General features: G+C 42.7%; 45 protein-coding genes and 2 pseudogenes. 28 read left to right on the forward strand and 19 right to left on the reverse strand.

The genetic code is table 11. The annotated features are described in order from the left end of the window. Window positions 1-109 precede the first annotated feature (109 nt). Together Q0502_RS05005 and Q0502_RS05010 are read right to left on the reverse strand one after the other, a co-directional pair. Window positions 110-2,272: pseudogene (locus Q0502_RS05005) on the reverse strand (S9 family peptidase). Window positions 2,273-2,313: 41 nt separating this feature from the next. After that, window positions 2,314-2,970 (reverse strand): ABC transporter ATP-binding protein, encoded by a 657-nt coding sequence (locus tag Q0502_RS05010; RefSeq protein WP_298647914.1) that lies wholly within the window; start codon window positions 2,968-2,970, stop codon window positions 2,314-2,316. A 254-nt stretch (window positions 2,971-3,224) separates the two neighbouring features. Between Q0502_RS05010 and pdxH the strand changes: the two genes are divergently transcribed. Next, complete coding sequence (gene pdxH, locus Q0502_RS05015; protein WP_298647917.1) at window positions 3,225-3,863, forward strand: pyridoxamine 5'-phosphate oxidase; 639 nt, start codon at window positions 3,225-3,227, stop codon at window positions 3,861-3,863. A gap of 75 nt (window positions 3,864-3,938) precedes the next feature. On the opposite strand, the gene tsaB is transcribed toward pdxH, so the two are convergent. The 3 genes from tsaB to Q0502_RS05030 all read right to left on the reverse strand — a co-directional run bounded on the left by tsaB (window position 3,939) and on the right by Q0502_RS05030 (window position 7,498). After that, the gene (tsaB, locus tag Q0502_RS05020; protein WP_298647919.1) at window positions 3,939-4,637 is read right to left on the reverse strand and encodes a tRNA (adenosine(37)-N6)-threonylcarbamoyltransferase complex dimerization subunit type 1 TsaB; all 699 of its coding nucleotides are present in this window, start codon (window positions 4,635-4,637) and stop codon (window positions 3,939-3,941) included. A 253-nt stretch (window positions 4,638-4,890) separates the two neighbouring features. Continuing rightward, window positions 4,891-5,199: an RNA-binding protein gene (locus Q0502_RS05025; protein ID WP_298647922.1), complete on the reverse strand. Its 309-nt coding sequence runs from the start codon at window positions 5,197-5,199 to the stop codon at window positions 4,891-4,893. A gap of 205 nt (window positions 5,200-5,404) precedes the next feature. Next, window positions 5,405-7,498, reverse strand: coding sequence for a M3 family metallopeptidase (locus tag Q0502_RS05030; protein ID WP_298647923.1), 2,094 nt, complete (start codon window positions 7,496-7,498; stop codon window positions 5,405-5,407). Window positions 7,499-7,746: 248 nt separating this feature from the next. Here Q0502_RS05030 and Q0502_RS05035 point away from each other — a divergent pair, with 248 nt between their 5' ends. The 5 genes from Q0502_RS05035 to Q0502_RS05055 all read left to right on the forward strand — a co-directional run bounded on the left by Q0502_RS05035 (window position 7,747) and on the right by Q0502_RS05055 (window position 13,977). Next, a complete protein-coding gene (locus tag Q0502_RS05035; protein WP_298647925.1) occupies window positions 7,747-9,159 on the forward strand; it encodes a PhoH family protein in 1,413 nt (470 codons plus the stop codon). A 120-nt stretch (window positions 9,160-9,279) separates the two neighbouring features. Further along, the gene (gene hisS, locus Q0502_RS05040; RefSeq protein WP_298647927.1) at window positions 9,280-10,653 is read left to right on the forward strand and encodes a histidine--tRNA ligase; all 1,374 of its coding nucleotides are present in this window, start codon (window positions 9,280-9,282) and stop codon (window positions 10,651-10,653) included. A gap of 195 nt (window positions 10,654-10,848) precedes the next feature. Further along, complete coding sequence (locus Q0502_RS05045; protein ID WP_298647932.1) at window positions 10,849-12,768, forward strand: ABC-F family ATP-binding cassette domain-containing protein; 1,920 nt, start codon at window positions 10,849-10,851, stop codon at window positions 12,766-12,768. A gap of 113 nt (window positions 12,769-12,881) precedes the next feature. Then, window positions 12,882-13,424, forward strand: coding sequence for a 1-acyl-sn-glycerol-3-phosphate acyltransferase (locus Q0502_RS05050; protein ID WP_298647934.1), 543 nt, complete (start codon window positions 12,882-12,884; stop codon window positions 13,422-13,424). 19 nt (window positions 13,425-13,443) lie between these two features. Next, complete coding sequence (locus Q0502_RS05055) at window positions 13,444-13,977, forward strand: hypothetical protein (protein ID WP_298647937.1); 534 nt, start codon at window positions 13,444-13,446, stop codon at window positions 13,975-13,977. A gap of 11 nt (window positions 13,978-13,988) precedes the next feature. Here Q0502_RS05055 and dinB read toward each other — a convergent pair whose 3' ends face one another. After that, on the reverse strand, window positions 13,989-15,104 hold the full coding sequence (dinB, locus tag Q0502_RS05060; RefSeq protein WP_298647939.1) for a DNA polymerase IV: 1,116 nt from the start codon (window positions 15,102-15,104) through the stop codon (window positions 13,989-13,991). 196 nt (window positions 15,105-15,300) lie between these two features. Between dinB and Q0502_RS05065 the strand changes: the two genes are divergently transcribed. After that, window positions 15,301-15,924, forward strand: a complete 624-nt coding sequence (locus Q0502_RS05065; protein ID WP_298647942.1) for a YiiX/YebB-like N1pC/P60 family cysteine hydrolase — start codon at window positions 15,301-15,303, stop codon at window positions 15,922-15,924. Window positions 15,925-15,948: 24 nt separating this feature from the next. Here the strand turns inward: Q0502_RS05065 and Q0502_RS05070 are convergent, their stop codons facing one another. The 11 genes from Q0502_RS05070 to arfB form a co-directional block, all read right to left on the reverse strand. Beyond that, window positions 15,949-16,137, reverse strand: a complete 189-nt coding sequence (locus Q0502_RS05070) for a hypothetical protein (protein ID WP_298647944.1) — start codon at window positions 16,135-16,137, stop codon at window positions 15,949-15,951. Between the two features lie 52 nt (window positions 16,138-16,189). Next, complete coding sequence (locus tag Q0502_RS05075; protein ID WP_298647947.1) at window positions 16,190-16,387, reverse strand: hypothetical protein; 198 nt, start codon at window positions 16,385-16,387, stop codon at window positions 16,190-16,192. Window positions 16,388-16,521: 134 nt separating this feature from the next. Beyond that, window positions 16,522-16,866, reverse strand: a complete 345-nt coding sequence (locus Q0502_RS18965; protein ID WP_366521763.1) for a four-helix bundle copper-binding protein — start codon at window positions 16,864-16,866, stop codon at window positions 16,522-16,524. A 99-nt stretch (window positions 16,867-16,965) separates the two neighbouring features. Then, window positions 16,966-17,163, reverse strand: coding sequence for a CsbD family protein (locus Q0502_RS05085; protein WP_298647949.1), 198 nt, complete (start codon window positions 17,161-17,163; stop codon window positions 16,966-16,968). Between the two features lie 152 nt (window positions 17,164-17,315). Further along, window positions 17,316-18,014, reverse strand: a complete 699-nt coding sequence (locus tag Q0502_RS05090) for a type 1 glutamine amidotransferase (protein ID WP_298647952.1) — start codon at window positions 18,012-18,014, stop codon at window positions 17,316-17,318. A gap of 154 nt (window positions 18,015-18,168) precedes the next feature. After that, window positions 18,169-18,768, reverse strand: a complete 600-nt coding sequence (locus Q0502_RS05095) for an NAD(P)H-dependent oxidoreductase (protein WP_298647955.1) — start codon at window positions 18,766-18,768, stop codon at window positions 18,169-18,171. A 166-nt stretch (window positions 18,769-18,934) separates the two neighbouring features. Further along, window positions 18,935-20,161, reverse strand: a complete 1,227-nt coding sequence (locus tag Q0502_RS05100; protein ID WP_298647957.1) for a TlpA disulfide reductase family protein — start codon at window positions 20,159-20,161, stop codon at window positions 18,935-18,937. Window positions 20,162-20,196: 35 nt separating this feature from the next. Further along, complete coding sequence (locus Q0502_RS05105) at window positions 20,197-21,726, reverse strand: SusD/RagB family nutrient-binding outer membrane lipoprotein (protein ID WP_298647960.1); 1,530 nt, start codon at window positions 21,724-21,726, stop codon at window positions 20,197-20,199. A 90-nt stretch (window positions 21,727-21,816) separates the two neighbouring features. Next, the gene (locus Q0502_RS05110) at window positions 21,817-25,014 is read right to left on the reverse strand and encodes a SusC/RagA family TonB-linked outer membrane protein (protein WP_298647962.1); all 3,198 of its coding nucleotides are present in this window, start codon (window positions 25,012-25,014) and stop codon (window positions 21,817-21,819) included. Window positions 25,015-25,280: 266 nt separating this feature from the next. Beyond that, entirely contained in the window at window positions 25,281-26,576 is a 1,296-nt protein-coding gene (locus Q0502_RS05115; RefSeq protein WP_298647965.1) for an O-acetylhomoserine aminocarboxypropyltransferase/cysteine synthase, read from the reverse strand. A gap of 362 nt (window positions 26,577-26,938) precedes the next feature. After that, the gene (gene arfB, locus Q0502_RS05120) at window positions 26,939-27,352 is read right to left on the reverse strand and encodes an alternative ribosome rescue aminoacyl-tRNA hydrolase ArfB (protein ID WP_298647968.1); all 414 of its coding nucleotides are present in this window, start codon (window positions 27,350-27,352) and stop codon (window positions 26,939-26,941) included. 186 nt (window positions 27,353-27,538) lie between these two features. On the opposite strand from arfB, the gene Q0502_RS05125 reads away from it, so the two are divergent. The 3 genes from Q0502_RS05125 to Q0502_RS05135 all read left to right on the forward strand — a co-directional run bounded on the left by Q0502_RS05125 (window position 27,539) and on the right by Q0502_RS05135 (window position 30,133). Continuing rightward, a complete protein-coding gene (locus Q0502_RS05125) occupies window positions 27,539-28,183 on the forward strand; it encodes a response regulator transcription factor (RefSeq protein WP_298647971.1) in 645 nt (214 codons plus the stop codon). A 210-nt stretch (window positions 28,184-28,393) separates the two neighbouring features. Beyond that, the gene (locus Q0502_RS05130; RefSeq protein ID WP_298647973.1) at window positions 28,394-28,900 is read left to right on the forward strand and encodes a pyridoxamine 5'-phosphate oxidase family protein; all 507 of its coding nucleotides are present in this window, start codon (window positions 28,394-28,396) and stop codon (window positions 28,898-28,900) included. A gap of 27 nt (window positions 28,901-28,927) precedes the next feature. Then, the gene (locus Q0502_RS05135) at window positions 28,928-30,133 is read left to right on the forward strand and encodes an FAD-binding oxidoreductase (RefSeq protein ID WP_298647976.1); all 1,206 of its coding nucleotides are present in this window, start codon (window positions 28,928-28,930) and stop codon (window positions 30,131-30,133) included. Window positions 30,134-30,187: 54 nt separating this feature from the next. On the opposite strand, the gene Q0502_RS05140 is transcribed toward Q0502_RS05135, so the two are convergent. Together Q0502_RS05140 and Q0502_RS05145 are read right to left on the reverse strand one after the other, a co-directional pair. Beyond that, window positions 30,188-30,604 carry a transcriptional repressor gene (locus Q0502_RS05140; RefSeq protein ID WP_298647979.1) on the reverse strand — a complete coding sequence of 139 codons (417 nt, stop codon included), beginning with the start codon at window positions 30,602-30,604 and terminating at the stop codon, window positions 30,188-30,190. 302 nt (window positions 30,605-30,906) lie between these two features. Further along, complete coding sequence (locus tag Q0502_RS05145) at window positions 30,907-32,727, reverse strand: heavy metal translocating P-type ATPase (protein WP_298648021.1); 1,821 nt, start codon at window positions 32,725-32,727, stop codon at window positions 30,907-30,909. Window positions 32,728-33,334: 607 nt separating this feature from the next. Between Q0502_RS05145 and Q0502_RS05150 the strand changes: the two genes are divergently transcribed. The 18 genes and pseudogenes from Q0502_RS05150 to Q0502_RS05235 form a co-directional block, all read left to right on the forward strand. Then, window positions 33,335-33,727 carry a VOC family protein gene (locus tag Q0502_RS05150; protein WP_298647981.1) on the forward strand — a complete coding sequence of 131 codons (393 nt, stop codon included), beginning with the start codon at window positions 33,335-33,337 and terminating at the stop codon, window positions 33,725-33,727. A 1-nt stretch (window position 33,728) separates the two neighbouring features. Beyond that, window positions 33,729-34,139, forward strand: coding sequence for a VOC family protein (locus Q0502_RS05155; RefSeq protein ID WP_298647983.1), 411 nt, complete (start codon window positions 33,729-33,731; stop codon window positions 34,137-34,139). A gap of 8 nt (window positions 34,140-34,147) precedes the next feature. Beyond that, the gene (locus tag Q0502_RS05160; protein WP_298647985.1) at window positions 34,148-34,654 is read left to right on the forward strand and encodes a GNAT family protein; all 507 of its coding nucleotides are present in this window, start codon (window positions 34,148-34,150) and stop codon (window positions 34,652-34,654) included. Further along, complete coding sequence (locus Q0502_RS05165; protein WP_298647987.1) at window positions 34,651-34,926, forward strand: zinc ribbon domain-containing protein; 276 nt, start codon at window positions 34,651-34,653, stop codon at window positions 34,924-34,926. Before Q0502_RS05160 ends, Q0502_RS05165 begins: the two co-directional genes overlap by 4 nt. A 76-nt stretch (window positions 34,927-35,002) precedes the next feature. After that, window positions 35,003-35,797: a helix-turn-helix domain-containing protein gene (locus Q0502_RS05170; protein WP_298647989.1), complete on the forward strand. Its 795-nt coding sequence runs from the start codon at window positions 35,003-35,005 to the stop codon at window positions 35,795-35,797. Window positions 35,798-35,877: 80 nt separating this feature from the next. Then, window positions 35,878-37,092, forward strand: coding sequence for a M28 family peptidase (locus Q0502_RS05175; RefSeq protein WP_298647991.1), 1,215 nt, complete (start codon window positions 35,878-35,880; stop codon window positions 37,090-37,092). 286 nt (window positions 37,093-37,378) lie between these two features. Next, window positions 37,379-38,152: a class I SAM-dependent methyltransferase gene (locus tag Q0502_RS05180; protein WP_298647994.1), complete on the forward strand. Its 774-nt coding sequence runs from the start codon at window positions 37,379-37,381 to the stop codon at window positions 38,150-38,152. Next, window positions 38,149-38,352 (forward strand): hypothetical protein, encoded by a 204-nt coding sequence (locus Q0502_RS05185; protein ID WP_298647996.1) that lies wholly within the window; start codon window positions 38,149-38,151, stop codon window positions 38,350-38,352. The genes Q0502_RS05180 and Q0502_RS05185 overlap by 4 nt, the downstream gene beginning before the upstream one ends. 337 nt (window positions 38,353-38,689) lie before the next feature. Then, complete coding sequence (locus Q0502_RS05190; RefSeq protein WP_298647999.1) at window positions 38,690-39,049, forward strand: hypothetical protein; 360 nt, start codon at window positions 38,690-38,692, stop codon at window positions 39,047-39,049. Beyond that, a complete protein-coding gene (gene kdpF / locus Q0502_RS05195; protein WP_298648023.1) occupies window positions 39,046-39,123 on the forward strand; it encodes a K(+)-transporting ATPase subunit F in 78 nt (25 codons plus the stop codon). The genes Q0502_RS05190 and kdpF overlap by 4 nt, the downstream gene beginning before the upstream one ends. A 173-nt stretch (window positions 39,124-39,296) precedes the next feature. Then, window positions 39,297-40,985: a potassium-transporting ATPase subunit KdpA gene (gene kdpA / locus Q0502_RS05200; RefSeq protein WP_298648002.1), complete on the forward strand. Its 1,689-nt coding sequence runs from the start codon at window positions 39,297-39,299 to the stop codon at window positions 40,983-40,985. Between the two features lie 16 nt (window positions 40,986-41,001). After that, a complete protein-coding gene (gene kdpB, locus Q0502_RS05205; RefSeq protein ID WP_298648025.1) occupies window positions 41,002-43,017 on the forward strand; it encodes a potassium-transporting ATPase subunit KdpB in 2,016 nt (671 codons plus the stop codon). A gap of 25 nt (window positions 43,018-43,042) precedes the next feature. Continuing rightward, window positions 43,043-43,606 (forward strand): K(+)-transporting ATPase subunit C, encoded by a 564-nt coding sequence (locus Q0502_RS05210; protein ID WP_298648005.1) that lies wholly within the window; start codon window positions 43,043-43,045, stop codon window positions 43,604-43,606. Window positions 43,607-43,741: 135 nt separating this feature from the next. Then, complete coding sequence (locus tag Q0502_RS05215) at window positions 43,742-44,866, forward strand: sensor protein KdpD (RefSeq protein ID WP_298648007.1); 1,125 nt, start codon at window positions 43,742-43,744, stop codon at window positions 44,864-44,866. Then, entirely contained in the window at window positions 44,863-46,596 is a 1,734-nt protein-coding gene (locus Q0502_RS05220) for an ATP-binding protein (RefSeq protein WP_298648010.1), read from the forward strand. The genes Q0502_RS05215 and Q0502_RS05220 overlap by 4 nt, the downstream gene beginning before the upstream one ends. 56 nt (window positions 46,597-46,652) lie before the next feature. Then, complete coding sequence (locus Q0502_RS05225; protein ID WP_298648013.1) at window positions 46,653-47,984, forward strand: sigma-54 dependent transcriptional regulator; 1,332 nt, start codon at window positions 46,653-46,655, stop codon at window positions 47,982-47,984. Between the two features lie 523 nt (window positions 47,985-48,507). Further along, the gene (locus Q0502_RS05230; protein ID WP_298648016.1) at window positions 48,508-48,870 is read left to right on the forward strand and encodes a DUF4180 domain-containing protein; all 363 of its coding nucleotides are present in this window, start codon (window positions 48,508-48,510) and stop codon (window positions 48,868-48,870) included. A gap of 82 nt (window positions 48,871-48,952) precedes the next feature. Then, window positions 48,953-49,165 (forward strand): annotated as a pseudogene (locus Q0502_RS05235) (class I SAM-dependent methyltransferase); the annotation flags it as partial. Window positions 49,166-49,369 lie beyond the last annotated feature (204 nt).

The raw sequence follows: 49,369 nt of genomic DNA on the forward strand, positions 1-49,369 counted from the left end.
TATTCTAACCAACTGAACTACCACACCATTTTTATACTATCCGAGACCTAATCCACCACTGTGGTTAATCATTTCGATAGCGAGTGCAAAGGTAACGATATTTTCAGAATTACAAAACTTTTGACGGGATTTTTTCTATCAAAAATTTACATTTCAGCCATTCGTCGAACCACCGGAAGAACTCACGCTGGAACAGGACACCGTTCTGCGGCTTACTGATCCAATGGTTCTCATCGGGGAAGATAAGCATACGCGACGGGATACCGCGCAACTGGGCGGCATTGAATGCCATCATGCCCTGCGACGCCAGAATACGGTAATCATATTCACCGTGAGTGATCATGATCGGCGTATCCCATCTATCCACGAACTTATGGGGGGAATTGGCATACGACCGTTGCGCAACGGCATTTGACTTATCCCAGAACGGCCCGCCCAAATCCCAGTCGGCGAACCACATCTCTTCAGTTTCCAGATATTGCGCTTCCAGGTTAAAAATACCGGCATGCGACAGAAAGGCCTTGAAACGTCCTTCGTGGTTTCCGGCAAGCCAATAGACAGAAAAGCCTCCATAGCTGGCACCGGTACAACCGAGCCGATTCTCATCCACATAAGGTTCTTTTGCTACTGCATCAATAGCCGAAAGGTAATCTTTCATATTTTGTCCACTATAATCGCCACTGATCTGTTCCAGCCACTCTTGCCCGAATCCGGGCAAACCGCGGCGGTTGGGCGCCACCACAATGTAACCGTTGGCTGCCATCATCTGGATATTCCAGCGATACGACCAGAACTGACTCACCATGCTCTGCGGCCCCCCCTGGCAATACAAAAGGGCGGGATAGCTCTTCGCGGGATCGAAATCGGGCGGATAGACCACCCAGGTAAGCATCTCTTTACCGTCGGTAGTGGCGATCCATCGCTCCTCTACCTCTCCCATCCGCAACTGATCCAGTATTTCCTTGTTTTCAAGTGATATTTCGATAGCTTGTCCCGACGCAATATCCACACTGTAAATCTCCGCGGGTTGCGACATGGACTGCCGTTTCGCAATCAATTTGCCATTGCCTAGGGCAACAGACGTGTAGTCGTATTTTCCCTGAGTGATAGGGGTAATCTCTCTGGTAATGATATCCGCCGCGTAGAGATGGGTGGTTCCTTTCACAGGCGACACCATATAAACGGTACGGTTGTCGCTGTTCCAGACGAAGTCATCGGTATTATAATCGAATTGTTCCGTTACGTAAGTTTTCCCTCCCGTCGTCAGATCCATCACGAATAACCGGTTCTTATCCGATTCATACCCCTCGCGCTCCATACTCTGCCAGGCAAGGTATTTTCAGTCAGGCGAGAACTGCGGATTTACATCGTACCCCTTCATCCCTTCAGTCATGTTTTGGGTTTGACCGGTTTCCACATCATAAAAATAGATATCGGAATTGGTGGAGAGGGAGTATTCCTTTCCAATCTTTTTACGGGATGTATAGGCAATGGTTTTACCGTCGGGGCTCCAGGCTAATTGCTCTATGCCTCCGAAAGGCGCCAGCGGCGCTTCATAAGATTCTCCTTCCAACAGGTCTTTTATATTCGATAACTTATTGCCTGAAAGATCGGCGACAAAGGGATGAGGCACACTCTCCACCCACGTGTCCCAATGCTTGTACATCAGGTTATCCACTATCCGTCCCGACGCATCGGGCAGGTCGGGATATTTTTCGGCTGCCGTCTCCACCGTTTTCACATTTTTGATGAACAGTACTTTCTTCCCATCGGGTGAATATTTAAATCCATCTATTCCGCCTTCCACGTTGGATATCTGTTTCATCCCTCCCCCATCGGGATTGATGGTCCATATCTGTGAAGAACCGGTTTCGTTGCTCAGGAAGGCTATCTTTTTACCGTTCGCGATCCAATGCGGATTGCTCTCCTGTGTGTTGGTGATGGTGAGTTGTTTCTTCTCCGAACCATCACTTTTCATAATGAACAACTCCGAATTCGTTTTATTCTGAGTAATACTCACATAGGTCACCTGATAAAGTATATACGATTTGTCGGGCGACACCTCCACATTCCCTACCCTACCGAAGCTGTAAAGCACTTCAGGTGTCATGATCCCGTTCTCTATACTGGGCCTTGCTTTACCTATCGTTTCCGTCAGTTCTTTGCTTCCTTTTTTCCCTGTCTCTTTGGAAGCCGGCGTCTGAGAAGTCTCGTTGCAGGCCAGCAAGCTTCCGGTGATAATAATTGCCATAAATAGTGATTTACTCTTCATACGGTTTGGATCGATATACTTGATGGTTATACTTATAATTTCTATTGATCGACAATCTGTCCGTCTATCATGTGAATGGTTCTGTCAGTGATCGATGCCAGTTGTTCATCATGCGTCACGATGATGAAGGTCTGGTTAAGTTTATCCCGCAGTTCGAAAAAAAGCTTATGGAGTTCTTCCTTATTATCGGAGTCAAGGCTTCCGGAAGGCTCATCGGCAAATACCACAAGAGGATCGTTGATCAGCGCCCGGGCTACCGCCACGCGTTGTTTTTCACCCCCCGACAGTTCCGCCGGTTTATGTGAGATACGTCCGGAGAGGCCCATCATGTGCAGCAATTCCTTGGCTCCCGCTTCTGCTTCGGCATGTTTCGCACGCCCTATCAGCGCCGGGATCATCACATTTTCGAGGGCGGTAAATTCGGGCAACAACTGGTGAAACTGAAAAACAAACCCGATGTTCCGGTTCCGGAAATCAGACAGTTTTTTCTCACTCAGGGAACTTAACTCCTGATTATCGATATAAATCCTGCCGGCGTCGGCTTTTTCCAATGTCCCCATGATCATCAGTAAGGTTGTTTTACCAGCGCCGCTCGGCCCCACGATAGAAACTATCTCACCCTTCCGCACCTCCAGATCGATCCCTTTCAGGACCTGAAGCGGGCCGAAACTCTTGAAAATTTTCTCTGCTTTTATCATCTGATCCGTTTACCACACATATCAATCTGCGAAGATAAGAAAATGCAGCATTATTAGAAAGAATATCTGTGGAATCTATGTGGAATTCAGTTTGTTTTTATGGTAACACGCATAAAAATCCGGTTTTTTCCTGTACATTTGCCAACGACTCCCTTTGGGGCGATACTTTCCGGTATCGATATTTTTCCCTAATCAATATATGCATTATATGGCTAAGAAAGAATGAAAGCAGAATCGAAAAAATTTCACAGCAGATGGATGAATTAAGTAGAATGAGGCAGGAATACAGGGCAGGAAGCCTGAACAAAACGGAGATGGCATCAAATCCGTTCGATGAATTCAGAGTGTGGTTGGAAACGGCTATTGCCTCCGGCTTGCCGGAACCCAATGCCATGATCGTGGCTTCCGCCACCCCCGACGGAAGACCTTCTGCGCGCGTGGTACTACTAAAAGAGGTGAATGAGAAAGGATTTGTATTTTATACCAACTATATGAGCCGAAAAGGGCGGGAATTACTTGCTAACCCTTTTACAGCAGCGGTCTTGGACTGGCATGAGATAGAGCGCCAGGTAAGAATCGAAGGGCTTGTTGAAAAGTTAGAGGATGAAGAGTCGGATGCTTATTTCAACGTGCGGCCTAATGATGCCAAAATAGGCGCATGGGCATCGCCCCAAAGCAGGATAGTGAAAGGCCGTGAAGAATTGGAAGAGTTACAAAAAAGATATACGGCGCAATTCGCGGGTAAAGAGGTTCCCCGACCTCCTCACTGGGGTGGTTTCGTGATCCGGCCGACCCTGATTGAATTCTGGCAGGGGCGTCCCAACCGGATGCATGATCGCATAGCATATTATAAAGTCGATAAAGGTTGGAGTATGCAACGGTTAGCTCCCTGAAAAGCCCTCACCATTCCATACCTTTCAAAATACAAGCCGATTACCGGCAAAACACCGTTAGGGTAGGAAGAGTGATCAGCTTTTGATATCGATTATTTTATTTCTGGGTAGGGTAGCTACAAACTCTTTCAGATAAAAAGGTTCAAAATAAGCTACATCCACAAACGATTTATCGGCAAAATCCTTTTCTGCCAAAGATACCATTCCCGAAGCCAAGGGATGAATATTATCAAAAAACAGAGCATTGGGATGTGTGATAACGGAACGGCATTTTTCGGCCCCGTTGCCGAAGAAGATTATTTTCCGTTCTTCAAGAAGCTCGCTATAACTGCCCTCCTCTACAATGTCGGCGGACGTTTCGCGGACCACATTCAGTGAGCGATCGAAAAAGGTGGCGTACACCTCCATCCGCCGGGCATCGACCATCGGGCAAAGCAAGGTTTTCTCATCCGCCTTCTCCTTCATCATTGAGGCCATGATACGGGCAGTGGGAATGGCAATGAGCGGGATACCCAGACCGTAACTCAGCCCCTTGGCCTCCGACACACCGATACGCAGTCCGGTATAGGATCCGGGACCGCTACTCACAGCAATAGCGTCCAAACTGATATCTTGTTCCCTGGCATACTCCATTATCTCATGGACAAACAGACCTGACAGGCTTGCATGTGAGCGGCCTTCATAATTCTCTTTGTTCATCAGTATCTCCCCGTCGCGCGAGAGCGCACAGGAGCATACAGGTGTGGATGTTTCAATCGTAAGTAGCGTACACATAATATGTTACTGGATATAAACGGAATAATTCAATTATGATGAGACCATTTCAAGTCCTATTGCACTATTTCAAATGCTTTAAACTATTTCTACGTTCGGCAAAGCAAATAAAAACGAAATAGTTCTATACTCGAAACGAAAACGTTTAATAAGAAATTAGCGGTGTAAAAATAACAAATTTTCTTCCCGATGAACCGAAAGGGCACAAAAAAACTGCATCGGTGTGATGCAGTTTTCTTTGAATCTAAAAAGATCAATACCTGTTTCTGTCGCGGTTTCCGTAACCTCCACGGTTGTTATTTCTGGGGCGATCACCCTCAGTACGGGGACGAGCTTCGGAAACAGACAATGTACGTCCGTCGTATTCGGCATCGTTGAGTTCTTCAATGGCGCGTTGTCCATCTGCATCGTTGGACATTTCCACGAAACCATAGCCTTTTGAACGGCGGGTTTCACGGTCAGTAATAATCTTGGCGGAGGAAACGTCTCCGTATTCCTCAAACAGTTCTTTTAAATCGGCATCCGTAATCTGATAACTTAAGCCAGCTACAAAAATGTTCATGTAAAAAAATTAAAATAAAAAAAAATAAATAACTTGTGCAGAAGTCCTTTCAATAAAGAGGAGTTAGGAAATAACTTAACAATGGTGTGAAGAAACTAAATAACGGCCCGCTAAAAAAATACTTATGCGCAACAAAGATAGGGATAAAATAATTGTGACAAAAAAAATTAGCCATAAATTTGCAAAAAAATTATATATCACTGTTTTAGTTATCCACTCCGCTTCTCCTGAGTAAGGCATCCACAGAGGGTTCCTGACCGCGAAAACGGATAAAAAGAATCATTGGATCTTCAGTGTTCCCTTTCTCTAAAACATTGATCCTGAATGAATGGGCCGTCTCTTTATCAAAAATTCCATTCTTCTTAAAAACAGAGAAGGCATCAGCATCCATCACTTCCGACCATTTATAACTGTAGTAGCCTGCTGCATATCCTCCCGAGAAAATATGACTGAAAGAAGTGGACATAGAGGTTTCGGGGACTACCGGCAGCAGTTGTACGCGTGCCATCGCATCCTGTTCAAATGCACGGACATCTCCTTCAAAGGGCACTTCTAAGGAATGCCACGCCATATCAAGGTAACCGAATGAGAGTTGGCGCAAGGTAGCATAACCGGTGTTGTAGTTAGAGGCATCCACTATCTTCTGCAACAATTCTTCCGGCATCTTTTCGCCAGTTTGGTAATGGAAAGCGAACTTGTCGAGATATTCTTTCTGTACCAACCAGTTCTCCATGATATGCGAAGGAAGTTCCACAAAATCACGGTACACACTGGTACCGGAAAGCGTTTCGTAGGTGCTTTTCGCAAGCATACCGTGCAGTGCATGGCCGAACTCATGCAGGAATGTTTTCACCTCGTCGAAAGTAAGTAATGCCGGTTTTGTTTCTGTAGGGCGGGTAAAGTTCATCACAATCGAAACATGGGGGCGGCTGTCTTTGCCATCTCTCATATATTGTTCTTTGAAAGAGGTCATCCATGCACCGGAACGTTTCCCGTCACGGGGATGAAAGTCGGTATATAAAACGGCGAGAAAATCTCCATTCTCATCCGATACCTCATAAGCCTCTACTTCAGGATGATAAACCTGAATATCAGCATTTTTCACAAATTGCAGACCGTACAGGTCGGTAGCCAGTCCGAAAACACCCTTTTTCACATTTTCCAATTCGAAATAGGGACGCGTCATCTCGTCGTTCAAATCAAAACGGTTATCTTTCAATTTATCGGCATAATAGCTCCAGTCCCATGGTTGCAGGTCGAACAGCTCCCCTTCCGTCTGTGAGGCAAATAACTGCACATCTCCCAACTCCTGGCGGGCTGTCGGCCCAAATGCCTCTGCCAGCCGGTCAAGCAATCCGAAAACCGCCGCCTCATTCTTCGCCATCCTGGTCTTCAACACATATTCCGAATAGCTGCTATATCCCAGCAGACAGGCGATCTCCAGACGGAGATTGACAATTTTCCGCACATTTTCCTGATTGTAGAACTCACCACCAGCCACACCTTTCGTACTGTAAGCCTTATAAAGCTGCTCCCGCAGATCGCGGAGGGAAGAATATTTCATGAACCCGATGTAGCTGGGCGCCGAGAAATCGATCAGCCAACCCTCCTTCCCTTTCGATTTTGCTTTCCCGGCGGCAGCATCTGTCAGGCTCTCCGGTAATCCCACCAGATCGTCTTTATCAGTAAGCAGCATCTCAAAAGCATTGGTTTCCCGAAGATTGTTCTGTCCGAATTCAAGGGTAGCCTTACTCAGTTCCATTGATAGCGCGCGATATTTTTCTTTTCCTTGGGGGGATAGCGTAGCGCCGCTGTTTTCAAAGTTTTCGTAATATTTCTCCGTCAACCGGATCTGTTCCGGGGTGAGTCCGGAGGTATGACGCGCATCGTAAACCGCTTTTACCCGCTCAAAAAGCACTTCATTCAGATTGATATTATTGGAATGTTCAGATAGCTTCGGGCTTAACCGCTGCGAGATTTCCATCATCTCATCATTGCTCTCGGCACTCAACAAATTGAAGAAGACGCTGCTCACCCGGCTCAGCATTTCACCGGAATACTCCATCGCTTCAATGGTATTTATAAACGTAGGATCCTGAGAATTAGCAACAATCGCATCAATCTCCGACTGATGCTCTTCTATCGCTTTATCAAAAGCAGGCTCGTAATGTTCCGTCCTGATCAGATGGAACGGAGCCGTTTCATACGGTGTAGCAAAAGGTTTTGAAAAAGGATTGTCTTTTGCAGGTGCGGTCATCATTATCATTACGCAATTAATTGTTAATAATATTTTCTTCATAAAATTCGTTACTTTTGTAGAACGTCTTCGTGAAGCGAACACAGAGATAAAACTTGTTCTGACTATGTCGGGTGCAGAAAACGGCTAATTTTACTGAAAACAAGAATTGGGCAAAGATAGTTTTTTTGTTTCAGCAGAACAAAAAATCAGACCGGTCAAAACATTCTTACCTGAATTATGTTTTTTATTACAATGGGTAGCGACAAACAAAGAATATGATCCGAATTACACGTTAAATTTAGAAAAATATGACAACAACTGACAGTAAAACCAGGGAGAAAACAAAAACTACCGCAACAAAAGGTAAGAGTAAGACCAATACCAAAACTACAGCCGCGGGCGCCAAGAAAAACTTTATCCTCGACACAAATGTGATCCTGCACGATTTCAACTGCCTCGATAATTTTGAGGAGAACGATATTTATATCCCTTTTGTAGTGCTGGAGGAACTGGATAAGTTCAAGAAAGGAAGCGATCAGATCAATTTCAACGCCCGCGCTTTTGTACGTGAACTGGATCTGATCACCGACGACGATCTGTTCACCAATGGCGCCGATCTGGGGGTAGGCAGAGGCAAACTCTATATTGTGAACGGTTCGAAGGACAACAGGAAGATCATCGATGCTTTCCCCGAAAAAACGCCTGACAACCGTATCCTTACCGTGGTGTCGGAAGTAGCCGAAAAACATCCGGAGATGAAGACCATTCTGGTGTCAAAAGATATCAACCTGCGGATGAAAGCGCGCTCTTTGGGTATGCTGGCTGAAGATTATATCAACGACAAGGTGACCAATGTCGATATTTTCTCACAGGGTGAGGAGGTGATCGAGAGTATCAACCCCGACCTGATCGACAAAATATACGCTCAGTCGGGCGGAGTGGATATCGATGAGTTCAATTTCGAGATCCAACTTGATCCAAATCGTTGTTTTATCCTCAAAAGTGAAAGGAACAGTGTGTTAGCCCGCTACAATCCGTTCACACAAAAAATAACAAAAATTGAGAAAGAATCCAATTTCGGCATCCAACCGCGAAATGCGGAACAGGCATTCGCTTTCGAGATACTGAACGATCCGGAGGTGAAGCTGGTGGGACTTACAGGAAAAGCGGGCACCGGAAAGACGTTGCTGGCACTGGCTTCCGCACTTAAGCAACATAAGGTGTATAACCAGATATTGCTAGCGCGCCCTATCGTTTCCCTGTCGAACAAAGATCTGGGTTATCTGCCGGGCGATGAAAAACAGAAAGTCGCTCCCTATATGCAACCTCTTTTTGACAACCTGAATGTGATCAAATCGGGTATGGGTCAGAACAACCCAGATCTCAGGCTGATCGATGAAATGCAAAAATCAGGACAGTTGGAGATAGAAGCGTTGGCATTTATCCGCGGACGAAGCCTCACCGGAACGTTCTGTATCATTGATGAAGCGCAGAACCTCACCCCGCATGAGGTGAAGACTATCATTACCCGTGCCGGCGAAGGCACCAAGATGGTGTTCACCGGGGACCTTCAGCAGATCGACTCGCCCTATCTCGATACGCAGTCCAACGGGTTGGCTTATATGATCGACAAGATGCGGGGACAGAACCTGTTCGGCCATATAAACCTTGTAAAAGGTGAGAGAAGTGAACTCTCGGAATTGGCGAGCAATCTATTATAAAGTGAAAAGTGAAAAATTAAAAGTGGAAAATGGAAAGTGAATAGTGAAAAGTTTTTAGTTTTTCATTATTCACTTTAAGTTTACTTATCTTTGCACCTCAAAACAAAGATCAAGAGAACAATGCAAAAACCTTCCATACCCAAAGGGACAAGAGATTTTTCGCCTGAAGAGACGGCGAAGCGGAACTATATTTTCGATACTATCAAAGATGTTTACCGTCTCTATGGCTTTCGCCAGATTGAAACTCCGGCGATGGAGAACCTCTCCACACTGATGGGGAAATACGGCGAGGAGGGAGATAAACTATTGTTCAGGATACTTAACTCCGGCCATTTCCTGGGTGATATGGGCGTGGAGGATATTGCCGAAGGGAACTCTTCGAAGACAGCCAATAAGATTTCGGAGAAAGGACTCCGGTACGACCTCACCGTACCCTTTGCCCGATACGTGGTGATGCACCGTAACGATATTACCTTCCCCTTCAAACGCTACCAGATACAACAGGTATGGCGGGCCGACCGTCCCCAGAAAGGGCGTTACCGCGAGTTTTTCCAGTGTGATGCCGATATCGTGGGATCGGATTCCCTGCTCAACGAGGTGGAATTGATCCAAATCATCGATGAGGTCTTTTCGCGCTTCGCTACCCGCGTTTCGGTGAAGCTGAATAACCGAAAGATCCTTTCCGGTATCGCCGAGATCATCGGGGAAGGCGATAAGATCACCGATATCACTGTCGCCATCGACAAACTCGATAAAATCGGAACGGAAAAGGTGAACGAAGAGCTGGCATCGAAAGGAATTGCACAGGAGGCGATAGAGAAGTTACAACCTATCCTCCTGTTGAGCGGCACTACCCGCGAAAAACTCGAGAAACTGAAAGAAGTACTGGTAACTTCTTCTACCGGATTGAAAGGTGTGGAGGAGATAGAGTATATTTTCGATAAAACAGAGTTGCTTTCACTGAAAAATGAAGTGACACTCGACCTGACACTGGCACGGGGACTCAACTACTATACAGGCGCTATCATCGAAGTGAAGGCGCTCGACGCGGAAATCGGGAGTATCACCGGCGGCGGCAGGTATGACAACCTGACCGGCATCTTCGGGCTACCGGGCGTTTCCGGTGTAGGGATATCGTTCGGTGCCGATCGAATTTACGACGTGCTGCACCAACTCGATCTTTTTCCCGAAAGTTTTATGCACACTACCGACCTGCTGTTCGTCAACTTCGGTGAAAAGGAAACCGGCTATCTTCTTCCGGTGATGCAACAGTTGAGAGGTGCCGGTATTCGTTGCGAACTCTATCCCGATGTGGCCAAAATGAAGAAGCAGATGTCCTATGCCGACAGTAACCATATCCCCTTCGTGGCCATCCTGGGCGAAAACGAAATAAAAGAGGAAAAGATCACGCTGAAGAATATGGAGACCGGGGAACAAAAGCCGGTCATTCTTCAGGAGATCATCAGCGATATAAAGAACTATTTCGCTAAGTGAACACAGAGGCAAAACTTGTTTTTACTATGTTGAGTGAAGTTTACTTGAATATGCCGTTGCGAGAACTATTTCGATAAGTGAGAGCGGAAACAAAGCTTGCTTTGGTTTTGCCGAGTGTAGAATTAACAATCGAGGAGCTTGCGGCTCAAATAGTGCAATAAGAATTGAAAATGGCTAATGTAATTGAAAAATTAAATGCTCAGCATAGAAAACCTTACCGTTGAGTTCGGCGGTTTCACGTTGCTCGATCGGATATCGTTCGTCCTGAACAAGAACGAACGGGTAGCCCTTACAGGCAAAAACGGCGCCGGGAAATCGACACTCCTGAAAATTATGGCAGGGCTGCAACAGCCTTCGGGCGGAGTGGTTTCTTTACCTAAAGGTGTCTCCATCGGTTACCTGCCGCAACAGATGAGGCTGAGCGACAGCCGTACCGTGCGTGAAGAAGCTTCATTGGCATTCGTCCATCTGCAAAAGATGGAAAAGGAACTGGAGCAACTGCACAGGGAAATGGCCGAACGCACCGATTACGAGTCGGAAGCCTATCATGCCGTGATTGAACGGGCGACCGACCTGCAGGAGTTACTGCAAATGTCAGGGATCCACAATTTCGAGGCTGAAGTGGAAAAAACATTGATGGGGCTGGGATTCCTGCGGAGCGATTTCGACCGGCCTACCCGTGAGTTCAGCGGTGGCTGGCGCATGCGTATCGAACTGGCAAAGCTGCTATTGCAGGCACCTGATGTGCTGTTGCTCGACGAGCCGACCAACCACCTCGACATAGAGTCGATCCAATGGTTAGAGAATTTTCTTACCACACACTCCAACGCCGTTATGCTGGTATCGCACGACCGCGCTTTTCTGGATACAGTGACCAACCGGACCATAGAGATCGTACTGGGTAACACTCATGACTACAAAGTAAATTATTCTCAATATGTAGAACTGCGCCGGGAAAGACGTGAGCAGCAGCAGCGGGCTTACGAAAATCAGCAAAAGCAAATTAAAGATACGGAAAATTTTATCGAGCGGTTCCGTTACAAGGCCACCAAATCGAACCAGGTACAGTCGCGCATCAAACAATTAGAAAAGATAGAACGGATCGAGGTAGATGAAGTGGATAACTCCCGGCTCAACCTGAAATTTCCTCCCGCCCCCCGATCGGGTTCCTACCCCGTAGTTATGGAAGAAGTATCGAAAAGTTATGGGGAGCATCTTGTCTTCCGGGATGCCACGCTCACCATCGATCGGGGCGAGAAAGTGGCGTTTGTAGGAAAGAACGGCGAAGGGAAATCCACCCTTGTGAAGTGCATCATGAACGAGATCGATCACGGGGGAAAACTGGAGCTGGGGCATAATGTAAAGATCGGTTATTTTGCCCAGAATCAGGCGCAACTGCTGGATGAAGAGATGACGGTATTCGATACCATCGACTATGTGGCCGTGGGCGATGTCCGCACAAAAATACGCGATATTCTGGGCGCCTTTATGTTTGGCGGTGAAGCCTCAGACAAGAAAGTGAAGGTGCTGTCCGGCGGTGAGCGAAGCCGTCTGGCGATGATCCGACTGCTTCTGGAGCCGGTGAACCTGCTTATTCTGGATGAGCCGACCAACCACCTGGATATAGCATCGAAGGAGGTACTGAAAAAGGCGATCAGCAAGTTCGACGGTACTGCCATCATTGTGTCACACGACCGTGATTTCCTGAACGGATTAGTGAGTAAGGTTTATGAATTCGGCGGAGGAAATGTGAAAGAACACCTGGGTGGTATTTACGATTTTCTTGCCAAGAAGAAATTGGAGAACCTGCAGCAACTGGAGCTCTCCACATCTGTAGCATCAAAAACCGAAAAGAAACAAGAGCAGCCGTCGGAGAGTAAACTCTCCTATCAGGAACAGAAAGAGTTGAACAGAAAACAGCACAAGCTGAAGAAGCAGATTGAAGAGACGGAAAATAAGATAGAAGCGCTCGAAAAGAAGATTTCGGAAATGGAAACGGTACTATCCACACCGGGGGGTGCGTCGGACATAGACCTGTTACAAAAATACTTAGACACCAAAGCCCGGCTGGATCGTACAATGCAAAACTGGGAACAGTTGCAGAACGAGCTCTGAAAAGTAAATCTCATTGAGTTTCCCGGCCGCGCTAAACTTCCCGGCATTATGAGCCGGAACGAAACCTACGAATAAACTCTGAAAGTAAATCATCCACATAAAAAACAGGGAGAATGAAGCGAATCAGCAAATTTATTTTCAACAAGATCCTCGGCTGGCATGTCAGGGGGGAATTTCCCGATATCCCCAAATGCGTGATCGCCGTGGCTCCGCACACCAGCAACTGGGATTTTTTGGTGGCGAAACTGGCCTACTCCTCCATCGGCAGAACAGCCAACTTCCTGATCAAAGCTGAATGGTTCATCTTCCCTATCAACCTATTTTTTAAGAGCATAGGCGGTATTCCGGTACACAGGGAAAAAAATTCCTCCCTTACCGACTCCCTTGCCGCGGAGTTCGACGGGCGTGACCAAATGCAGTTGGCCATTACCCCCGAAGGCACCCGCAAGCCGGTGAAAGAGTGGAAAAGAGGTTTTTATTACATCGCGCTTAAAGCGGGTGTTCCCATTGTACTGGTCGGTTTGGATTACGACAAAAAAGAAGCCCTGTTTCTCGGTCTTATTCATCCATCAGGGGATTATGAGAAGGATATCGAAAAAATAAAGTCCTATTACAAAGGGATCCGGGGAAAGATCCCGGAGAATTTTTCACTTTAAAATATAAAGACAATCAACCGTGGACATAAAAACCAGGCTATCCCATCGGATCGGAATGGAAGACATTCATGAAATCACCTATCTTCTGCAAAATAACAATCAGAAAAAGCAGGAATTGTATGAATGTCTTTTCGATACCGATGATAATATCGGTTATAATGCGGCCTGGGTGATGACCCATTTTTCCTTAAACGACAATGTATGGCTTTATAATAAACAGGATGAATTGATCGATGGGCTCCTCTTATGTGAACATCCGGGTAAACGAAGGTTGATTCTTTGTTTATTGTACCGGCAACCATTACGGAACCCGCCCCGGGTGGACTTTCTGGATTTCTGCCTGGAACGGATGATCTCGAAACGGGAACTACCCGGAGTACAGTCTCTTTGTATGAAATTGGCTTATGAACTTTGTCGTCTCACTCCGGAATTATTGGAGGAACTTAAAACAATACTCGAAATGATGGAATACGATTTAGTACCGTCTATACGCACTGTTCGTAAAAATATACTGAACGCCATGCCAAAGGGGAAAAGTTTACAATCTTACTGACAGGGAGAGGATTACTCCTTAAAATCGAGTGATAACTGAAAACCATCGGCCGGCAGGTGTACCGGATCGGCATCGGCATTTTTCAGCGTGAGTCCCATCAGCCGTATCTTTTTATCTCCCAGTTCATCCACCTGCAACAGCAACTCTTTACCCAACTCGAACAGTTCACGGTAGGTCTTGATATAATAACTCACTGTCCTGCTTCGTGTAATAATCGTGAAATCAGCATATTTAATTTTCAGGGTGAGCGTTTTGGCGAGGAATTTCCGCTTTTCAGCTCTACGACACACCTCTCCGGCAATCTGATCGAGTGCGCCCAGCATATCCACAATTTCGCTCAGGTCTTCGGAAAAAGTCTCTTCGGCGCCCAACGACTTGCGAACTCTCTCAGATTCCACCTCCCTGTCGTCTTCACCTCTGGCAAAATGATAATAGGTAATCCCCGCCTTCCCGAACTCACGTACCAGGTCGATCCCGCTCCACTGCTTCAGATCATATCCCGTCCTGATACCCAGTTCCGCCATCCGCGCCGCCGTCACCTTCCCGACCCCGAAGAACCTATCGGCAGGCAATTTCTCCACAAAAGATTCAGCCTTTTCCGGTTCAATCACGAACAACCCGTCCGGCTTCTTATAGTCCGAGGCGATCTTTGCCAGGAATTTATTATACGAAACGCCGGCGGACGCTGTGAGACGTGTCCGGGTGAATATCTTCTGTTTGATCTCCTTCGCGATCAGGGTGGCGGACCGGAGTCCCCTGTGATTCACCGTTACGTCGAGAAAGGCCTCGTCGAGCGACAGAGGTTCCACTTTATCGGTATATTCCAGAAAAATTTGTATGATCTGGTTCGAAACGCTTCTGTAGACATCAAACCGGGGCATTACGAAGATGATGTGCGGGCACTTGCGCAAGGCCGTCACCGAAGGCATCGCCGAATGAACTCCGTATTTACGCGCTTCGTAACTCGCAGCTGCAACCACTCCCCGTTTTTCACCATATCCCACAGCAACCGGTTTACCCCGGAATTCGGGATTATCGCGCTGTTCAATGGAGGCATAGAAAGCATCCATGTCGATATGGATTATCTTCCTTTGGGTGTTATAGTGAATTTGCTCTATATTAATCATCTATCGATCAGAAATATTTTTCATTCCGAAATATGGTTGAAACTCTGTATTTATTCTAAACGCTTCAGATTTCAAAAAGTTTCATTTTGTGGAAATTCGGGTGGAGGTGGGTAACTTATCTCAATTGTTTATTTTAAAAATACTACCTTTATGGCTATTTATCTTGCAGAGACATTCTATTTAAGAACAAAACAGAATGAAAAAAGGAAATATCACATTTTTTTGCGGCTTATTGTTACTGGCATACTCCTGCTCCGACAGGAATGAGATCAGGGATGGGGATTTACTGTTTGTAGCGGCAGAGGACTACGGCCTCTCTTCCGCGATCAACCGGGTGACACAAACGGCATTAAAAACAGATTATGTACATGTTGCCATTATTCAGGTCGATGCCGATACTATATGGGTACTGGATGCATCCCCGGAAGAGGGAACCCGGAAAATATTGCTGCCAGATTTCAGAGATGAACAGGAATCCGATATCTACCGTTACAGGTTGAAAGATGAATATACCGGCAGTATCAAAAAAGGATGGGCATTAGCAGAAGAGATGTTAGGAAAACCCTACAATTTCTCCTATGTATGGAACGACTCAAGCCATTATTGTTCAGAATTTATCTACAGAATGTTTGAAAATGATTCTATCTTTGAATTGAACCCCATGACCTTTCTCAATCCGGAGACAGGGGAATTCGATGACACCTGGGTAGCCCATTACGACAGCCTTGGTGTAGCAATTCCGGAAGGAAAACCGGGATGTAATCCCAATGGATTGGCAGCCAGCGATAAGTTGGAATTCTTAGGCCGGTTTCATTTTTGAGATAAATTACCCACTATTTTTGCCCTATCCGGCCAACAGGTATTTGAAAGCTTCATAGACCAGGAATGCCGGCCATACAATTGCTTTCAGGAAGCCCAGCACCCCCATCCAGAATGATGTGGCAGCCGAGATAAAATAGATGGCCGCACCTATCAGTCCCAGTCCGTACACAGCATCGCTTGCGGAACCTCTTCTTTGATTTTTCTCACACATAATTTTTGCGTTTATATTATTAATAATCAAATTCTTTACATCATCTCTCACCTCAGGTAATCGTTGCAAATTTAGTCAAAATCTGGTGAAAGGATATAATAGATGCGGCACCTATCGCCCATTTAGCCTGGTCGAGCGCTTGAGACTGCATAGCCCCCATCCATGAAACTATTTCGTGGGGTTCCTTCATGTGATGGGTTGAAAGTAACTGGTTATATAGGCGGATATTGAGCAATTCTGCTGTATTCATTCGGATACCGATTAATGAGTTTTGCAAATTTACAATTTAAATTGAAAATAAAATTTAAACTCGAGGCAAACCCAACATTCAATCGAAACCCAAAGATGGGTCGGTTTTTCTCCGACAGCTCATCGAACACAGAATTAATAACGGGATATTCCTTCCATTTTCCGACATTCATCGGCACATTTCCGGCAAGCTTCGGCGCATTCCCGACAGTGATCGTGCGAATGTTTTTCACATTCATCGGCACATTGATCGCATATTTCGGCACACAACCCGCATATTTCCTTCGATTTTTCGCTGCCCAGGCTCATCAATTGAGCAGCGGCATAACATATTGCGGCGCATTCCATATCCGTCCGGATACATTTTGCCATCATTTTTACATCTTCTTCTTTCGTGCAGGAAGAAGCACAATGATTACACGCGCTTGCGCAGGCAAGGCAAGCATCAATACATGATTTATAATCCTGATATGGTGTCATAACTTTTGATTTTTTGGTAAATTGGTAAAGGTATATCCGATAAGATAATAAGGGCAATTGCCCTGTGGCAATTACCCTTATCGTGGGAAAATATCGGATTTAGAGTTTATCTACTTGCCGGTTAAACCAGTCCCGGATTTCATCTCTGGCTTTACCGGTTTTCTGTTGGATCCTTCCATACAGTTCTTCTTCTTTGCCTTCTTCGTAAAGAAGATCGTCCTCTGTCAGATCAGCCCATTCTTGCTTAGCAAGACCTTTCAACTCATTCCATTTTCCTTTAAATCTTAAATTGTCCATAATTGATAATTTTTTAAATGAGTTTCTTCATTGAAAGCTCCATACATAAAACAAAGCCGACTTTGCGAATGTTCGCCCCTTCAGGGTCCTTAACCAGGTTGCATTTTATTTAACTTTTTCTCTTTTGCCAAATAAACAGTTAGCTACAATTCCTATTTCTCCAATAAGTTCTGTAATACTCCCGACATTATCCGATTACAGTTTTCCGCATAAACCGTTCCGGCTTTTATCTGTTCTTTGGTTTGTACGTAAAGGCTTTCGCTGAACTCACCAGTGCAGTTTTCCAACATTAAACCAGCCGTTTCTTCTGTTACTTCCAGGTGGAATTGCAAACCTATCACATTTTCGTTGTAATAAAATGCCTGATTGGTATTGGCATCGGAAGAAAGCAAATTGAGTCCGCCGTTGGGTATTCCAAATCTGTCGCCATGCCAATGAAAAACGGTAGGATTACTTTTGAACAATTCGTGAAACCACGCTAACTGCCTACTTTCTTCGGCAGACCTCACGGAAAACCAGCCGATTTCTTTATAAGCAGCTTTACCTATCTTAGCGCCCAAACAATCGGCTATGAGTTGAGCGCCCAAACAAATACCCAATACTTTTTTACCGGACTGAATGCAGTGCTTGATAAATGCTTTTTCTTCCTTCAACCAGGGGAAACGATCTTCGTCATATACACCCATTGGCCCGCCCATAACGATCAATGCGTCTATATTTCCCGCTTCGGGTAAACGATAGCCAGGTTCATAAAAGCCGGTGGATGAAAGGGTATGATTGTTTTTCGTCAACCAGCTTTCAATATAGCCCAATCCTTCAAAGGATACGTGTTGCAGGTAATGTACTTTCATTTTCTAATGTTTATTACTTTTCAAATATTATGAAAAAAACTGATACTATCCTGTTCTCCATTGTTGCCAATAAAGAGTAACAGAACAGGTACCAGTTTAATTTTCAAAGACGAACGGAAATTGGAGTTGAGACCTCCTGTTCATTCATCCTATTCTAAATAGTCCGGATCACATTTTCCCTATCCAAACGGAATTTAGGGGTTATCGAGGGCTGGTTGACATCTTCTTTATCCCTGTAACCGATAGCAACAGCGAATAGTGTCTTGTATCCCTCCTGCTGTAAAATCCGGTCATACTCTCCGGTCTCGATCCCTTCCATCGGCGTAGAGTCTATTCCCATGCTTGCGCAGGCGCTTAAAAAGAACCCTAAAGAAAGGTATACCTGACATGAGAACCACGACTTAATTCCTGCCTCGCCTTTGGGTTTCACCATCCGGTTGTAATACGAAAAGGCTCTTTCGGGTAAATGGGAAAGATTCCAATTTTCAAAATCTTCCACATTCTCAATCACGCTGAAAACGACTATATGACTGGCCTCATTGATTTTCTCTTCGTTATGGTAAGATACCTTTGACAATTCACTTCTCGTTTTCGCATCCGAAATAAAAGTGAATTTCCATGGCTGGCTGTTGATGGACGAGGGGCTTAACCGCAAAATCTCCTTCAATTCTTCGATTGTCTTATCGGCTATTTCCCCATTCGGATCATACTTTTTGGTCGTGTACCTGCTCTTTGCAATATCTAAAAAACACATATTTTTAAAATTGAATTGAACTATTTCGTTAAGCTAAAATTACGGTTAAGCGAGAGCCGTGTCAAGCTTGCTTGAAACATTGCCGGGCGATAATTATTTATCAAAATGAGCAAAGTCAAACTTGTTTGAATGTTTTCTTGAACTGTGCCATAGCGAGATCATCATGTCACTCTGACAAGAGGCTATTTATCAGAGAATTGAAATCTTCCTTAAACTCTTCATAGAAAAGTCCTGTTGCCGGGCCATTGAAGCCGGTGTGTATTTTACGCACTTCTCCTTTTTTGTCGATAAACAGTGTGGTGGGATAACTCGAAAAATTCTCCAGTTCGGGGAGCGCATTGGCTACGCTTTCCCTTCCGACTTCCCCGCCAAACAGTATCTCATAATTTGCACCGTATCTGTTCTTCAACCGGGTCAAGGCGGTTTTCGCATAATCGAAATCGTTTTTACGCTCAAAAGCTATTCCCACAATTTCAACGCCCCTTGCCCTGTTTTCGTCGTACCACGGCGCCAGAAATTCCATTTCATCCAGACAGTTGGGGCACCAGCTTCCGAGAATGGATACGACAACTACTTTGCCGCGATAGCGTTCATCACTCAACGATATGTTTTGTCCTTCCAGATTGGGTAAGTTGAAACTAAGGGAACGAGATCCCGGCTTTAATCGGGCCAACGAATAAGGATCCGCCAACTCGGCATAATCGTTTCTCGATCCGATGATTTCGGTCACGCCGCGGGTGGTATAGAATTTCCCGTTAAAAGCCGAATCGTTTGCAAAACGGATCTCTATGAGATACGGGCTTAAACCGCCGAAAGCCGACAGGTCAACCCCCGCTTCGGTATAGACTCCTTCCAGAAAACGCAAATCTCCGGAATTAGTGAGGATGGAGCCGGTTACAATATCGTTTTCCGATTTAAAAACACCGACATTACGGGTCGTATCGCCTTTTTCGCTGATGAAAAGCACATCCCATTTCCCGTCGATTACGGTATCCGGTATTCTTTCCGCCGGACTGAAACGTTCTTTTACCCCGAACGTAGCATGGAACGGAACTCCCGGATCGTTTTCAATATAGTTTTTTATAAATTTCCCTTCTATAGCGTCGCCGGAAATGATCCCTTTTATATAAGCGTCATAAGCCGCAATGGGTATGATAAGCGTGTCGGATTGAAAGTGAACGCTGTCTAATTTTACCCGCTCCACCCCATTCAATAAGGTAACCGAAGCGGAGTCGGTGCCGGCGTTACTTACCTCGAACAGGAAAGGCGCTCTTTTGTTTTCGGCTATGGAAAGTTCCCCTTTCCATATCCCGTTCTGCCACGTGTTTTGCTTTTGGCAGGATACTATTAAAAGCGTTGCAAGCAAATAAACTGACCATTGAATTTTCAGCATGATTCCTTATATTTTTATTTTACAAAGTTAGTGGATCATTTGAAAACCCACAACTTAGTTTCAATTACATCATTTCCCTGGGCTTCAATCGCCTCCTGATAGTTTTCCAGATTGACGGTTTGCTCTTTGACCGGATAATATAATCTGGACGGAATGCCTCCATCCCCGAATAAAGGGGAGAAAGTATAAGTGACCGATTGTCCTTCAATCATTCCTGAAAAGATCACATCGTCCTTTTTTATCAGGAAATCGGGATAACCGGTTCTGCGGTAATCGCTCCACACTTCGAGAAATTGGGTGAACAGGGCAATATATTTCTGATTCAGCACATTCCGCTGGTTAGCCGGCGGCAGGTGGGACACGTAAGCATCTATATCGGCGGCGGCAATACCCCATTTTTCGAGCGATGCCCTTACTCCGTCCACATAATTGGCCTGACTCCAGTTATTGTATTCTGAGATCAAAAATTCCACTTCGGAATATTCCAATAGGATTTCTCCAAAATCGGCAGCGCTGTAGATACTCCCCGGAAGGCTGACATCGCCTGCCGAAAAACTACCTGCCTGCGCTTCTGTGAGTCCGTAAGCCAATCCTTCGTAAACACCCTGATTATTTCTCGCCGCGTATTTGCTTAAACGCGGGTCGGCAACCGGAAGTTGGGAGTTTTCGCCTTTCAGCAAATCGACGAAGGGTTTAGAGAGGGCGAAATCCCGCCTGTTGGCCGTAGTAGTGGCGCGGTAATAGGGCGCCTCGTTGGGTGAAGCAGCCGAATATCGGTAAACGGCATTGTCCGTATTGCTTGTGAATACTCCTTTCTGTAACGCATCGGCAAAATGTGATTGGTACAGGGAATTATTTTTTGTTTTTAAACGTGTGGCGAACCGCAATCGCAATGAATTGGCAAATTTTGCCCATTTGGCATTGTCGCCGGAATAGATAATATCCGACACTCCGAACGTTGTCTCTCCCGAATATTTCAACAAAGTATCGCCCGCCTGTTTGAGTTCATTGAGAATGTCCGTATAGATCTTTTCCTGCGAAGCGTATTTGGGCGTAATATTATCGGGGTTTTGCTGTAATGCCTGAAAATCCGGGTCATTGCTGCCGTACGAATTGTAAGGCACATCCCCGAAAATATCGGTAAGAGCGTAGTATGCGTACGATTTCAGGACACGGCTGATAGCTATCTGGGTAGCATTCCTACCCGCTCCGTCTGCCGTCACCAGATCTTTGGTGGCCGCATCGGTATTCAGGTTAATGATTTCCTGCAAATTATTTAACACGCTATACAATCCGCTCCAAATATCAGCTGAATAGCCGAAAGGAATATCGTAACGCGATTGACTGGTATAGGTGATCTGGCTGATTTGCTGGACGAACAACGCCGAACTTCGTAATGATGCCTCTTCGCCTCTCACATTATCTGTCAGATACTTTTGGGCTGTTGAGATCAATGAAGTGGTCGGAACCGACGAAGGGCGGTTGGGGTCGATATTCAGATTTTCATCGACGCAGGATACCAGCCCGATTACCGACAGTAAAAACAGTATATATAATTGTTTCATATTCTTATCATTAAAATATTGAGTATTGTATACGATTATTTAATTTTCTCTCTCCGGTTTCAAATAATTTCCGAAAACATTGAGTGCTTCTTAGAATTTAAAACTGAGGTTAATTCCATATGTTAGCGGAGTCGGCATATTACCGCCTTCAATACCCTGCACGTTTCCGCTGCTGTTCGTGAGTTCAGGATCGATAATCTTGCTTTTCCTGTACAGGTAAAACAGGTTGCGCGCATAGAGTGAGGCGCCGATGTTTTTAACCAGCGCGTTTTCGGGTAACCTGAAATCATACCCTAAAGACAATTCCCTTAGTTTAATAAATGTCGCATCGAAAATATCAAACGTTGTCGGTCCGTTATAGTGGTTCCTTGCCCAGGCCTGTGCCGTTACGTTCTTTGTGTTTTCGGCAATATTCGCCACCGAATAGGTTCCGTCGGGGTTGAACGTTACATCGGCCGTTACACCATCGGCAACGACTCCCGTTTCTCGGATCCCATCGGCTGCCGTTTCCGGCAAGATCCCCGAATACATGGCTACCTTATAGGTCTGCGAGAAAAATTTACCACCGACGCGGGAGTCAATCAGGAAATTGAACCGCCAATTCTTATATCGTATCCCGTTTTGAAAACTCCACAGGAAATCGGGCAGAACACTGCCCAGCGGCACCAATTGCTGGGTACGCATATAAAGTCCGTCGCCACCGATCACTCTTTGTCCGTCAGGTGAATACACGAAATCATATCCGTACAGTTGTCCGTAACTTTCACCTTCCTGGGCAACCAGGCTTACCAAGGAAGTACTTAAATCAAGACGGCTTACCGCATCGGAAAGTTCGATGATCTTGTTGGCGTTTTTAGAGTAATTGATGGAGAAATTCCAATCCAGATCGCGGGTTTTAATGGGATTCACTCCCAAAATAACCTCAATACCTTTGTTGTTGATCTCCCCGGCGTTAATCAGTTTCGAAGCGTAACCGAATGCATCGGAAGTAGGGAGCGAAATGATCTGGTTGCGGCTTGTATTGTTGTAATAAGTAAAGTCGATATTCAGCAGGTTATTGAACAGTTGAAGTTCCAAGCCGGTTTCGAGTGAAGAGGTTATCTCGGGTTTGAGGGTCAGGTTATTCAACTGGTCAGGTAGCTTATAGGCAATATTTCCGTTAATAGGTGTGATGGCCTGATATACTTTGTAGAGTCTATAAGGATCGGTATCGTTCCCCACTTGCGCCCATCCCAAACGATATTTCGCGAACGACAACCATGTCTGTTCCTTCAAACCGGGCAGCTCGCTTAAGATGACCGATGAAGTTACCGAAGGATAAAAATAGGAATTATGCCCTACAGGCAAAGTCGAAGACCAGTCGTTACGGAATGTGCCGTCAAGATAAACCGTGCTTCTCCATCCGTAAGATACACTTCCGAAAACAGAAGACAGTTCTTTTTCATATAAGCCGGTTTCAGGACTGATTACAGTGGATGTGGCGTTGTTCAGGCTGTAATAATTGGGCACAATTAATCCACCCGAAGTGGATATATCGCTGATACGGCGGTTTCTTTGCAGGAAGTTTGTTCCCAGGTTGGCAACCAGCGAATGGACATCCCAGGAACGGGTGAGAGTAGCCAGCAGTTCGTAATTAAATTCCCCGTACTTTTGACTGTATTCCTGATAGGAGGATTGTGAGCGCGAATTATATGCGATCCTGTCCTGAAAATTGTATTGAAAGACATCGGCATAGATGCGTCCGGTTACCGAAAACCACGATACGGGGGAAACTTGTATTCCGAAGTTCCCGTATAATCTGTCCCTGTCTTCCTGAAGATAACTTTCGTAGGCAGACCAGTACGGATTGTCGATGTATTTTGTTTTTTCGTCCGCAACCGTGTTTCTGTAGCCGGTACGGTTCCACGCACGGGGCGTTCCGTCCGGGCGTTTGTATTCGCTTAGTTTTTTATAGTCCACCTGAACCTGTCCCCATTGGTATGCTTCAAGAATGATATTGCGGTTGGATGCGCCCGTCCAAGGACGTCCGTAAGAAACCGTTTTCAGGTAATTGGCGCTTGCAAAGAACGAGACATATTTCCCGTCAACGTTTCCTGAAATGCTGAGGGAGTTCTTGTCGAGTGAAGCGTTCGGAATAGTTCCCGTTACATTTTTATTGGTAAACGATACCCGGAAAGCGGAATTTTCGTTCGATCTGGATAATGAAATATTGTTGGTATTGGCAATGCCCGTTCTAAAAAAATAATTCACGTCGTTTTCCGGATAAACCCAGGGTTCCGGTTTCAGGTACTGATCCGGATATTCAGGATCAAGATTGTACCAATGCAGCACGGGTGTACCGTCTAATTTAGGGCCCCAGCTTTCGTCGGCAGCATAATCCACTATATTATAGGGCTGCCCGTCGATATTTGCAGTAGCAAAACTCGTGTTGTATCCTCCGCCGTATAATTTCTGGCGTTCCGGCAACCGCACCACATTTTCAAATTCCAGACCGGTATTAAGCTCAATGGCAATTTTACCGGCGCCACTTTCTCCTTTTTTGGTGGTGATCAGGATTACTCCGTTGGCGGCGCGGGAACCGTAAAGCGCGGCGGCGGACGGCCCTTTCAGCACGTTCACGGCGGCAATATCGTCGGGATTAATATCCTGGATGGTGCTGCCTATATCTTTTCCCGCGCTGCCGTTAATGGTGGAGGAATTATTCAGGTCGCTGTTATCCAACGGAACACCATCGATAACATACAATGGCTGGTTGTTTCCCGTGATGGAGTTGATGCCTCGTAAGGTGATGCGGGAAGAACCGCCGAGATTGCTTCCACCCGAAATGACCTGTAAACCCGCTATTTTACCGGAAAGGGCTGTCAACGGATTCGTCGGTCGTGTTTGGAAAGCATCGGAAGAAACGTTTTGCACCGCATAACCCAGCGCTTTCCTTTCGCGCGGGATGTTCAGCGAGGTAATGACCACTTCATTCAAGGCCGTAGTGCTTTCCTGCAGGATGACATTGATCCTTTCCGATTTTGATACCTGAATATCCTGACTTGTAAAGCCTATATAGGAAAATTCAAGTGTTGTTCCGCCGTCGATATTTATCCTGTAATCGCCGTCGATATCGGATACCGTTCCCACTGAGGGATTGTTCTTATCCACAATGGTTACGCCCGTCAGCGGATTGCCTTGCGGGTCGGTTACATTGCCGGTAATAGTAACCGTTCCGGTATTCTGCGCCGTGAGATTCAGAATAAACAGGCTGAGAAATAGAAATAAATTTGTTTTGATAACCTTCATATCCATTCTAATATTTATTTGTTTAAAATATATTTTTAAAGTCTGTATTTTTAATAATTACCGAAGCTTTTTCCCCCCCTTGTGTACAAAAAAAACGGCTGGTTCATTTTTACTGACCAGCCGTTCCTATTTATATATCTGTTTCACCTATATACATAAGATATGCCGACTGTCAGGAAGTTTGCGACAATTCATCATCAGAGCATGCATACAATATGTCATAGCGTTTGGCAGATGCATTTGGTTATTTTTAAAAAGATCTGTTTTTAAATCTTATCGAGTGCTTGTTGCAAATCAGCTTTGATATCGTCGATATTCTCAATGCCGACTGAAATGCGAAGCAAGCCGGGTTCCACACCGCTCGCTTTTTTCTCTTCCGGTGAAAGTTGTTCGTGCGTGGTTGCCGCCGGATGAATGATAAGCGATTTGGTATCTCCCACATTTGCCAGATGGCTTAACAGTTGTACACTATCGATCAATTTATCGGCATTTTCCGGCGCACCTTTCAACTTAAATGTAAGCACGGCCCCCGCCCCTTTCGGAAAATACTTTTGAGCCAATTCGTAATACTTACTGCTCTTTAATCCCGGATAGTTTACATATTCCACCTTCGGATGCTGTTCCAGCCATTCGGCCAGCGCCTGCGTATTCTCAACATGGCGTTCCAGGCGAAGCGACAAAGTTTCCAATCCCTGTACCAGAAGGAAAGAATTGAACGGGCTGATGGTGTTTCCCCAATCGCGCAACCCTTCAACCCTCGCCCGGATATTGAAAGCGATATTTCCGAAAGGACCGTCAGTGCCGAATACGTCCCAGAAAACCAATCCGTGATAGCTTTCCGACGGTTGGGTGAAGGAAGGGAACTTACCGTTTCCCCAATTGAATTTTCCGCTATCCACAATAATCCCGCCAAGGGAAGTTCCGTGGCCGCCAATCCATTTGGTAGCCGACTCGACCACTACCGCCGCACCATGTTCGATCGGCCGGAAAAGATAACCGCCTGCGCCGAATGTATTGTCTACGATCAGCGGAATGTCATGACGTTTGGCAACTTCGGCAATGGCATCGAAATCGGGAATATTCAGTTCAGGGTTGCCAATAGTTTCCAGATAAAGGGCTTTGGTTTTTTCGTCGATAAGTTTTTCAAACTCTTCCGGATTATCATTCGCCGTAAAGCGCACTTCCACACCCAAACGTTTGAATTGCGATTTAAATTGGTTGTAAGTACCGCCATACAGATAAGAGGTGGTCACAAAATTATCGCCCACCTGCAAGATATTGTTCAGCGCTATGAATTGTGCCGATTGTCCCGATGAGGTAGCCAATCCGGTCACACCGCCTTCCAATGCAGCCACACGCTTTTCAAAAACGTCGGTCGTGGGGTTTTGCAAACGGGTATAAATATTTCCGAATTTACGGAGCCCGAAAAGATCGGCTCCATCCTTGGCATCTTCAAAAACGTACGACGATGTCTGATATATGGGTAATGCCCTTGAGTGCGTTGTTTTATCCACTTCTTGTCCGGCATGAACCTGCAGGGTTTCAAATTTATAATTGCTCATATTGGTAATGTTTTATATAAAATATACAATGTGTAAACAGAAAAATAATAAAGTTTTGCGATTGCAAAAGGTATGTAGAGATATAAATGTGCTGTCAGCAGCACATTCGGTTCAGCAGGAGAGAAGTTTTGTGAAAACTGTTCCTGTAGGGAAGAGAAGCAAAATAAAAGTTTGTTGTTTTCATTATTTTTTAACTTTTAGCCTTGTTTAACGTTGCAAAGATAAGGCAAGGGATAAGATATGGCAATACCACAAATGTAGTATATTTAAAAACGGGTAAGAGAAAAATTTTCCGCCCCTGAGGGGATAGGCCGAATACGCATTCCGTAGATTTGAAGTTTTGAGTTATGAGTGCAAAGAACCTAAATGTCAAAATCCCCTGAACGGAGGCGCTTTTTCCCGGATTGCCGTTTTTTCTCGTCCAACCGTTTTTGTATGGATTGGAAGGTGGGTTTGGTAGCGATCCGCTTCCTTTCCGGTTTCAGTGCTTGCCGGATGAGATGATGGAACTTCCCGGTTACGGCTTTTTTGTTCAGCCACTGGGTGCGTTCGGAATCGCTGCTGATCTGCAATATTCCGTTTTTATTGATGCGATTGGCTAATTTTTCAAGGATCAGTTGTTTCTGATTTTCGGCAAGGGTTTCCGAGGCGTTCACATCGAACGACAGCACGACTTTCGACGCTACTTTATTTACGTTTTGCCCCCCGCTGCCGCCACTTCTTACAGCGGTAAAAACACATTCTTCGATCAGTTTCTCTATGTCGGTACCCATCATTATTGCGATTTGATAATTGTGTGGCAAACATACTGAAAGCCGAGAGGTAAGCCAAGCTTGCCTGAGCTTATCCGAGGCGCATCTTATGTTCTGCAAATATAGCTTTTTTGCGTAAAATCAATGTCTTCATAAGGAATGTTTTGAAACTTTTGTTTAACTTCGTAGTCGGTTCATTCAGACAACAAAATGCACACCTATATCATCGCTGATAATCAGGATATTACACGGGAAGGACTTATATCCGTACTGAGATCACAGGATATGAAAGACCGTGTGGAAACAGCCCGTACCCGCGCCGAGTTGCAAGCACGACTGCGTAACTATCCCAAATCGGTGGTGATATTGGATTATACCTTATTTGATTTTGTTTCTGTCAATCAACTGCTGAACATGAAGATGGGAGCCACAGCATCGGCATGGATTTTATTTTCCGACGAGCTGGAAGAGCATTTTCTACGTCAGATACTATTGGTCGACCCCAGCATCAGCGTAGTGATGAAACACAATCCGCTGCAGAATATCCTTGATGCCGTTACCTGCGCAACCTATGGAGAAACCTATTTGTGCGATATTGCAGAATCGGTGCTAAAGGACAGAAATCCGCAGAAAAAAGAGTCGGATAATCTAACCGCCTCAGAAAAGAGTATCCTGAGGGAAATAGCCCTTGGAAAAACAACCAAAGAAATTGCCTTTGAAAAGAATCTCAGTTTCCATACTGTGAACACCCACCGCCGGAATATTTTCCGGAAACTGGCTGTGAATAATGCGCACGAAGCCACAAAATATGCGCTGCAAGCCGGTTTACTCGATTTAATGGAGTATTATATTTAGCCCGGCATTAATTCCCCAGATTATGCTTACGGATAAATTCCTTTGCCTACCGTCACTATCAGTATGCGCTACAATAAGGTAATCGGAATGGTCCTATCTCTGCTGCCATTGCGGACATTATAATTGAATATTAAAACAAACTATATAATTGAAAGGTTGTTATAAGGAAAATAAGATTAAATTTTATTCATCCTTACAAATCACAGCCTTATGAGTACAGAAAATTTGAGTAACCGTGACGCCATTGACAAATTGAAAGAAATGGTTGATAAAATCGACATCGGCATGTTGTGTACCTTTGTTCCGGGAAGCGATTATCCACATGCCATCCCTATGAGCCGTCAGGAAGTGGACGAGGAGGGTAATATCTGGTTTCTTTTTTCTTCGGAAAGCACAGCCTACCAAAATCTTCAGAATAACAACAAAGTGAGCCTGCTTTATGCGCATGTGGGAGATTATAATTTCCTGAGCATTAACGGAACAGCGGAAATCTCCAAAGACCAGGCAAGAATTGACAAATACTGGAATAAAATGGTGGAGACGTGGTTCGAGAAAGGAAAAGACGATTCCCGTATCCGCGTACTGAAAGTAACACCGGACGAAGCACATTATTGGGATAATAAATCCAACAAATTAGTCACTTTGATGAAAGTGGCGGCAAGCGCCATTTCGGGACAACAGATGGATATCGGCAGGGAAGGCGAATTGCATTTGTAATATCTTACTTTTTTAACGTTCAACAATATGGACTTAAAATCTAATGAACCGTTCTGGCTGGTAAAAAACGGCTTGCGGGCCTCTTATCCCTCACTTCACAGCAATGCCGAATGCGATATACTGGTAGTCGGCGGCGGCATTACCGGTAGTTTAATAGCCCACCAATGCATCCGGGACGGATATAAAACGATGCTTATAGATAAGAGAGAAATTTGTAATGGCAGTTCTTCGGCTACCACCTCCATGTTACAATATGAGATTGACACGCCATTGTACAAACTGATTGAAATGGTGGGTGAAAAAGGTGCCGTAGCGAGTTACGAGGCATGTTACAGGGCAATAGACCAATTGGGAGAAATTGCCACAAAAATAAAATCCGAAGCCGGTTTCAGCAAAAAATACTCGCTTTATTTTGCTGCCTTTAAAAAGGATGTGGATTGGCTCCAAAAGGAGTTTGAAACAAGGAAGGAAGCCGGATTTGAGGTGAAATGGCTCGACGAGCAAGAAATTCTGAAAAAATATAATATACACGGAGCATACGGGGGTATTCTTTCCACACAGGGAGGGAGCGTGGATGCGTTCTGCCTGGCGCACGAACTATTGCAATACAATCACAAAAAAGGTCTGATGATTTATGATAAAACCGAACTGGTGCATGTCGATTACAAAAGAAGATTCAATCTCTGCACTACTGCTACCGGAGCCGTTATCAAGGCGAAAAGAATTGTCTATTGTGTAGGCTATGAAAGCACCAATATGATTAAGGAAAAATTCGTGGATCTGCTTAGTTCCTATGCTATTATTTCGGAAGTGGACGAAACGCTCTACCGGCAATATAAAGATGTGCTCATCTGGAACACAGCCAAACCTTATTTATACATGCGTACGTCGGATGACGGGCGATTCCTGATTGACGGCGAAGATGAAGAGTTCCGGAATCCCGTCAAACGCGATGCGCTGATTGGCAAGAAAGAACAGAAGCTCATCAAAGCGTTCAAAAAACTATTTCCCGATAAGACGTTCTATTCCGATTTTGCATGGGCGGGTACTTTCGGCGAAACCAAAGACGGATTACCCTACATCGGTGAGCATCCTGATTTCAAAAACTCCTATTTCGTCTGCGGTTTCGGCGGCAACGGCATCACCTTTTCCGTTACAGGAATGGAAATGGTTTCCGATTGGCTCAAAGGCAAAAAACACCTGATGACACCCTATTTTGCGTTTGGACGGTAGTATGTTGTCAGGACAATAAAAAAGTGAGTTTGGATTATTGAGAAATGAAATTGTTTACCGGTAGCACTGAGCACAAACTCCTTTCATAACGAAATTGACATTCTCAAGGCGGAAGTTTGAGGGTAACGGAATGTCAGGGATGGAAATACTTTCCATACAGTAGGTATTGCCGCATTTGTTGCAGTGGAAATGTACGTGCAGGTCGCCAAGGGAACACTGGCAATCGTCGCGACATACCGAATACTTTATGGAACCGGAACCATCGTCTATGCTGTGGATCAAATGATGTCTATGGAAAAGGTTTATCGTTCGGGATAAGGTGGACTTGTCAACTGTTCCAAGTTCGCCCTCCAGGTCGGAAAGGCTGAAAGCCGAACCGTGGTTAAGCATGGTTTTCAATACCAACACCCGGATAGCCGTCGGCTTTATACTCCTACGGTTAAGCATTTTTTCTATATGTTTTGCGCCCATAAATTGTTCAATAACTTTAGACTATTTCAAGTTCTATTGCACTATTTCTATGCTTGACATAGTCAAAACTTGTTTTGCCTTTGTTCCCGGCTTATCAAAATAGTCCTCGCTATGGCATAGTCCAAACAAGTTTGTTCTCTGCTCATTTTGATAAATAACTATCGCCCGGCAATGTTCAAGCAAGCTTGACACGGCTCTCGCTTCACCGTTATTTTAGCTTAACGAAAACGTTGACTATTTATCCAAATATAAAACGTAAATGTAAAGATAACTATTGTAATCCGACTACAAACCACATAGGTCTAAAACTTCTTTCGCATAATGCGGATGGCATTCAGTATAGCCAATACCGATACACCCACATCTGCAAATACCGCTTCCCACAAAGTTGCCAGTCCGCCAGCCCCGAGGATTAGTACGACAAGCTTGATCCCGAAAGCCATCGTAATATTCTGCACCACGATTCGTCGGGTAGCTTTACCGATGCGGATCGCCATAGGAATTTTGCCCGGCTGGTCGGTCTGGATGACCACATCCGCCGTTTCGATGGCAACGTCACTTCCCAAACCACCCATTGCGATCCCCACATCACTCATGGCCAAGACCGGGGCATCGTTTATTCCATCTCCCACGAAAGCCACTCTGCTGGTCGGATCGGCTTTAAGTTCTTCAAACTTTTCCACCTTTCCTTCCGGCAGCAAGTCTCCGTAAGCACGGTCGATGCCCAGTTCTCCGGCCAGTTTCGATACGATGGCCTGTTTATCTCCTGAAAGGATTACAATATTCTTTATCCCAGCTTTGCGCAAACCTTCGATCGCCACTTTCGCATCGTCTTTAAGCGCATCGGCAACAACAATGTATCCGGCATACTTTCCATCCATTGCACATAATACCGTTGTTTCGGGAATATCCTCAACTTCTGCAGGATAAACAATACCATTCGTATGCAGTAGTTTTGTATTTCCGACCAGGATCTTCTTCCCGCCAAGTTCGGCCTCTATTCCTTGCCCTGCGACCTCTCTAACATTAGTCGGTTGGGCTAAAAACATCGTATTTTTGAGGAATGAAGATACGATGGCTTTGGCTATCGGATGGTTGCTTTGCGTTTCCACAATAGCCACAGTACGCAGCAGTTCATCTTTCGAAAGACCTTCTTCGGGGATAATATCCTGCACTTCGAACACACCTTTTGTCAGCGTACCGGTCTTGTCCATAACCACCGTATTGATTTTAGTAATGACATCCAGATAATTGCCACCTTTGAACAGGATACCTTTACGAGACGCTGCACCGATCCCTCCGAAATAACCCAATGGTATGCTGATCACCAATGCGCATGGACAGGATATCACAAGGAATACCAATCCTCGATATAACCAATCATTGAATATATATCCGAACTCCGGATCAATGAACGACCATAACCAGGGCAGCACGACAATCAATACGGCCAATGCAGTGACAACCGGTGTATAAATACGGGCGAATTTACGGATAAAGTGCTCGGCAGGGGCCTTGCGTTCGGTTGCATTTTGCACAAGTTCTAAAATACGTGCAAGAGCGCTTTGCCCGAACGGTTTGGTTACCTTTATCCGGCAGACGCTATCAGTAGCGATCATACCCGCCAGTACTTCTTCCTCTTTTTTGATATCCCGGGGAACGCTTTCCCCGGTCAGTGCCGAAGTATTGAATGATCCCGAATCGGAGATCATAATACCGTCCAACGGAACCCGTTCACCTACTTTTACCTCGACCGTTTCCCCTACCCTTACCTCTTCAGGCAAAACCGTCTCAAGGCCCTTATCCCTGACCACAGATGCTTCTTCGGGACGGATATCGAGTAATGCGCTGATGCTCCGTTTAGCCCGGTTGACAGCCGCTTGCTGAAATAGTTCCCCGATGGAATAAAACAACATGACCGCTACGCCTTCGGGATATTCGCCGATGAAGAAAGCACCGATTGTAGCAATGCTCATCAAGGTGAATTCGTTGAAAATATTCTTTTCCCGCATAGCTTCCCAGGCTTCTTTTAACACGGGAATACCTACCGGTAAATAGGCGATAAGATACCATAACAACCCTACCCATTGATTTTCGAAGAAGGGAACACCGGTTGCGAACATACCTATACCTCCAATCAACAGAACGAATGACACCACAACCCTTGTAATAGGACCTTTTTGCGAGATATTGTCTATTTTACTGGCGCTTAGGGTAGCCGGAGTTACCGAACAAGCGCCATTACTGCAACAATTTGCCATATCTTTTGTATTTTACTCTATATCTAAGGTCAAAAGTACAGCCAATCCGGTGCAACTGAGTTGCAAACGAAATAGAAGTCACCTACCCCCCTTGACAATTGCCTGTAAAAGAACACCTTTACCCTATGGATACACAAGACCGGTTATGATATTTTGTCCAGTCATGAATTGAAGAAGCGGATAAGTTCGACGTAATCTGGCATTTCATTTGTCAGTAAGAAAGGGAATAAAAAACGACACTATCCCCAATGCATTATTTTCTACCGCTGTAATTTCAATTGGAGTTTGGGGGAATTCAGGAAGACTTATTTTTGAATCGTCTGGAATTTCAGCCTTTTGCATCGGAGGAATTCACTCATTTTGTTTATATTTGTAAAATAAAAATCTGACAAAAAAGCGATCGACAACCAAACGGGGACAATCAACCCTGATTAACAAACTTTGTATTTTTACAGCAAAAATTGAAATTATGGAATATCTGTCATTATCGCCGAATATAGGCGTAAGAAACGTTGAAGAAACGGTACAGTTTTATACCGAAGCGTTAGGTTTTAAACTTATTATGAGTGTTCCTTCTCCGCGCGGAGGTTTGCAATGGGCAATGGTTGCTGGTGGTGGAGCGACTATTATGTTTCAGAAAAGGGAAAACCTGACGGAAGAATATCCGCAGTTGGGAAAACGCCCGATATTGGGAGCCATTACTTTTTATGTGAAGATGAAAGGTATGCAGGAATTGTACGATAAACTTCAGGCAACGGAGTATATTGCTTTGAAAATGCATAAAACCTTCTATGGTACTGACGAGTTTGCCATATTCGACAATAACGGGCATATCCTGACAATAACCGAAGACAAAGAGTAATATGAAATTAAAAGACTTATCAATTACATTCCACACTGAAAAAATTAAAGAGTGCGTCGATTTCTACAGCAAATATCTTCGCGCCAAAGTTTCGTTTGATACGGGCTGGTATGTTTCCATACACCTGCAAAGCGATATAAATCCATATATCTATATCTCTTTTCAAGGTAACCCGGACGGTAGGGCTGTGAAGAATCTATTCACCGGTGGCATCACACTTAACCTGATGGTGGAAGACGTGGATGCCTGTTGGGAAAAACTCCGACAGACCGATATTACATTTGTCGAAGAAATAACCGATCATGAATGGGGCAACCGTGCATTCAGCCTCTACGACCCTATCGGGAATTTGGTATATGTGTATTCAGAACGCCCATTACATGAGAAGTATAAGGATGCAGTAAAAGGATAAAAGAGAATATGAATTACAAATTACGCGATTGGAAAATATCAGATTTGGAGAGCCTTGTTGAACACGCCAATAACTATAATATTGCAAAATGGCTGACCAATCAGTTTCCGCACCCATACACTGAGACTGACGGAAGAACTTATATCGAAATGGTAATGAAAGATTGCGTAACCAAGGTTTTTGCAATCGATATAAATGGTGAAGCAGTGGGTTCAATCGGGATTTTCCCCCAGGCGGACATTCACATGAAGAGTGCTGAAATAGGCTATTGGCTTTCAGAAAAATACTGGGGAAAAGGAATCATGGCAAAAGCAATAGAAGAAATTGTTGACTATGGTTTCAGAACGTTTGATATTGTGCGTATTTATGCCCGTCCATTTTCAACTAATATAGGCTCTCAACGGGTATTGGAGAAAGCCGGATTTAAGTTGGAAGCAAGATTAAAGAAGGCTCTCTATAAAAGCGGAGAATATCTGGATGAATTAATTTACTCAAAAATAAACGAACAACCATGAACGACCCAATTTGTCAAAGCTGCGGAATGAATATGAAATCCGCCGGGGATTTCGGCACAAATGCCGATAGAACTCCTAATCAGGAATATTGCAACTATTGCTATCAAAACGGAGCCTTTACCCGTGACGTAACCATGGAGGAAATGTTGGAAACCAACCTGAAATTCCTCGACCATTGGAACAAAGAAACAGGGAATAACTTCACGCCCAATGAAGCACGTCCTATCCTTCGGGAGTTTCTATTAACGTTAAAGCGTTGGAAAAAGGCATAAGCCTTAGAGGTAAAATGTCTCTTTTTTACAATCCCTTATTCCGATAAACCTCTACCTTTGTCGGGATAGTCGTTTTATGGAAGATTTCAAAATCATACAACCCGCTCCTGTACTTGCGCCGTATGTCAAGCATTACTGGCTGTTGAAGACAGTCGGCGATTCGGCTACGTTGGCTCGAACTGTGCCGACGGGCATGATGAGCCTGATATTTCATCGGGGGAACCGTTTATTGTCTGTCCATGAAAACGAGTTTCATCCCCGTGCTTTCCTTAGCGGACAGGAGAAAACGTTTGCCGATTTACAGTATGACGGACAAATCAATATGGTTTCGGTGGTCTTCCGCCCTGCCGGAGTACGGGCATTTTTTAGCCTTCCTATAAATAAGGTTGCAGGGTTACGCTTATCGGCGGGCGACATGGAAGATAAAGAACTATTGGAACTCGAAAACACGTTGACAAGTACCGAAGACGATAAACGATGTCTTCTCCTGACAGAACAATTCTTACTCAAACGCCTTACCCGCCTTGCGGAACACAATCTAAAACGAATAGAAGCCACCATTCGGCTGATTAATTCCGGCCAGGCCGATATTGCCCGGCTTGCCAGTGCAGCCTGTTTGAGTACCAAACAGTTCAACCGCATATTCTCCGAACTCATCGGAACCAACCCGAAAGAGTTCTCACGCACCATTCGTTTCCAACGGGCGTTGCATATTCTCGAAAACAATCCACGAATTTCCTTCACTGCTCTTGCTTATGAATGCGGTTACTTCGACCAATCGCATATGATTAAGGACTTCAAGACTTTGTCCGGGTATACACCCAGTGAATTTCTTGCCGTTTGCCCTCCTCATTCAGATTATTTCAGTTGATAAAACTTGTCCCTTTTTTACAATTTAACGGCTTTGCGAAGTTCTACTTTTGTCCCTTCATTAATAAAAAATTTAAGGTAATGGACAAAAAAGCATTAACAGAAAAAGCACAATTACATCTGCAAGTATTATGTTCCGAAATCGGCGAACGCCGTGTAGGAAGCGAAGAAAACCGCAAGGCTACAACATATGCGGAAAAAGTATTGAAAGGATCGGGCTGGAAAACAGAATCAACCGAACTATCGGTTATTGACTGGAAAACAAAAGGGGCAACATTGACCTGCAACGGTCAATCATTAGAGGTATTTTCTTCTCACTATTCATTGGGTTGTTCGGTAAAGGGAGAATTAGTAGCTATAAATAGCATCAGCCAATTGGAGAAGACAGATATTGAAGACAGAATCATTCTTCTGTATGGCGAAATTGCTACTCAACAGATTGCACCAAAGAATTTCCCTTTCTGGAATCCCGAAGAACATCAACATCTTATTTCCATATTGGAAAAAGGCAATCCTAAAGCCCTGATTTGTGCAACAGAGCGTAATTCAGCCACAGCAGGCGGGGTTTATCCGTTCCCATTGTTCGAAGATGGGGATTTCGATATCCCTTCGGTTTATATGAAAGATACCGAAGGCGAAAAGTTGCTTGCCTGTTCAGGACAAACAGTTGAATTGGTCTCCAAAGCGGAACGCATTCCCGAAAGAGCCTTTAATATAATAGGACGAAACACCACTCAATCCAAAGACCGGATTGTCATCACAGCCCATATTGATACTAAAATCGGTACGCCGGGCGCGATAGATAACGGAACAGGGGTAGCTATCGTATTGCTGTTGGCGGAATTATTGAAAGATTATTCCGGTAAATATCCCATAGAGTTGGTCTTTTTCAATGGAGAAGATTATTACAGTGCACCGGGACAGGTTAAGTATGTAGAACAGAACAAAGGGCGGTTCAACGATCTTCTGTTGAACATAAATATCGACGGAGCCGGATATAAAGAAGGACTTTCCTGTTTTTCTCCTTTCAATCTGCCGGAAAATATTCTTGATACCCTGCACGAAGTGCTTTGGGACACTCCCGAACTTGTAGAAGGCTTGCCGTGGTATCAGGGTGACCACAGCCTGTTCCTGCAAAACGGTTGTCCTGCTATTGCCATAAGTTCACAGTGGTTTATTAAAAATATGGAATGTCAGGAACTTACCCATACTCCCAAAGATAATCTTAGTATAATCCATTACGAGCGGGTTGTGGAGTGTGCTCTCGGTATTGTGGAGTTGATACGGAAGTTATAATCAGAACAATGGCTGCCGAGGGAACTCTTTGCATTCCCCGGTGAAGCCGTTGTAAGGAAAAAAGTATTACCTTTGCCCTTACTAAAACGATTGGATGTTTAAATTTAAGAAGGAGTCCGTGAAGTAAATAACCTCTGACGTTTCTGTCGAGGTTATCCCTTAGCAACGCTCTGGCATATTCTTGTCCGAGTTATTTTTATGTATATATATTTATAAATCATTGATATGGAAACAAGCATATTGTTTCTGTTCCATATCATTCCCACATCACTAATATTGAAACATCATGAGTAACGAAAATAAATCAATTCACGACTTCGACTTCAACTTAATCTGCGAATACTTCTCAAGCGTAGAACGTCAGGGACCGGGCAGCCCCGAAGTAACCCTTAAAGCATTGAGTTTTATCGACAATCTGACCGACAGTTCTTGTATTGCCGACCTTGGTTGCGGAACGGGTGGACAAACTATGACGCTGGCCGGAAATGTACCGGGACAGATTATTGGGCTTGACCTTTTTCCTGAATTTATTAACATATTCAATCGGAATGCGGAACAACTAAACCTCTCCGACAGGGTAAAAGGCATTACAGGTTCAATGGATAATCTGCTTTTTGAGAAAGAATCTTTAGATCTGATCTGGTCGGAAGGGGCTATCTATAATATCGGTTTTGAGCGAGGATTGAACGAATGGCGCGAGTTCCTGAAAACGGGTGGCTATGTTGCCGTATCCGAAGCATCGTGGTTTACCAATGAACGTCCTGATGAAATCCACGACTTCTGGATGGCGCATTATACCGAAATAGACACCATCCCAAACAAAGTCGCCCAGATGCAGAACGCAGGTTATATCCCTATTGCCACCTTTATCATTCCCGAAACCTGTTGGACAGAGCATTTCTTCGCTCCATGTCTCAAGACACAGGAGGCATTTCTGAAGAAACATGCAGGGAGCAAAACCGTCGAAGAACTTATTGCCGGCCAACGCCATGAAAAGGAGTTGTATGACAAATACAAAGAGTTCTACGGATATGTGTTCTATATCGGGAAGAAGATATGAGTAAAGATACAATAATCAGAAAGATTCTTCCGAAGGAATATTCCTTTATGGAAGACATTATGTACGAAGTCATTTATCATCCCGACCCCAGGAACCCTTATCCAAAAGATATAATATACCTGCCGCAAGTGCGGGTATATTGGGATATTGGGGAAAAGGGAATGACGACCATTGCTTGGTGGAAGCCTCATCGGGAATGAAGAATTTTTTAAAAGAAGATATTCTTTTCACAGTGGATAGCAAATAAATTTTCATAGGTATCATTCCAGAGTGAAAGCCTATCATTATGATAAAAAACTTATCATAATGATAGGCTTAGTTTTTATATAACCTTTTGCCATTAACAGTTAATCATCTGATGATAAGTCAAATATAATCAACAAGGTTAGTTTGGCATAGATATGGCATATAAAAGAAGAGAAACAAAAGAACATATGTTAAATTAAAAAAGAATATGATGTTGACAGTAATATTAATAGTAGCGGGTATAGCCTGTTTTGGACTATTTTATAAATCAATTGACTTTTTTGAAAAAATATGAAACCAAGACTAGACCAATATTTTAAGAGATGGATCCCGGAAGCCTATTCTTATGATATAACAAATAAAGAAATAGATAAAGAAGTGGAGGATTATAAAATCCTTCATTATCTGGGATGGTTTTGCGCAAAACATTTTGGTGAATTAAAAGCTTCCGAGATCCTAAAAATGATCACTTCTTTATATGAATCAGAAGATTTATTCATACAAAATGCCATAGAAAATGAATTTCTAACGGTTTTAACATTCAATCTCGGTGTAGATAATTTAATAGAAATAATAAAGACACTTCCACAAGATTTACAAACTGTATATATAAAAGTCCTTTTAGAAATAACAAAAGAAAAGAAAATATGATAGCATTATTAGTTGTTGCAATCGGAGTATTCGGGTATATCTGCTACGTACTGATAAACCCTGAAAATTTTTAAATAAGAAGTGAGATATGAAAAGTAAGAATATAATAGATATTCCCAGATTAAGAAAATCAGTTTCCATAGGGCAATCCGCCAAGTCGTCTCATTTGTTGATTGTGGTTCTGGTAAAATTGCCACAATGGGGATTATTATAAAACTCATTCAGAACTGAAATTTAAAAGAAAAATATGAACACAGAAATTTTAGGAATAATCGTAATGTTTACCTTGTCTATATTGCTGGCAATACCGTTCGGTAAATACATTGCAAAAGTTTACGGTGGTGAGAAAACATTACTTGATCCGGTCCTCAATCCGATAGAAAAGATTTTTTATAAGATAAGCGGCATCAATCCGCAAACAGAAATGAACTGGAAACAACAGATGATAGCATTGCTAACTATTAATATGGTCTGGTTCTTGTTAGGAATGCTGATTTTAATGACTCAGGGAAGCCTGCCATTAAATCCGGATAAAAACCCCGGTATGTCCGCGGATTTGGCCTTCAATACTGTCATCTCATTTGTGGTAAACTGTAATCTACAACATTATTCAGGAGAAACAGGCTTGAGCTATCTGGGGCAATTTTGGTTAATGTTCTTACAATTTGTAAGTGCCGGTACAGGAATGGCGGCAGCTGTAGTGGTATTTAGAGCATTCAGAGACAAGTCTACAACAAGCCTCGGCAACTTTTACAATTACTTTGTAAAATCCTGTACCCGAATATTGTTACCGGTGTCATTTGTTCTCGCATTCATTCTGTCTTTTGAAGGTACGCCAATGACATTTGAAGGCAAGGATAGCATCACTACACTGCAAGGAGATACGGTAGAGGTGTCCAGAGGGCCTGCGGCAGCATTTGTTCCCATCAAACACGTTGGAACAAATGGTGGAGGTTTCTTTGGAGTAAACTCGGCACATCCTTTTGAAAATCCTTCTTATTTATCCAATATGGCAGAAATGATAGGACAGCTTATCATTCCTATGGCTATGGTTTTTGCATTTGGCTATTTTATCAGAAGACGAAAATTATCGTGGATGATATTTGGTGTAATGACTGCAGGTTTTTTAATGCTTGCCATACCAAATATCAACATGGAAATGAACGGTAATCCGGCTATTGCTGCGATGGGAATTGATGATTCACTTGGGGCGATGGAAGGAAAAGAAATACGTCTGGGGGCACCGGCATCAGGATTTTGGAGCATTGTTACTACCGTAATATCAACCGGTTCTGTAAATTCCATGCACGACAGTTCAATGGCACTATCAGGAATGAACGAATTATTGGCTATGATGATTAACAGCTTTTATGGAGGTGTTGGCGTCGGAATTCTAAACTTTTTCATCTTTATTATTCTGGCTGTATTTATCAGCGGTTTAATGGTAGGAAGAACTCCTGAATTTCTAGGAAAAAAGGTAGAAACAAGAGAAATGAAAATTGCTATGATTATAGCCCTATTGCACCCGTTCCTCATATTGGTCGGTACCGCGTTAGCTGCTGCATTGCCACAATATACAATGGCAACACTTAATAACCCTGGATTTCACGGACTGAGCGAGATGCTTTATGAATATACTTCTGCATCTGCCAACAACGGAAGTGGCTTTGAAGGGTTGGGAGATAATACACTCTGGTGGAACATCAGCACAGGTTTTGTGCTTATACTTTCCCGTTTCTTACCAATCATTGGGCCCGTGGCAATAGCAGGATTACTCGCCGAAAAGAAATTTATACCGGAAGGTGATGGAACGTTAAAAACAGATACTGCCACGTTTGGCCTAATGGTATTTGCTGTTATCGCTATTGTGGCAGCATTAGCATTCTTCCCTGTATTGGCATTAGGACCTATCGCAGAATATTTCTCATTGTATTAAAAACTGATTAAAGAATATAAAGATGAACAATAATCATTCATTGTTTCAAAAAGAAATGGTTCAGAAAGCTGTGGAACAATCTTTTGTGAAACTAAACCCGAAAATAATGTTCCATAATCCGGTGATGTTTACCGTTTGGATAGGAACAATAGTTATGCTGATTGTAAGCTTTTGGACATTGACCGGAGCTCAGGGACAAGGAAATTTTGGATATAATTTTATAGTATTTGTCATATTATTGCTGACTTTATTATTTGCAAACTTCGCAGAGGCTAATGCTGAAGCAAGAGGGAAAGCGCAGGCAGATAGCCTTCGTAAAACGAGAGAGGAAACCCCTGCTAAATTAAAAAACGGAATAACCATTTCTTCTGTTCAATTACAAAAAGGAGATGTATTCATTTGTGAAGCAGGAGATGTAATTCCTTCCGATGGAGAAATTATTGAAGGACTGGCAACCATTGACGAAAGTGCCATTACCGGCGAATCTGCTCCCGTGATCAGGGAAGCAGGTGGCGATAAAAGTTCAGTAACTGGCGGAACAAAAGTATTATCTGATAAAATAGTGGTCCAAGTAACTACACAGCCCGGCGAGAGTTTCCTGGATAAAATGATTGCCTTGGTGGAAGGAGCTGCCAGGCAAAAAACACCTAACGAAATCGCATTGACTATTTTACTGGCAGGATTTACACTGGTATTTATCATCGTATGTGTAACATTAAAGCCATTTGCTGATTATACAAATGTAAGCATAACCATAGCATCTTTCATTTCGCTATTTGTCTGTCTTATTCCGACAACTATCGGCGGTTTGTTATCAGCCATCGGCATTGCAGGTATGGATAGAGCTTTGAGAGCCAATGTAATTACCAAAAGTGGCAAAGCGGTGGAAACGGCCGGTGATATTGACGTCTTGCTATTGGACAAAACAGGTACTATAACCATAGGAAATCGTAAGGCAACACATTTTCATCCTGCAAATGGAATTGACGAAAAAAAAATGATTAAAGCAGCTGTTTTAAGTTCTATGGCAGATGAGACACCGGAAGGCAAATCTATCATCGAACTGGCGGGGATCCATCCGTTAAGTTATGGGATCGAAAAACCTGAATTCATCAAGTTTACTGCAGAAACAAGAAGTTCCGGCATTGATTATGAAAATACCCGTATCCGCAAAGGTGCAACTGATGCGATTAAGAATATTGTAACACGGGCAGATAATACATTTCCGGCAGAGGTTGAGGAAAAAGTGAAAAACATTTCTCAAAATGGAGGAACTCCTCTGGTAGTTTCCGAAAATGAAAAGGTATTGGGAGTTATAGAGTTACAGGATATTATCAAGCCAGGCATTCAAGAGCGTTTTGAACGCCTTCGTAAAATGGGAATTAAAACCGTAATGGTGACGGGAGACAATCCATTGACCGCAAAATTTATTGCAGAGAAAGCCGGAGTGGATGATTTTATCGCCGAGGCAAAGCCGGAAGACAAGATGAACTACATCAAGAAGGAACAAGCGGAAGGTCGTCTGGTGGCAATGATGGGAGATGGAACAAATGATGCTCCGGCACTGGCTCAAGCCGATGTGGGCGTAGCGATGAACAATGGAACTCAAGCTGCTAAAGAAGCAGGTAATATGGTTGATCTGGACAATGATCCTACCAAGTTGATTGAGGTAGTGGAAATAGGCAAGCAATTACTTATGACAAGAGGAACATTGACCACTTTCAGTATTGCCAATGACGTAGCCAAATATTTCGCCATTATCCCGGCATTGTTTATTACGGCTATTCCGGCATTACAAGGCTTAAATATAATGAATCTACACAGTCCTGAAAGTGCCATTTTGTCGGCTGTGATATTTAATGCAATAATTATTCCGCTACTTATTCCTTTGGCTTTAAAAGGTGTAGCCTATAAGCCAATCGGTGCAAGCGCACTTCTTCGCAGGAACTTGTTGATATTTGGCCTCGGGGGCATTTTAGTTCCTTTTGCTGGAATAAAGCTGATAGATATGGCTATCTCGTTTTTCTTTTAATCATTTAAATAAAATAATAAGCACAATGAAAAAACATATTTTGTCCGCAATCAAATTGACCGTTGTGATGATTCTGTTTTTTACAGTAATTTATCCATTAGCAGTTTGGGGTGTAGCACAGTTCGCTCCCAATTCAGGAAAGGGAGAGATTATTGAGCATAATGGTAAAAAGTATTATTCTAACATTGGACAGGCATTTACCGACGATAAATATTTCTGGTCACGCCCATCAGCAGTAGACTATAACGCATCCGGTTCGGGAGGAAGCAACAAAGGCCCTTCCAATGAAAAATATCTTGCAGAAGTACAGGCGCTTATTGATACATTTTTAGTACACAATCCCGGTATAGACAAATCTGAAATTCCGGTTGATCTGGTTACCGCAAGCGGAAGTGGTTTAGATCCTGATTTTTCAGTGCAGGCAGCCAAAGTACAAGTGAAAAGGATTGCCAGAATTAGAAATATTGATGAAGCAAAATTAAATCAATTGATTGAGGAACATACCGAAAAACCCTTATTGGGAATATTTGGCCCTGAAAAAGTGAACGTGTTAAAACTGAACATCGCATTGGATGAAATAAGCAAATAATCAAAATAGGATTTCGACTGGTTATCCAAAAAATGTATGTGTAGCCATTTTGAAAATATTCTACACAATAAAACTACTTTTAATATATGTTGTTTTTATATTGGGGTCTTGAGAACTAAAGAAATCATTTAAACGATGGATGAAGATAGAAAAAGTGCTGAATATTTTCTCAATTTGATAAAACAATCAAAAAGAGGTAAATTCAAATTATATATCGGTATGATTGCCGGAGTCGGCAAAACTTATAGGATGTTGCAGGAGGCCCGTATTCTTTTGGAAGGAGGAGTAGGTGTCAAAATTGGCTATATAGAGACACATAACAGAAAAGAAACTGTAGCATTATTGGAGGGAATACCTATAATTCCAAGAAGAAAAATTTTTTATAAGGGCAAGGGATTGGAAGAACTTGATGTACAAGCCGTAATAAATCTACATCCGGAAGTTGTCATTATAGATGAATTAGCGCATACTAATGTAGAAGGAAGTAAAAATGAGAAACGCTGGCAGGATGTTCTTGAAATACTGGAAGCCGGCATCAATGTGATAAGTGCCGTAAATGTCCAACACATCGAAAGTCTGAATGAAGACGTTCAAAAAATTACAAGCATAAATGTAAGCGAACGGATTCCGGATAAAATTGTGGCAATGGCAGATGAAGTGGTGAATATTGACCTATCCGCAGATGACCTGATAACGAGACTTAAAGACAGGAAAATATATCCAGAGGATAAAATACAGGCCGCTCTATCCAATTTTTTTAAAACAGAGCATATTCTTCGATTAAGAGAGCTCGCCCTGAAAGAAGTAGCAAGCCATGTCCTAAAAAAAATGGATAATGAAATGTCCCCTCCTCAACCCTGGTTGCATAAAAATTTTATGGCATGTATCGGAAGCAATGGAAAAAAGGCAAATAACATAATTAGAAAAACAGCTCGTCTGGCTAATTATTATAGTGGAGAATGGTATGTATTATATGTGCAAACTCCTCAAGAAAGGGTCGAGAAAATAGCGCTAAATAACCAAAGAAAACTGATTAACAGTTTCAAAATGGCTGTTGAATTAGGAGGGCAAGTAATACAATTAAAACATAAGAATATACCAATGGCAATCCTGGAACAAGCTATTAAGAAAAATGTATCAACCATATGCATCGGAATGCCTTATATTAGCAGATGGCGTATGCTGGCATATGTCGGTATATATAAAAAGATATTGGAAGAATTGAAGAAAGAGGGTATAGACTTAATCATTTTGTCATGAAAATAAAAGCTAAATTAACATCCGGAGTAGGGCTTCTTTTAGGGCTGATTATCTTACTTTCAGGAGTGAGTATCTGGTATATAAACAATCTAAAACGAGACACAAGCAATATATTGACAGCCAATTATAACACATTGGAATATTCCCGAAATATGTTGCTTGCCTTGGATGAATTCCTTATAGATCCAAGTGCTATTTCTGCTTTTGAGTTAAATCTAAAGAAGCAGTTAAAAAATGAAACAGAAATCGGTGAATCCGATATAACGTTACAAATATCAAATCTTTTTTCCGGTTTAAAGCAGGATATAAAAAATGATAGTCTTAAAGTAATGATCCGAAAAGAGGTTACTACATTAATGAAGATAAATATGGATGCGATTGTACTAAAAAGCCAGATTGCTAATAATACTGCAGAAAATGCAATTATTTGGATCATTATAACAGGTGTTTTATGTTTCATCATAGCTTTTGCCCTGCTTATCAAATTACCAGGAAATATAGCCAATCCAATATTACAACTGACTGAGAGCATACAACAAATCGCTAACCATAATTATAATCAAAGAATTGATCTTGAAAAGCATAATGAATATGGAGAATTAGCGAAATCATTTAATATAATGGCTGAAAAATTGGATGAATATTCAAATAGCAAATTAGAAAAAATACTCAAAGAAAAGAAACGAGTTGAAACGCTTATTAATAATATGCAGGATCCTGTTATAGGGTTGGATGAAAATAAAGTAATTATATTCGTTAACAATGAAGCCTTGAAAATAACAGGACTCATACGAAACGAAATTCTCAATAGACCGATTCAGGATATTGCTGTTACAAATGATTTGATACGTACCCTTATCGTTGATCTCATTAATCCCTCAGTAAAAAAGGATAATACTCCATTGAAGATTTTTTCTGATGACAAGGAGTCTTTTTTTGAAAAGGAAATTATTCATATCGAAATCAATAAAACAGGGGAAAGCATAACAGAGTTAATCGGTTATGTAATCCTGTTGAAGAATATAACTGTTTTCAAAGAATTGGATTCAGCTAAAACCAACTTTATTGCCACCATATCACATGAACTAAAAACGCCTATATCTTCAATAAAAATGAGTACCCAATTGCTTGAACATGACCAAACAGGAATTTTGAACGAAGAGCAAAAGCAACTGATAGAAGGAATCAAGGATGACAGTACCCGGCTTTTACAAATAACAGGTGAACTACTAAAGATGTCTCAGGTTGAAACAGGAAATATTCAGTTGAATATTCATGCCACAGATCCGAAGCTTATTGTTAATTACGCTGTTGAAACGACTAAAATACAAGCCGAGCAAAAGAAAATTTCGCTCCAAATAAATATTGAGGCAGATATTCCCCAAATCATTGCAGATGCTGAAAAAACAACATGGGTACTTATCAATTTTTTAACTAATGCTATTCGCTATTCGATGGAAGAGAGTGATGTTATTATCTCCTTGAAAAGAGAATCCCAAGGTGTCCTCTTTTCTGTAAGAGATTTTGGCAAAGGAATTGAATCCAGATATAAGAAAAAAATATTTGAACGTTACTTCCAGATCCCGGGGAGTTTAAAATCCGGATCGGGATTAGGTTTGGCGATAAGTAAAGAATTTATTGAAACACAAGGGGGAACAATCGGAGTGGATAGTGAACCCGGATTGGGCAGTACATTCTTTTTTATCCTACCCTATAATAAAATATTATAGAATTAAATTAGAGTCTTTGGGTCTTTGAATCTTAATTTATTTATTACGATATAATTATGAGAAGTGTATTATTAATTGATGATGAGGAAAAACTTCGCAAGTTAATGGCTCGAATTATAGAACTGGAAAAAATAGACGTCATTCAGGCAGAAAATGCAATGAGCGGCTTGAAATGGTTGGAAAGACAAGAATTTGATGTAATTATCTGTGATGTCAGATTACCGGATGCAAATGGAGTAGAATTGATTTCGAGAATAAAGAAAGTACAGCCATTTGCGGAAATTATCCTTTTAACAGCATATGGTAATATTCCGGACAGCGTTCAAGCGATAAAAAATGGAGCTTTTGATTATATAACGAAAGGAGATGATAATAACCGTATAATACCATTAGTACATAGGGCGTTAGAAAAATCAGAACTATCCAGAAAAATCAGTTCTCTTGAACAAAAAATAGAACAAAGATATTCTTTTGATCATATTATAGGTAAATCTCCGGCTATTTTAACTGCAATAGAATTGGGGAGAAAGGTTGCTCAAACAGACGCTACAGTATTACTTACAGGAGAGACAGGTACAGGGAAGGAAGTTTTTGCACAATCTGTTCATTACGATAGCAATAGAAAAAATAAATCCTTTGTAGCAATTAATTGTTCTGCCTTTAGTAAAGAATTATTGGAAAGTGAACTTTTTGGATATAAAGCGGGAGCATTTACAGGAGCATTAAAAGATAAAAGAGGGCTACTGGAAGAAGTTCATGAGGGAACTTTATTTCTTGACGAAATAGGAGAGATGCCTATCGATCTCCAAGCTAAAATATTAAGAGTTATTGAAACCAAAGAGTACCTGAAAGTCGGAGACACAAAACCTCAAAAGGTTGATGTCCGGATTATTGCAGCCACCAATCGAACATTAGAGAAAGAGATTAATACCGGACATTTTAGAGAAGATCTGTTTTATCGTTTGTCTATATTTAAAATACACTTACCTCCTCTAAGAGAGAGAAAGTCCGACATTAAACTCTTTGCGGATGATTTCGTGAATTTCTTTTCGACTAAATTCAATAAAAAAATCAATGCGATATCTTCCGAATATTTGGTAAAATTAGAACATAATATTTGGAAAGGAAATATAAGAGAACTAAGAAATGTGATAGAGCGCAGTGTAATACTAACTGATGGAGAAATAATCAATCTCGAAACCTTGCCAACAGAAATACAATATCCGGACGTTGAGTTTTTAGAAACAAATATGCCATTGGCTGATATTGAAAAGATGTATATCAAAAAAGTATTAGACTACACGAAAGGGAATAAGACAGAAGCAGCTCGAATTCTTAAAATAGGGATAGCAACCCTATATCGAAAAATAGAAGAATACCAAATATGACTTATTTGTTAACAGAGTTCTTCGGAGAATATATACGTTGATAAATAGGATATAAAACAAGCATATAAATATATTGAATAAAAGAGTAAAATATGCTTCAACATGTAACTAAACTACGAAAGGAAACTGACGAGGTAATAGAACTCTATCCCAGTAAGTGGGGAAGTAGAAGGATATACCGGGCCAGGATTTGGAGGGGTTCGTAAGAGGGCATGTATGAAGTATTTTTTTCAAAAGATACTTCTTTTTTTAAACACATGGTTTTACGGGTGAGCCTTTAAAACGCTTTTTTGCCCCGCATCAAAAACAAAAAATCCCGTAAACGTGTAATTTACAATATTTTTCTTATCTTTGAATGTAAAAAAACAGGCTGGTAATAAAAGAAAATGGGATCGTAGACAATTTGAGTATGATAATGCAACTCGGAGCTTTAAAAATTTGAATAAAAGGCCAACACACTACGCTTATATTTTCCTTGAGATGTTAGACAAAGATGAGTAACGAACAAGAGTAATCAGACGAAATGAGAATTGAAACACACAATATCAACGGCAAAAAAGTAGCCGAAATTATTACAAACGAAATCATTTTAAGAACTACTGAAGATGGATTAGATTTATTGGGCAATCTATACTATCAAGGGTTTGATAAAATCATTATTCACGAAAAGAACATTACTCCTGACTTTTTTGACTTAAAAACTAAAATAGCAGGAGATATACTTCAAAAATTTACACAATATGAAATGCCATTAGTCATTGTTGGAGATTTTTCTAAATTCAAAAGTAAGAGTTTAGGTGACTTCATTTTTGAAAGTAACAAAGGAAAACAAGTAAATTTTGTCAACTCTCAATCAGAAGCAATAAAAACATTGACAAATGGATAAGCAATATTTCATCGTTAGACAAGGACAGGTATGTGTAGCCTTCCCCACAAAAGCATAAAATATAGATATTGGAGGACATAGATGGAAGGCTTTTAGGGTCGTTAAAAATCACCTCAAAGACGGAGGTTTATTTCTGTTAGATTGTTTTAATCCGAATATTCAATATATCGTAGAAGGAGAGAAAGAACAGAAGGAAATTGCTACATATATAACTGACGATGGAAGAGAAGTATTGATAAAGCAAATTATGCGATATGAAAATAAAACTCCGATTAATCGCATAGAATGGCATTATTTAAGCAAAACACCCAACCTTACATTTTTGGGTGTAAAATCGGTGTAAATCTTTAAACAACTTATTATCAGTATTATTTGCGGAGAGAAAGAGTCTCGTTCAAACACCTTATCCCTATCTTAAATTTTTTCAATAACCTTAAAAGGTTGATTAACAGCCTATAACCATTCCACCAAACGTTAGACTGTTTACATACTGAAAGAA

Source organism: uncultured Proteiniphilum sp. (assembly GCF_937873925.1).
GTDB lineage: Bacteria > Bacteroidota > Bacteroidia > Bacteroidales > Dysgonomonadaceae > Proteiniphilum.

What these genes read in the sequence shown, in the direction of transcription:
- kdpA (WP_298648002.1), top strand. Translation starts at nt 39,297, where the DNA reads ATGAACACAGAAATTTTAGGAATAATCGTAATGTTTACCTTGTCTATA.
- Q0502_RS05085 (WP_298647949.1), bottom strand. Translation starts at nt 17,163, where the DNA reads ATGGACAATTTAAGATTTAAAGGAAAATGGAATGAGTTGAAAGGTCTT.
- Q0502_RS05175 (WP_298647991.1), top strand. Translation starts at nt 35,878, where the DNA reads ATGGACAAAAAAGCATTAACAGAAAAAGCACAATTACATCTGCAAGTA.
- Q0502_RS05095 (WP_298647955.1), bottom strand. Translation starts at nt 18,768, where the DNA reads ATGTGTTTTTTAGATATTGCAAAGAGCAGGTACACGACCAAAAAGTAT.
- Q0502_RS05025 (WP_298647922.1), bottom strand. Translation starts at nt 5,199, where the DNA reads ATGAACATTTTTGTAGCTGGCTTAAGTTATCAGATTACGGATGCCGAT.
- Q0502_RS05105 (WP_298647960.1), bottom strand. Translation starts at nt 21,726, where the DNA reads ATGAAACAATTATATATACTGTTTTTACTGTCGGTAATCGGGCTGGTA.
- Q0502_RS05155 (WP_298647983.1), top strand. Translation starts at nt 33,729, where the DNA reads ATGAAATTAAAAGACTTATCAATTACATTCCACACTGAAAAAATTAAA.
- Q0502_RS05130 (WP_298647973.1), top strand. Translation starts at nt 28,394, where the DNA reads ATGAGTACAGAAAATTTGAGTAACCGTGACGCCATTGACAAATTGAAA.
- kdpF (WP_298648023.1), top strand. Translation starts at nt 39,046, where the DNA reads ATGATAGCATTATTAGTTGTTGCAATCGGAGTATTCGGGTATATCTGC.
- Q0502_RS05065 (WP_298647942.1), top strand. Translation starts at nt 15,301, where the DNA reads ATGAAAAAAGGAAATATCACATTTTTTTGCGGCTTATTGTTACTGGCA.
- Q0502_RS05035 (WP_298647925.1), top strand. Translation starts at nt 7,747, where the DNA reads ATGACAACAACTGACAGTAAAACCAGGGAGAAAACAAAAACTACCGCA.
- Q0502_RS05190 (WP_298647999.1), top strand. Translation starts at nt 38,690, where the DNA reads ATGAAACCAAGACTAGACCAATATTTTAAGAGATGGATCCCGGAAGCC.
- arfB (WP_298647968.1), bottom strand. Translation starts at nt 27,352, where the DNA reads ATGATGGGTACCGACATAGAGAAACTGATCGAAGAATGTGTTTTTACC.
- Q0502_RS05125 (WP_298647971.1), top strand. Translation starts at nt 27,539, where the DNA reads ATGCACACCTATATCATCGCTGATAATCAGGATATTACACGGGAAGGA.
- Q0502_RS05210 (WP_298648005.1), top strand. Translation starts at nt 43,043, where the DNA reads ATGAAAAAACATATTTTGTCCGCAATCAAATTGACCGTTGTGATGATT.
- Q0502_RS05110 (WP_298647962.1), bottom strand. Translation starts at nt 25,014, where the DNA reads ATGAAGGTTATCAAAACAAATTTATTTCTATTTCTCAGCCTGTTTATT.
- Q0502_RS05075 (WP_298647947.1), bottom strand. Translation starts at nt 16,387, where the DNA reads ATGAATACAGCAGAATTGCTCAATATCCGCCTATATAACCAGTTACTT.
- Q0502_RS05215 (WP_298648007.1), top strand. Translation starts at nt 43,742, where the DNA reads ATGGATGAAGATAGAAAAAGTGCTGAATATTTTCTCAATTTGATAAAA.
- Q0502_RS05230 (WP_298648016.1), top strand. Translation starts at nt 48,508, where the DNA reads ATGAGAATTGAAACACACAATATCAACGGCAAAAAAGTAGCCGAAATT.
- Q0502_RS05170 (WP_298647989.1), top strand. Translation starts at nt 35,003, where the DNA reads ATGGAAGATTTCAAAATCATACAACCCGCTCCTGTACTTGCGCCGTAT.
- Q0502_RS05115 (WP_298647965.1), bottom strand. Translation starts at nt 26,576, where the DNA reads ATGAGCAATTATAAATTTGAAACCCTGCAGGTTCATGCCGGACAAGAA.
- Q0502_RS05185 (WP_298647996.1), top strand. Translation starts at nt 38,149, where the DNA reads ATGAGTAAAGATACAATAATCAGAAAGATTCTTCCGAAGGAATATTCC.
- Q0502_RS05160 (WP_298647985.1), top strand. Translation starts at nt 34,148, where the DNA reads ATGAATTACAAATTACGCGATTGGAAAATATCAGATTTGGAGAGCCTT.
- dinB (WP_298647939.1), bottom strand. Translation starts at nt 15,104, where the DNA reads ATGATTAATATAGAGCAAATTCACTATAACACCCAAAGGAAGATAATC.
- Q0502_RS05090 (WP_298647952.1), bottom strand. Translation starts at nt 18,014, where the DNA reads ATGAAAGTACATTACCTGCAACACGTATCCTTTGAAGGATTGGGCTAT.
- Q0502_RS05070 (WP_298647944.1), bottom strand. Translation starts at nt 16,137, where the DNA reads ATGTGTGAGAAAAATCAAAGAAGAGGTTCCGCAAGCGATGCTGTGTAC.
- Q0502_RS05225 (WP_298648013.1), top strand. Translation starts at nt 46,653, where the DNA reads ATGAGAAGTGTATTATTAATTGATGATGAGGAAAAACTTCGCAAGTTA.
- Q0502_RS05145 (WP_298648021.1), bottom strand. Translation starts at nt 32,727, where the DNA reads ATGTTCGCAACCGGTGTTCCCTTCTTCGAAAATCAATGGGTAGGGTTG.
- Q0502_RS05135 (WP_298647976.1), top strand. Translation starts at nt 28,928, where the DNA reads ATGGACTTAAAATCTAATGAACCGTTCTGGCTGGTAAAAAACGGCTTG.
- Q0502_RS05140 (WP_298647979.1), bottom strand. Translation starts at nt 30,604, where the DNA reads ATGGGCGCAAAACATATAGAAAAAATGCTTAACCGTAGGAGTATAAAG.
- Q0502_RS05050 (WP_298647934.1), top strand. Translation starts at nt 12,882, where the DNA reads ATGAAGCGAATCAGCAAATTTATTTTCAACAAGATCCTCGGCTGGCAT.
- Q0502_RS05150 (WP_298647981.1), top strand. Translation starts at nt 33,335, where the DNA reads ATGGAATATCTGTCATTATCGCCGAATATAGGCGTAAGAAACGTTGAA.
- tsaB (WP_298647919.1), bottom strand. Translation starts at nt 4,637, where the DNA reads ATGTGTACGCTACTTACGATTGAAACATCCACACCTGTATGCTCCTGT.
- Q0502_RS05220 (WP_298648010.1), top strand. Translation starts at nt 44,863, where the DNA reads ATGAAAATAAAAGCTAAATTAACATCCGGAGTAGGGCTTCTTTTAGGG.
- Q0502_RS05180 (WP_298647994.1), top strand. Translation starts at nt 37,379, where the DNA reads ATGAGTAACGAAAATAAATCAATTCACGACTTCGACTTCAACTTAATC.
- pdxH (WP_298647917.1), top strand. Translation starts at nt 3,225, where the DNA reads ATGGATGAATTAAGTAGAATGAGGCAGGAATACAGGGCAGGAAGCCTG.
- Q0502_RS05030 (WP_298647923.1), bottom strand. Translation starts at nt 7,498, where the DNA reads ATGAAGAAAATATTATTAACAATTAATTGCGTAATGATAATGATGACC.
- Q0502_RS05045 (WP_298647932.1), top strand. Translation starts at nt 10,849, where the DNA reads ATGCTCAGCATAGAAAACCTTACCGTTGAGTTCGGCGGTTTCACGTTG.
- Q0502_RS18965 (WP_366521763.1), bottom strand. Translation starts at nt 16,866, where the DNA reads ATGACACCATATCAGGATTATAAATCATGTATTGATGCTTGCCTTGCC.
- Q0502_RS05100 (WP_298647957.1), bottom strand. Translation starts at nt 20,161, where the DNA reads ATGCTGAAAATTCAATGGTCAGTTTATTTGCTTGCAACGCTTTTAATA.
- hisS (WP_298647927.1), top strand. Translation starts at nt 9,280, where the DNA reads ATGCAAAAACCTTCCATACCCAAAGGGACAAGAGATTTTTCGCCTGAA.
- Q0502_RS05165 (WP_298647987.1), top strand. Translation starts at nt 34,651, where the DNA reads ATGAACGACCCAATTTGTCAAAGCTGCGGAATGAATATGAAATCCGCC.
- Q0502_RS05010 (WP_298647914.1), bottom strand. Translation starts at nt 2,970, where the DNA reads ATGATAAAAGCAGAGAAAATTTTCAAGAGTTTCGGCCCGCTTCAGGTC.